Annotated in this window: 60 protein-coding genes and 1 pseudogene (1 of these 61 running past the window's edge); 30 read left to right on the top strand and 31 right to left on the bottom strand. The window is 63.3% G+C overall.

What is annotated here, in order from left to right:
* Positions 1–72: 72 nt before the first annotated feature.
* The gene (locus tag AC5ZG5_RS32995) at positions 73–570 is read right to left on the bottom strand and encodes a septal ring lytic transglycosylase RlpA family protein (protein ID WP_245475217.1); all 498 of its coding nucleotides are present in this window, start codon (positions 568–570) and stop codon (positions 73–75) included.
* A gap of 395 nt (positions 571–965) precedes the next feature.
* Positions 966–1,565: a L,D-transpeptidase gene (locus AC5ZG5_RS33000; RefSeq protein WP_207231196.1), complete on the bottom strand. Its 600-nt coding sequence runs from the start codon at positions 1,563–1,565 to the stop codon at positions 966–968.
* 260 nt (positions 1,566–1,825) lie between these two features.
* Between AC5ZG5_RS33000 and AC5ZG5_RS33005 the strand changes: the two genes are divergently transcribed.
* Both AC5ZG5_RS33005 and AC5ZG5_RS33010 read left to right on the top strand, forming a co-directional pair.
* Positions 1,826–2,176 carry a hypothetical protein gene (locus tag AC5ZG5_RS33005; protein ID WP_496165490.1) on the top strand — a complete coding sequence of 117 codons (351 nt, stop codon included), beginning with the start codon at positions 1,826–1,828 and terminating at the stop codon, positions 2,174–2,176.
* 197 nt (positions 2,177–2,373) lie between these two features.
* Entirely contained in the window at positions 2,374–3,324 is a 951-nt protein-coding gene (locus AC5ZG5_RS33010) for a hypothetical protein (protein WP_456645213.1), read from the top strand.
* A gap of 26 nt (positions 3,325–3,350) precedes the next feature.
* On the opposite strand, the gene AC5ZG5_RS33015 is transcribed toward AC5ZG5_RS33010, so the two are convergent.
* A complete protein-coding gene (locus tag AC5ZG5_RS33015; protein ID WP_028165839.1) occupies positions 3,351–3,536 on the bottom strand; it encodes a hypothetical protein in 186 nt (61 codons plus the stop codon).
* A gap of 190 nt (positions 3,537–3,726) precedes the next feature.
* On the opposite strand from AC5ZG5_RS33015, the gene AC5ZG5_RS33020 reads away from it, so the two are divergent.
* On the top strand, positions 3,727–3,981 hold the full coding sequence (locus AC5ZG5_RS33020) for a hypothetical protein (protein ID WP_456645214.1): 255 nt from the start codon (positions 3,727–3,729) through the stop codon (positions 3,979–3,981).
* Between the two features lie 20 nt (positions 3,982–4,001).
* Here AC5ZG5_RS33020 and AC5ZG5_RS33025 read toward each other — a convergent pair whose 3' ends face one another.
* Positions 4,002–4,592 (bottom strand): NADPH-dependent FMN reductase, encoded by a 591-nt coding sequence (locus AC5ZG5_RS33025; protein ID WP_456645215.1) that lies wholly within the window; start codon positions 4,590–4,592, stop codon positions 4,002–4,004.
* Between the two features lie 98 nt (positions 4,593–4,690).
* Here AC5ZG5_RS33025 and AC5ZG5_RS33030 point away from each other — a divergent pair, with 98 nt between their 5' ends.
* Positions 4,691–6,775: a methyl-accepting chemotaxis protein gene (locus AC5ZG5_RS33030; protein ID WP_456645216.1), complete on the top strand. Its 2,085-nt coding sequence runs from the start codon at positions 4,691–4,693 to the stop codon at positions 6,773–6,775.
* A gap of 119 nt (positions 6,776–6,894) precedes the next feature.
* Entirely contained in the window at positions 6,895–7,143 is a 249-nt protein-coding gene (locus AC5ZG5_RS33035) for a hypothetical protein (RefSeq protein WP_028165843.1), read from the top strand.
* An 80-nt stretch (positions 7,144–7,223) separates the two neighbouring features.
* Here AC5ZG5_RS33035 and AC5ZG5_RS33040 read toward each other — a convergent pair whose 3' ends face one another.
* Positions 7,224–8,168: an AraC family transcriptional regulator gene (locus tag AC5ZG5_RS33040; protein WP_456645217.1), complete on the bottom strand. Its 945-nt coding sequence runs from the start codon at positions 8,166–8,168 to the stop codon at positions 7,224–7,226.
* A 303-nt stretch (positions 8,169–8,471) separates the two neighbouring features.
* Here AC5ZG5_RS33040 and AC5ZG5_RS33045 point away from each other — a divergent pair, with 303 nt between their 5' ends.
* The 4 genes from AC5ZG5_RS33045 to AC5ZG5_RS33060 are packed head-to-tail and all read left to right on the top strand — an operon-like array spanning position 8,472 to position 11,212.
* Positions 8,472–9,605 carry a DUF2336 domain-containing protein gene (locus AC5ZG5_RS33045; protein ID WP_456645218.1) on the top strand — a complete coding sequence of 378 codons (1,134 nt, stop codon included), beginning with the start codon at positions 8,472–8,474 and terminating at the stop codon, positions 9,603–9,605.
* On the top strand, positions 9,605–9,907 hold the full coding sequence (locus AC5ZG5_RS33050; RefSeq protein ID WP_028165846.1) for a PilZ domain-containing protein: 303 nt from the start codon (positions 9,605–9,607) through the stop codon (positions 9,905–9,907). Before AC5ZG5_RS33045 ends, AC5ZG5_RS33050 begins: the two co-directional genes overlap by 1 nt.
* A gap of 39 nt (positions 9,908–9,946) precedes the next feature.
* Positions 9,947–10,138, top strand: coding sequence for a hypothetical protein (locus AC5ZG5_RS33055; RefSeq protein WP_456645219.1), 192 nt, complete (start codon positions 9,947–9,949; stop codon positions 10,136–10,138).
* Between the two features lie 24 nt (positions 10,139–10,162).
* A complete protein-coding gene (locus tag AC5ZG5_RS33060) occupies positions 10,163–11,212 on the top strand; it encodes an HD-GYP domain-containing protein (RefSeq protein ID WP_456645220.1) in 1,050 nt (349 codons plus the stop codon).
* Positions 11,213–11,243: 31 nt separating this feature from the next.
* On the opposite strand, the gene AC5ZG5_RS33065 is transcribed toward AC5ZG5_RS33060, so the two are convergent.
* The 7 genes and pseudogenes from AC5ZG5_RS33065 to AC5ZG5_RS33095 form a co-directional block, all read right to left on the bottom strand.
* Positions 11,244–12,866, bottom strand: a complete 1,623-nt coding sequence (locus AC5ZG5_RS33065) for an ABC-F family ATP-binding cassette domain-containing protein (RefSeq protein ID WP_456645221.1) — start codon at positions 12,864–12,866, stop codon at positions 11,244–11,246.
* 117 nt (positions 12,867–12,983) lie between these two features.
* Positions 12,984–13,133 (bottom strand): hypothetical protein, encoded by a 150-nt coding sequence (locus AC5ZG5_RS33070; RefSeq protein ID WP_016843021.1) that lies wholly within the window; start codon positions 13,131–13,133, stop codon positions 12,984–12,986.
* Positions 13,134–13,183: 50 nt separating this feature from the next.
* Positions 13,184–13,660, bottom strand: a complete 477-nt coding sequence (locus AC5ZG5_RS33075; RefSeq protein ID WP_456645222.1) for a hypothetical protein — start codon at positions 13,658–13,660, stop codon at positions 13,184–13,186.
* A gap of 233 nt (positions 13,661–13,893) precedes the next feature.
* Positions 13,894–14,718 carry a tetratricopeptide repeat protein gene (locus AC5ZG5_RS33080; RefSeq protein ID WP_456645223.1) on the bottom strand — a complete coding sequence of 275 codons (825 nt, stop codon included), beginning with the start codon at positions 14,716–14,718 and terminating at the stop codon, positions 13,894–13,896.
* Positions 14,719–14,750: 32 nt separating this feature from the next.
* Positions 14,751–15,360: pseudogene (locus AC5ZG5_RS33085) on the bottom strand (substrate-binding domain-containing protein).
* A 6-nt stretch (positions 15,361–15,366) separates the two neighbouring features.
* Complete coding sequence (locus AC5ZG5_RS33090; RefSeq protein ID WP_208827202.1) at positions 15,367–16,011, bottom strand: GrlR family regulatory protein; 645 nt, start codon at positions 16,009–16,011, stop codon at positions 15,367–15,369.
* A gap of 269 nt (positions 16,012–16,280) precedes the next feature.
* On the bottom strand, positions 16,281–17,315 hold the full coding sequence (locus AC5ZG5_RS33095) for a glutamine synthetase beta-grasp domain-containing protein (protein WP_028165854.1): 1,035 nt from the start codon (positions 17,313–17,315) through the stop codon (positions 16,281–16,283).
* A 558-nt stretch (positions 17,316–17,873) separates the two neighbouring features.
* On the opposite strand from AC5ZG5_RS33095, the gene AC5ZG5_RS33100 reads away from it, so the two are divergent.
* Positions 17,874–18,074: a DUF2735 domain-containing protein gene (locus AC5ZG5_RS33100; protein WP_028165855.1), complete on the top strand. Its 201-nt coding sequence runs from the start codon at positions 17,874–17,876 to the stop codon at positions 18,072–18,074.
* A gap of 90 nt (positions 18,075–18,164) precedes the next feature.
* On the opposite strand, the gene AC5ZG5_RS33105 is transcribed toward AC5ZG5_RS33100, so the two are convergent.
* Entirely contained in the window at positions 18,165–18,479 is a 315-nt protein-coding gene (locus AC5ZG5_RS33105) for an MliC family protein (protein WP_456645224.1), read from the bottom strand.
* A gap of 101 nt (positions 18,480–18,580) precedes the next feature.
* Here AC5ZG5_RS33105 and AC5ZG5_RS33110 point away from each other — a divergent pair, with 101 nt between their 5' ends.
* Positions 18,581–19,330: a tyrosine-protein phosphatase gene (locus AC5ZG5_RS33110; RefSeq protein ID WP_456645225.1), complete on the top strand. Its 750-nt coding sequence runs from the start codon at positions 18,581–18,583 to the stop codon at positions 19,328–19,330.
* Here AC5ZG5_RS33110 and AC5ZG5_RS33115 read toward each other — a convergent pair.
* Together AC5ZG5_RS33115 and AC5ZG5_RS33120 are read right to left on the bottom strand one after the other, a co-directional pair.
* Entirely contained in the window at positions 19,327–19,464 is a 138-nt protein-coding gene (locus AC5ZG5_RS33115) for a hypothetical protein (protein WP_456633370.1), read from the bottom strand. The two genes, AC5ZG5_RS33110 and AC5ZG5_RS33115, sit on opposite strands and share 4 nt — an antisense overlap.
* A 177-nt stretch (positions 19,465–19,641) precedes the next feature.
* The gene (locus tag AC5ZG5_RS33120; RefSeq protein ID WP_456645226.1) at positions 19,642–20,352 is read right to left on the bottom strand and encodes an SGNH/GDSL hydrolase family protein; all 711 of its coding nucleotides are present in this window, start codon (positions 20,350–20,352) and stop codon (positions 19,642–19,644) included.
* Positions 20,353–20,475: 123 nt separating this feature from the next.
* Here AC5ZG5_RS33120 and fabG point away from each other — a divergent pair, with 123 nt between their 5' ends.
* Positions 20,476–21,156: a 3-oxoacyl-ACP reductase FabG gene (gene fabG, locus AC5ZG5_RS33125; RefSeq protein WP_456645227.1), complete on the top strand. Its 681-nt coding sequence runs from the start codon at positions 20,476–20,478 to the stop codon at positions 21,154–21,156.
* Positions 21,157–21,165: 9 nt separating this feature from the next.
* On the opposite strand, the gene AC5ZG5_RS33130 is transcribed toward fabG, so the two are convergent.
* Complete coding sequence (locus AC5ZG5_RS33130; RefSeq protein WP_456645228.1) at positions 21,166–21,873, bottom strand: GrlR family regulatory protein; 708 nt, start codon at positions 21,871–21,873, stop codon at positions 21,166–21,168.
* A 192-nt stretch (positions 21,874–22,065) separates the two neighbouring features.
* On the opposite strand from AC5ZG5_RS33130, the gene AC5ZG5_RS33135 reads away from it, so the two are divergent.
* Positions 22,066–22,770 (top strand): DUF2161 domain-containing phosphodiesterase, encoded by a 705-nt coding sequence (locus AC5ZG5_RS33135; RefSeq protein ID WP_130227946.1) that lies wholly within the window; start codon positions 22,066–22,068, stop codon positions 22,768–22,770.
* Positions 22,771–23,144: 374 nt separating this feature from the next.
* Positions 23,145–23,447: a hypothetical protein gene (locus AC5ZG5_RS33140; RefSeq protein WP_028165863.1), complete on the top strand. Its 303-nt coding sequence runs from the start codon at positions 23,145–23,147 to the stop codon at positions 23,445–23,447.
* Positions 23,448–23,517: 70 nt separating this feature from the next.
* Here the strand turns inward: AC5ZG5_RS33140 and AC5ZG5_RS33145 are convergent, their stop codons facing one another.
* Both AC5ZG5_RS33145 and AC5ZG5_RS33150 read right to left on the bottom strand, forming a co-directional pair.
* Complete coding sequence (locus tag AC5ZG5_RS33145; RefSeq protein ID WP_456645229.1) at positions 23,518–24,135, bottom strand: GNAT family N-acetyltransferase; 618 nt, start codon at positions 24,133–24,135, stop codon at positions 23,518–23,520.
* Positions 24,136–24,300: 165 nt separating this feature from the next.
* Complete coding sequence (locus AC5ZG5_RS33150; protein WP_456645230.1) at positions 24,301–24,699, bottom strand: PaaI family thioesterase; 399 nt, start codon at positions 24,697–24,699, stop codon at positions 24,301–24,303.
* Positions 24,700–24,819: 120 nt separating this feature from the next.
* Between AC5ZG5_RS33150 and AC5ZG5_RS33155 the strand changes: the two genes are divergently transcribed.
* Positions 24,820–25,602 (top strand): cobalamin-binding protein, encoded by a 783-nt coding sequence (locus AC5ZG5_RS33155; RefSeq protein ID WP_456645231.1) that lies wholly within the window; start codon positions 24,820–24,822, stop codon positions 25,600–25,602.
* Positions 25,603–25,704: 102 nt separating this feature from the next.
* Here the strand turns inward: AC5ZG5_RS33155 and AC5ZG5_RS33160 are convergent, their stop codons facing one another.
* Together AC5ZG5_RS33160 and AC5ZG5_RS33165 are read right to left on the bottom strand one after the other, a co-directional pair.
* Entirely contained in the window at positions 25,705–26,982 is a 1,278-nt protein-coding gene (locus AC5ZG5_RS33160) for an ArgE/DapE family deacylase (RefSeq protein ID WP_456645232.1), read from the bottom strand.
* Positions 26,983–27,026: 44 nt separating this feature from the next.
* The gene (locus AC5ZG5_RS33165) at positions 27,027–27,749 is read right to left on the bottom strand and encodes a pyridoxamine 5'-phosphate oxidase family protein (protein WP_130227941.1); all 723 of its coding nucleotides are present in this window, start codon (positions 27,747–27,749) and stop codon (positions 27,027–27,029) included.
* A gap of 77 nt (positions 27,750–27,826) precedes the next feature.
* Here AC5ZG5_RS33165 and pdxR point away from each other — a divergent pair, with 77 nt between their 5' ends.
* Genes pdxR through AC5ZG5_RS33180 form a run of 3 tightly spaced genes read left to right on the top strand, consistent with a single transcriptional unit; the run spans position 27,827 to position 29,794 of the window.
* Positions 27,827–29,326, top strand: coding sequence for a MocR-like pyridoxine biosynthesis transcription factor PdxR (gene pdxR, locus AC5ZG5_RS33170; RefSeq protein WP_456645233.1), 1,500 nt, complete (start codon positions 27,827–27,829; stop codon positions 29,324–29,326).
* A gap of 55 nt (positions 29,327–29,381) precedes the next feature.
* Positions 29,382–29,534, top strand: a complete 153-nt coding sequence (locus AC5ZG5_RS33175) for a hypothetical protein (RefSeq protein WP_196237334.1) — start codon at positions 29,382–29,384, stop codon at positions 29,532–29,534.
* Positions 29,534–29,794 carry a DUF6719 family protein gene (locus tag AC5ZG5_RS33180; RefSeq protein WP_456645234.1) on the top strand — a complete coding sequence of 87 codons (261 nt, stop codon included), beginning with the start codon at positions 29,534–29,536 and terminating at the stop codon, positions 29,792–29,794. The genes AC5ZG5_RS33175 and AC5ZG5_RS33180 overlap by 1 nt, the downstream gene beginning before the upstream one ends.
* Before the next feature lie 136 nt (positions 29,795–29,930).
* Here the strand turns inward: AC5ZG5_RS33180 and AC5ZG5_RS33185 are convergent, their stop codons facing one another.
* The 4 genes from AC5ZG5_RS33185 to AC5ZG5_RS33200 form a co-directional block, all read right to left on the bottom strand.
* Positions 29,931–30,335 (bottom strand): hypothetical protein, encoded by a 405-nt coding sequence (locus AC5ZG5_RS33185; RefSeq protein WP_028165871.1) that lies wholly within the window; start codon positions 30,333–30,335, stop codon positions 29,931–29,933.
* Positions 30,336–30,433: 98 nt separating this feature from the next.
* Positions 30,434–30,595 (bottom strand): hypothetical protein, encoded by a 162-nt coding sequence (locus tag AC5ZG5_RS33190; protein WP_456645235.1) that lies wholly within the window; start codon positions 30,593–30,595, stop codon positions 30,434–30,436.
* A 428-nt stretch (positions 30,596–31,023) separates the two neighbouring features.
* A complete protein-coding gene (locus AC5ZG5_RS33195) occupies positions 31,024–31,209 on the bottom strand; it encodes a hypothetical protein (protein WP_456645236.1) in 186 nt (61 codons plus the stop codon).
* 193 nt (positions 31,210–31,402) lie between these two features.
* On the bottom strand, positions 31,403–31,951 hold the full coding sequence (locus AC5ZG5_RS33200; RefSeq protein WP_456645237.1) for a CreA family protein: 549 nt from the start codon (positions 31,949–31,951) through the stop codon (positions 31,403–31,405).
* A 240-nt stretch (positions 31,952–32,191) separates the two neighbouring features.
* On the opposite strand from AC5ZG5_RS33200, the gene AC5ZG5_RS33205 reads away from it, so the two are divergent.
* From AC5ZG5_RS33205 to AC5ZG5_RS33220, 4 genes are all read left to right on the top strand, one after another.
* The gene (locus AC5ZG5_RS33205) at positions 32,192–33,775 is read left to right on the top strand and encodes a L,D-transpeptidase (RefSeq protein WP_456645238.1); all 1,584 of its coding nucleotides are present in this window, start codon (positions 32,192–32,194) and stop codon (positions 33,773–33,775) included.
* 309 nt (positions 33,776–34,084) lie between these two features.
* On the top strand, positions 34,085–34,660 hold the full coding sequence (locus AC5ZG5_RS33210) for a glutathione peroxidase (protein WP_456645239.1): 576 nt from the start codon (positions 34,085–34,087) through the stop codon (positions 34,658–34,660).
* A 145-nt stretch (positions 34,661–34,805) separates the two neighbouring features.
* A complete protein-coding gene (locus tag AC5ZG5_RS33215) occupies positions 34,806–35,807 on the top strand; it encodes a polysaccharide deacetylase family protein (protein WP_456645240.1) in 1,002 nt (333 codons plus the stop codon).
* Positions 35,808–35,821: 14 nt separating this feature from the next.
* Positions 35,822–36,382, top strand: a complete 561-nt coding sequence (locus tag AC5ZG5_RS33220; protein WP_456645241.1) for a dihydrofolate reductase family protein — start codon at positions 35,822–35,824, stop codon at positions 36,380–36,382.
* Between the two features lie 113 nt (positions 36,383–36,495).
* On the opposite strand, the gene AC5ZG5_RS33225 is transcribed toward AC5ZG5_RS33220, so the two are convergent.
* Together AC5ZG5_RS33225 and AC5ZG5_RS33230 are read right to left on the bottom strand one after the other, a co-directional pair.
* On the bottom strand, positions 36,496–36,948 hold the full coding sequence (locus AC5ZG5_RS33225; protein WP_130228060.1) for a DoxX family protein: 453 nt from the start codon (positions 36,946–36,948) through the stop codon (positions 36,496–36,498).
* Between the two features lie 160 nt (positions 36,949–37,108).
* The gene (locus AC5ZG5_RS33230) at positions 37,109–39,418 is read right to left on the bottom strand and encodes an NADP-dependent malic enzyme (RefSeq protein WP_456645242.1); all 2,310 of its coding nucleotides are present in this window, start codon (positions 39,416–39,418) and stop codon (positions 37,109–37,111) included.
* 259 nt (positions 39,419–39,677) lie between these two features.
* Between AC5ZG5_RS33230 and AC5ZG5_RS33235 the strand changes: the two genes are divergently transcribed.
* Positions 39,678–41,654 (top strand): aq_1923 C-terminal domain, encoded by a 1,977-nt coding sequence (locus AC5ZG5_RS33235; protein ID WP_456645243.1) that lies wholly within the window; start codon positions 39,678–39,680, stop codon positions 41,652–41,654.
* A 3-nt stretch (positions 41,655–41,657) separates the two neighbouring features.
* Here the strand turns inward: AC5ZG5_RS33235 and aspS are convergent, their stop codons facing one another.
* Positions 41,658–43,430, bottom strand: coding sequence for an aspartate--tRNA ligase (gene aspS, locus AC5ZG5_RS33240; protein ID WP_456645244.1), 1,773 nt, complete (start codon positions 43,428–43,430; stop codon positions 41,658–41,660).
* A gap of 192 nt (positions 43,431–43,622) precedes the next feature.
* On the opposite strand from aspS, the gene AC5ZG5_RS33245 reads away from it, so the two are divergent.
* The 3 genes from AC5ZG5_RS33245 to AC5ZG5_RS33255 all read left to right on the top strand — a co-directional run bounded on the left by AC5ZG5_RS33245 (position 43,623) and on the right by AC5ZG5_RS33255 (position 46,026).
* Positions 43,623–45,101, top strand: coding sequence for a protein adenylyltransferase SelO (locus tag AC5ZG5_RS33245; protein WP_130228056.1), 1,479 nt, complete (start codon positions 43,623–43,625; stop codon positions 45,099–45,101).
* Positions 45,102–45,301: 200 nt separating this feature from the next.
* The gene (locus tag AC5ZG5_RS33250) at positions 45,302–45,505 is read left to right on the top strand and encodes a hypothetical protein (protein WP_051396938.1); all 204 of its coding nucleotides are present in this window, start codon (positions 45,302–45,304) and stop codon (positions 45,503–45,505) included.
* Between the two features lie 17 nt (positions 45,506–45,522).
* Positions 45,523–46,026: a NuoB/complex I 20 kDa subunit family protein gene (locus AC5ZG5_RS33255; RefSeq protein ID WP_080663859.1), complete on the top strand. Its 504-nt coding sequence runs from the start codon at positions 45,523–45,525 to the stop codon at positions 46,024–46,026.
* A 258-nt stretch (positions 46,027–46,284) separates the two neighbouring features.
* On the opposite strand, the gene AC5ZG5_RS33260 is transcribed toward AC5ZG5_RS33255, so the two are convergent.
* Both AC5ZG5_RS33260 and AC5ZG5_RS33265 read right to left on the bottom strand, forming a co-directional pair.
* On the bottom strand, positions 46,285–46,836 hold the full coding sequence (locus AC5ZG5_RS33260) for a hemerythrin domain-containing protein (protein ID WP_245474898.1): 552 nt from the start codon (positions 46,834–46,836) through the stop codon (positions 46,285–46,287).
* Between the two features lie 199 nt (positions 46,837–47,035).
* Positions 47,036–47,245, bottom strand: coding sequence for a hypothetical protein (locus AC5ZG5_RS33265; RefSeq protein ID WP_130228053.1), 210 nt, complete (start codon positions 47,243–47,245; stop codon positions 47,036–47,038).
* A 142-nt stretch (positions 47,246–47,387) separates the two neighbouring features.
* On the opposite strand from AC5ZG5_RS33265, the gene chrA reads away from it, so the two are divergent.
* The 3 genes from chrA to AC5ZG5_RS33280 all read left to right on the top strand — a co-directional run bounded on the left by chrA (position 47,388) and on the right by AC5ZG5_RS33280 (position 51,692).
* Complete coding sequence (gene chrA / locus AC5ZG5_RS33270) at positions 47,388–48,614, top strand: chromate efflux transporter (RefSeq protein ID WP_456645245.1); 1,227 nt, start codon at positions 47,388–47,390, stop codon at positions 48,612–48,614.
* Between the two features lie 733 nt (positions 48,615–49,347).
* A complete protein-coding gene (rnd, locus tag AC5ZG5_RS33275; RefSeq protein WP_130228051.1) occupies positions 49,348–50,502 on the top strand; it encodes a ribonuclease D in 1,155 nt (384 codons plus the stop codon).
* A gap of 125 nt (positions 50,503–50,627) precedes the next feature.
* Positions 50,628–51,692, top strand: coding sequence for a LysR family transcriptional regulator (locus AC5ZG5_RS33280; RefSeq protein WP_456645246.1), 1,065 nt, complete (start codon positions 50,628–50,630; stop codon positions 51,690–51,692).
* Here AC5ZG5_RS33280 and AC5ZG5_RS33285 read toward each other — a convergent pair.
* The gene (locus AC5ZG5_RS33285) at positions 51,682–52,863 is read right to left on the bottom strand and encodes an autotransporter outer membrane beta-barrel domain-containing protein (protein ID WP_456645247.1); all 1,182 of its coding nucleotides are present in this window, start codon (positions 52,861–52,863) and stop codon (positions 51,682–51,684) included. The genes AC5ZG5_RS33280 and AC5ZG5_RS33285 overlap by 11 nt on opposite strands.
* Before the next feature lie 372 nt (positions 52,864–53,235).
* On the opposite strand from AC5ZG5_RS33285, the gene AC5ZG5_RS33290 reads away from it, so the two are divergent.
* Positions 53,236–53,439: a cold-shock protein gene (locus tag AC5ZG5_RS33290; protein ID WP_028165888.1), complete on the top strand. Its 204-nt coding sequence runs from the start codon at positions 53,236–53,238 to the stop codon at positions 53,437–53,439.
* Positions 53,440–53,529: 90 nt separating this feature from the next.
* Here the strand turns inward: AC5ZG5_RS33290 and purN are convergent, their stop codons facing one another.
* On the bottom strand, positions 53,530–53,804 hold the end of the coding sequence (purN, locus tag AC5ZG5_RS33295; protein WP_028165889.1) for a phosphoribosylglycinamide formyltransferase. It continues 379 nt past the right edge of the window; the window shows 275 of its 654 coding nt (coding positions 380–654); its start codon lies off the right edge, out of view — the gene reads right to left on this strand; the stop codon is at positions 53,530–53,532.

Genomic DNA, 53,804 nt, shown 5'->3' on the forward strand with positions numbered 1-53,804 from the left:
CAAGGCTTCCTCCTAAAAGAAAGCCTTGAATCACGTTCCGTCTGATTTGAGAATCCCAAGAGTCCACACAGCCTAGTGGACCACATCAAGCTTGACGTTGGTGACGCCCTTGCCGACCATTCCGAGTTCTTGCGCGGCGGAATAGGAGACGTCGACGACTCGTCCCCGCACATAAGGTCCGCGGTCGTTGACCCGCACCGTCACCGAACGGCCGCTCTTCACGTCGGTGACGCGAAGCTTGGTGCCGAACGGCAAGGTCGGATGGGCTGCGGTCAATTCGTTCTTGTCGAACTTCTCTCCGCTCGCGGTCTGCGAGTCCTCACTGTAGAAGCTCGCGACACCCTGGGATGCGACCTTGACATCGCCACCCTTGCGCGACGCCAGCCGCGTGTGCTTGCGCATTGCCGCTACCCGCTTCTTCATCGCGACCGCCGCCGTGCGGGTGTACACGTATGATGCCTGCCTGCTCGCGCCGATCTCCGATCGTTGGCTGACGACGGTTGACTGCGCGCAGGCCGCCAATGAAGCGGCCCCGACGACCACCGCAATGAGCCGCGTGGCCCTCCACATAGAACCGGATGAGACCAAGTGCGCATCAACCTGCGCGCGCGCCCTGATGTCGACGTACGAATTTGCGGCAGCGTCGAAGCACATGTTGCATCCCCAACTCGCGCCCCTAGCCCAAGCCGAAATCCAACATGGTTAAGGGCGGCCTCCAATCGGGCGTAACCGGGGCAGGAAGCGTCAGGGCGCGCTTGTCGCTGCGCAATTCCTTCGATGTGTGGTGATTGCGCCACAGCCGGCGCTGTCATTCTGGCGGCCCCACACCTCTGTCATTCCGGGATGCGTGCGCGAGCACGCAGGCCCGGAATCCATCGGGCCGCAGACGTGGGGTGAAATGGATTCCGGGTTCGACGCTAACGCGTCGCCCCGGAATGACGAGTGGAGAGTTGGATTAGATCAAATCAGCCGCGGCGCGCGCTGAACGGCCCAACCGACGCCGTGCCGGCGGCAGGCGGCAGCACGACGACTGTGGCGCCCTGCTTCACCCGGCCAAACAGATCGATCACGTCGGAATTGGCCATGCGGATGCAGCCGGAGGAGATCGCCTGCCCGATGTATTCCGGCTGATTGGTGCCGTGGATGCGGTACAGCGTGTCCTTGTTGCCCTGGTAGAGATAGAGCGCACGCGCACCGAGCGGATTGGCCGGTCCACCGGCGACTCGCGACGGATAAGGTCCGAGCCGCTCCTGGATGTCTTTGGTCGGAACCCAGTCGGGCCACTCGGCCATGCGGCCAACGGTGGCGACCCCGGAGAACGCCATCGCCTCCTCGCCGACCGCCACACCGTAGCGGATCGCCTTGCCACCTGGCAGCACGTAATAGAGATAGCGCGCGTCGGTATCGACCAGGATCGAGCCCGGCTGTTCCTTGCGCGAATAGTCGACGATGTGGCGCTGGAACTGCTCCGGGATAGCCGCCTGCGCGTAAGGCGGATGGGCCAACAATTGCCGATCGCGCGGCGTCATGCTTGCATCTGTGGATGGCGACAGCGTCGTCTGCATGCAGCCGGCGAGCCCCACTGCCCCCGTCAGCAAAACTGCGAGCCCCAATCTCGACACCGCACGTCTCCCCTGCGTTAACCTATTACCCAGTTGCTGCCAGAATAATGCTGAAATCATGGCAACAGCCATTGGAACACGTCTGTTTGATTGAACCAGCATGTTCTGCCTTGCCTCGGTTGCACGGCGCGAGCGTCGACGCTAGCCTCCTCAAAAAACAGGAGGTTCCCAAGGATGCGCTCTCGTTTATTGATCGCGGGAAGTTGCTTGCTGCTCAGCCCGCGCAGGCCGATCCACGCTCGGCCTATGTCACGCTGGTGCTGCAGGCGTTTGCCGCCAAGGTCGAGTGTCCCAACACCGACCTCGTCTATCAGGACCTGGTGCAGAAGGCCCAGGAGATGCACCTGCCCGATGGCACCACGGAGAAAGTGCGCAAGGCGATCGCGTTCATGCACACCGGGGGCAAGATGGGCGAGCGGCAGGACGACGAGCTCATGGCCGAAGTCGCGGTCGCCACGCAGGCGACTGATCTCGACCAGCGGCGGCTGGGCATGACGACATGGTGCGAAACGCAGAAGACTCACCTTGCCGGCTTCATCCGTCCGAAGAACTAGCTGCGTGCCCATTGCGCGGCTGATTCCCGAGTTCCGGGGAAAACAGTCGCCGTGGGCGGCCCCAGACTCTCCCTCCTCTCGCCTTGCTTTGGTCACACCTGGCTGGAGTCGTGGGGCTGGGCAGAGGATGGTTGACGTAGTGTTAATCCGCCGGCCGCTTCCAGAGCGGGTGGCATTGGACTGAAGATGGAGCGCCAATGCTTTCCACGCTGAACACTAATCCTGCTAAAGAATCCGATCCGCACGATGTTTTCGTGATCGACCCCGAAGTCGTTCTCGCCGCGCGCGGAGATCGTGTACCGCCAACGCCGCCTGCCGAAGTGAACCAGACGCCGGCACCGCAGAGCTACGTGACAACCGGCGCCTCGGCGCCATCGCTCGATACTGCCTTTCGCGTGACGGCCAGCGATCACATCCAGCTCCCGAGCGAGCCTTCGCCGTTCGCCAAATGGGCCAAGCGCGCCGCGATGGCCTTCCTGTTCGCTCTGCTCAGCGCCTTCGCGGCGGCAGCCTGGAAGCATCATGGCGACACTGCCAAGCAGATGATTGCGGACTGGATACCGCAGGTCTCGCTGTTGTCGTCGTTGTCCTCGTCACCGTCGGGTAAGGCGACGGCGCCCGCCGAGCAACCGGCCCCGCCCGCCGATCAGGCCGCGACAGAGCAATCAGTCTCACCCGCCGTTCAAACCGCCTCGACCGATCAGGCGGTCGCTCAGCCGGACACCCCTGCTCAGGCACAGCCAGCGCAAGCCGCCGCGCCGACCACGGCCGCCGCCCCCTCTGCTGATTCCTCACAGTTGCTGCAGTCGATGGCGCACGATCTCGCGACGATGGGCCAACAGATCGAGCAACTCAAAGCCAGCATCGCGCAGCTCAAGGCTGGCCAGGATCAGATCGCCCGCGACATCGCCAGGAATTCTGAGGCCAGGGTGTCGGCACAAGCCGTGCAGCCGCGTGCCGCGCCGCCGCCGCGGCCGGTCGCGGCGCCCGTGCGCAGGCCGAAGCCGCCGACATATCCGCCCGCGCAAACCGCCGCTGCAGCTCCGCCCCTGCCGCCACCATCAGCGCCGGCGCCGTTGCAAACGGTGCCCGAGCCGCCGGCGCAGGATGGCGGACCGGTGGTGCGGCCGCCGATGCCGGTGCGATAGCTCTCGTCAGCGAGTGCGATAGCTCATCAGCTCTGGTGGGGGCCGCGCATGATCTTCATGGCGGCTTCGATGTGGCGCCATTCACGGGCCTCGTCGGCCTCGCCCTGGCTCTCGCAGGCTTGCGCCTTCTGCGCCGCCCGGGCGATCGCCTCAAAGCCGTGCTGCTCCAACATCTGCCGCGCGATCACGTGAATCTGCGTCTCTGGCATCATGTCGCTCTCCCGATGTTGCCTGCGCCGGTCGTCAGTTGGTTCTAAACCGGCGAACGACAACGACGTTCCCAGGACCTGGGCTCATCGGTCATTTTCCGATTGTTAAGCAAAGTCCGGCGCATGGGGCCGCTTGGCAAAAATTTTCCACAATTGCTTCTAGAAAAGTCTGCATCGAAAAGGAGAACCTCCGATGCGGATCGCAGCAGTGATCTTCGCAGGTTCGGTGGGCGCGCTCGCGCATTTTGCGACGCCGGTCCTCGCGAAGAACTCGGAAACCCAGCCCGACGCCCAGAAGGCCGACGAGAAGCAGGCTACATCGCCCTGCCGCGCCTATCAAAAGGCAGCCGACGGTTCATGGCAGGAGATGCCCTGCCAGGAGATGGGCGCGCCTGCCGAGACCAAGCGCAAATCGGCCACCGGAAATTCGGATCAGCGAACGCGCTAGTTAAGGGCCCTCCCCTCAACTCAGTAAGGCGGCTTCTTGCGCGCCCGCTGCTCGTTGGCGGCTTCGACCCACCACATGAGATCATCGGCAAAGCGCGGAAAGGCCCGCTCCAGCGCCTTGCCGCCCTCGCCGATCGGCTTTCCATCCGCCGACAGCGTCTGCCCGATCGGTCCGACGCCGATCGTGCTTGAAATCACCACCATGCCCATCTCGGAGAGCGTGCCATGCCAGGCGGTCGCGGCACGCGCGCCGGAGAGACGTCCGGCGGAATAGCTTGCGATCGCGGCAGGCCGCCAGAACCACTCCTCCAGGAAATGATCGGTGAGGTTCTTCAGCCCCGGCTGGATGCCCCAATTGTATTCGCCGGTGATGAACACGAAGCCGTCGGCCTCGCGGATTTGGCCCGCAAGCTTCTCCAGCGCAGCGGGCGCCGTGCCCTTCGGATACTCCTTGTACATGCGGTCGAGCATGGGCAATCCGACCCCCTTCGCGTCGATGAATTCGACGTCCTCGCCGCGGGCGCGCAGGCCCTCGACCACGAAGCTTGCAAGCCGAATGCCCATGCGGTCGGAGCGATAGGAGCCGTAGAAGACGAGGATACGATGGGCCATGCCGGTCACTCCGATTGGAAAGCGTAAACGCGGATTTAATCCGCGCTGGTTACCATGGAGCTGAACGCTCCTCTATCGTCCAGAATGGCACCAGTCACATGAAAATCGGAACCCTCTTGACCACCGCCATCGTCTCGCTCTCCGCCGTGGGCGGTGGACTGGCCCTCTACGTCGCGGTTTCGAAATACCAGACCATGGAGAACGTGTCGGCAGCGCAGGAGCGGCTCGCAATCGTTCGCGCGATCAGTGACATCCCGCGCTATCTCAATTCGGAGCGTGGCTTTGCCACCAACATCCTGTTTGGGCCACCGGTGGTCGATCCGAAGCAGCGGGCCGATCTGAACGAGAAGGTGCGCACGGTGACCGATCGCGCCCGCGACAAGATGATGGCGCTGCGTAAAGCGCTGCCCGGTTCGCTCGAGGACGGCGGAGCGATCGGCGCCGGCATCGATGGGGTGAACGCAAAATTCAACGCGTTGCGCGAGGCGATGGACAAGGCGATCGACGGCCCGGCGGAAGCGCGCAAGGACGCCGCCAAGAAGATCGTCGCCGACAATGCAGTGCTCAACAATGCCGCAGCCTCCCTGCTCGACGGCCAGGTGCGCAAGTTGGCCCTGATCGACGGCGACGCCTATCGGCAGTCGGTCTACGCGAATATCGCCTGGTCGCTGCGCGACGTCGGCGGCTTCAATGCAAGCCAGCACAAGAACCTTGTCGGCGCCAGGCGTGCGGCGACCGAGACCGAGAAGGTCGATCTCGCTCGCGCCCAGGGGCGCGCGGACCAGGTGCTGATGTCACTGCAGGAACTGCGTGGCAATCCCAACCTGCCCGCCAACGTCGCAGTCGCACTCGACCGCATGAACGAGGCCTATGTCGAGCGGTTCGGCAAGGAGCTCAAGCTCGTGAAGGAAGGTGCGGCCAGCGGCAAGTACGAGCACGATGTCGATGCCTTCTACGTGGAATCGCAGCACGGGCTCAATTCGATCATCGGGGTGCGCGACGCCTTCTACGACAATGCCGAGCAGGTGCTCTCTTCCGCCTACTCCTCTGCGCGTGTCAGCTTCCTGGTCGCGCTCGCCGGCCTGATCGCCGTGGTCGCGGCGAGCATTGCGCTGGTCATGATGGTGCGACGCCGGATCTGCAGGCCAATCGTGCAATTGACCGCCAGGATGTCGCGGCTTGCTGCGGGCGACGTTGCGGACGAGATCGCGGGCGCCGAGCGCAGCGATGAGATCGGCGCAATGGCGCAGGCCGTACGCGTCTTCAAGGACAACATGATCAAGGCCGATCGCCTCGCGGCCGAGAAGGAAGCCGAGAACCAGGTCAAGATGCGCCGCGCGCAAGTGCTCGACAACCTGACACACACGTTCGAGGCGAAGGTCAGCGAGCTCGTCGGCGGGCTCTCGGCCGCCTCTGCCACTATGGAGGAGACCGCACAGTCGATGTCCTCCACGGCGTCCGCCACCAACCGGCAGGCCGCTGTCGTAGCGACGGCCTCCGACCAAACCTCGACCAATGTGCAGACGGTTGCCAGCGCGACCGAAGAGCTGACGTCCTCGATCTCGGAAATCGGGCGCCAGGTCACGCAGTCGACCGAGATCGCGGCACGCGCCGTGGAGAACGCCCGCCGCACCGGCGACACCGCCCGCTCGCTTGCCGAGGGCGCGCAGAAGATCGGCGATGTCGTCACGCTGATCCAGAACATCGCGGCGCAGACCAACCTGCTGGCCCTGAACGCGACGATCGAGGCCGCGCGCGCCGGGGATGCCGGACGCGGCTTTGCCGTGGTCGCCTCGGAGGTGAAGTCGCTGGCCGGCCAGACTGCGAAGGCGACCACCGAAATTTCCGAGCAGATCGCCACCATTCAAGCCGCAAGCGATGAGACGGTGAAAGCGATCCAGAACGTCGTCGACGTCATCACCGAGATCGACCAGATCGGCACCGCGATCGCCGCCGCGATCGAGGAACAAGGCTCGGCCACCAAGGAGATCTCGCGCAGCGTGCAGGAAGCGGCGCGTGGCACGCAGGACGTCAATTCGAACATTTCCGGTGTCCAGCGCGCCGCCGACGACACCGGAGCCGCCGCCAGCCAGGTCCTTGGCGCCGCCGAACAGCTTTCCGCGCAGTCTCGCGACCTCGCGGGCCAGGTCAACCGCTTCCTCGCGGAAGTCCGGGCGGCGTAGTCGCGCGTATGGCTTGTCGATTTGGCGGAGGAATCCGTGCGCTATCAACTTGATTGGCGCAAGATTCCGATATCCAATCCGCTTGGCTATTTTGGCAAATCAAATAGGGAGAGAAGCCCATGCTCAAACGGATATTGTTGGTAGCGGTCGTCACCACCTTTGCGATCGGCTCGGCATTCGCGCAGGAGTCCTGCGAGACCAAGGCCGTCGGCAAGGACGGCAAACCGCTGTCGGGCGCGGCAAAGACCTCGTTCATGAAGAAATGCACCACCGAGTCCTGCGAGGCCAAAGCGGTCGGGTCCGATGGCAAGAAGCTCGCCGGCGCCGCCAAGACCAGCTTCATGAAGAAGTGCCAGAGCGGCGCATAACCGCGCAGTCTAGATTCTTGTTTTGACGCGTTTTCTTCACGCGAACCGGTGTCCACTTCGCTCGAAAACGCTCTAGCTATTCAGGATCGCCGCGACCTCGAAAGGGTCTCCGATGGCGATTCGCCGAAATGCGCCCGATATATCCTGGAGAAGTCGCTGAGGTGCCAAAAGCCACAGGCGAGAGCACAGGCCTTGACGCTATGGGTGCCGGCCAAGAGGTGTTGGCGAACGAGCCACAGCCGTCGCAGGCGGAGATATCGGTGCAGGCTCATCCCCCGATAGCGCTGCACCGCATCGTGCATGGTACGCACTGACACGCCGATCTCCCTGGCAAGATCGCTGCTGTAGATCGGCTGCGCGAGCTCGCTGGACAGGACCGCCTGCACATCCTTGAAAACCTTGAACTGCCGCGCAGCGTTCGCCCGCGCCGTCCACTTTGCCGGCACGACCTCCGCGAACGCATGATCGATCGCAGCCATCAGGGATTCGCGGATCGCGACCGCTACTCCGGGAACCTCAGGCGCCTCGGCCAAATGCGGCGCGATCGCCAGGATCTCCCGCACCAGCTGGCGCAGCCGCCGTTTCGCCGTCTCGCTGGTTTCATAGAGATTGAAGCTCAGTCCGGTCTTCGGCCACCCGCGATCCTCGACCTTGGGCTTGAAAACGATCGAGGCATACTGCCGGGGGGTTCTCTCAAGTGCGCTATAGGCGGCCCCGCCGCTGCCAATCACCAGCAACGACCGATCGTGCTCGATACCATTGAAGCGAATGGCGGTGCCCTCATCCATCGGGAACCCGACGGCGGTCGTGTTCGGCGCCAACTGCACGTCGATGACCCGCGGAAACGCCTTCGTGTAGTTCAGGTCGCAACCCGGCAAGTTCAGGATGGTTTGCTCGGCCGAAATATCCCGGGCGAGCGGAATGCACTCCACCTGCACGTTTCGAATAAAGCTCCGAAACGTGTCGATATCATCGAACCGAAATATCTTCGGCACCAGCGTCGGCGCCGGTGAATGATCGTTCATTTAAAATAGTTCTTGTAAGAGCAACACCAGTCGAGGGCACGGCAATCATGCCGCGCTGCAAAAAAGCGGCGATCTTCGCTCGACGACTCGTCTCGTACTCTTCTCCAATCTCCACCCAGTTGGAGCGCAGTGACTGCGAAAGACAACGTGGCAAAATACCATTGCCGAATTTCGATACTGTTTTCTGGTAGAATCTTAAAGGGGGCACAACCCTAAAAGACCAATTTACAGTGGTAATTAACAATCTAGGCGCGAAATCGGCTGAGGAACAGCGACGTCCTGCAGCGGATTATTGGTGCCGCCATGACTGCCATTGCCTCGACTGAGCTTATTGCAGAACTAGAAGATGTTGTCAGAGCCGGTTCGCCCGAACGCCGCATCCGGATATTGCGGCAGGTGGCGAGCCTGTTCCTCGCGGACGCCGACCGGCTCAGCGAGCACCAGATCGAAATATTCGACGACGTCCTGGTCCGTCTGATCGGGGCGGTCGAAGCACGCACGCTGACCAAACTCAGCGCCCCCCTTGCCGGTTTGAGGTCGGCCCCGAGGGAGGCGGTGCGCCGCCTCGCCCAGCACGAAGACGCGGCCGTCGCCGTCCCGATCCTTCGCAAGTGCGAATGCCTGTCTGAGGACGACCTCATCGAGGTCATCAGGACCCGCGGCGAAAGGCACCTCGGCGCCATCGCCGGACGCAGCGCGGTGAGCCGCAGGCTCACGGAGGCCCTGCTGATGCGCGGCGATGCCGCCATCTGCGGCATCCTCGCAAGGAATCCCGGTGCGCAGTTCTCTGTTGTGGGCTTTGCGACCCTGGTCGATATGGCGCTGCGCGACGATGATATCGCCGACGCGCTGGTGCAGCGGCCGGATCTGCCGCGCGATGTGCTTTGCGAGTTGGTGGCGAAGTGCAGCCCCTCCGCGCAGGCCCGCCTGCTCAAGACCGCGCCGCCCGAGCGACATGTCGCGATCAGAACGCTGATCGAAGAGACCACCGCGCGCGGGCGCGCCCGCAAGCCTGTTGCCGTGGACTATTCCGAGACAAAGGCGACGGTGCTCGCGCTCAACAATGCCGGCCAGTTGAACGATTCCATCGTCAACCGTTTTGCGATCCGGCGCGACCACCCCAGTGTCATCGCCGCGCTGTCGCTGCTGGCAACCGTTCCGATCGAAACCATCGAGCCGCTGCTGGAGACGGAGGATTGCTACGGCCTGGTCCTCGCATGCCGGGCGTCGCGGCTCGATTGGCAGACCGCGGTTGCCATCATCAGGAGCCGCAAGGGCGTGAAGCCGGTTTCGCCGCAACAACTCGAACAGGCCAAGGAGGCCTTTGACACGCTTTCGCTTTCCACCGCGCAGCGCGCCATCCGCTTCGGATCCGTAAGCGACATCGGCGCCAGGCCCTTGTCTGCCGATACAGCTTCAGTTGGGGGAGTGCATTGATGGCTTATGGAAACCGAAAAGCCGAGCGCGTTCATTTCGAGCACCGCTATCCGGTCAACCTGATGGGCGTTGACGGCACCTGGCAACGAAGCTGCGTTCTTCTCGACGTGTCGCAGACCGGCGCCAAGCTCGAGGTCGACGGCCCGCTCGACGTGCTGCGGGCGCAGGAATTCTTCCTGATCCTGTCATCGAGAGGACTTGCGTTCCGGCGCTGCGAACTGATCCGGGTCGACGGGATGCAGATCGGTGTGAAGTTTGTCGCCGAACGAAAGAAGAAAGGGCGCGCCATCATTCCAAAGTGAGCATGCCCGCCGCACAATTTTCCCAGGGAGGAACGACCGATGGCCGTCCACAAGATCGCAGCCTTCTCCGTCACCACGAATTGCGCGGAGCCGCTGCGCGGAATCGTCGAGATCGACATGGCCGGAAAGACGCTGCGATTCGAACTCAACGAGGATGTCGCGCACAGTCTCTGCAGCGACCTCGATCATTTTCTCACCCAGGCCGAGCAGCGCGCCTTCGACAACATCTGAAGCAATGCCGGCAATACCATCTCGATGTCTGTTTACGTTGTAGCCGATACGCAGGCCGGGCTTTCGTCCTTGTGCGCCATGCTGGAGCCGAAGCATCCCGTTACAGGGGATCTGCTTGGAGCCGCCAGCATTCGCGGCAATGACATCGCGGCCGTTGTCGTCAACGCCGACCTGCGTGTCGTCGATAACATCACGGCGCTCAAAGCCCTGTCAGGCACGTTCTCGCGAATCCCAAAGCGCATCTTCGTCGTCAACGAGCGGACCCGGCTGGCGGTGGTCCAGGCCTACGCGCTCGGCGCGACGCATGCGTTGCTCAGTCCGGTCAAGCCGGCCCAGTTGCTGGCAAAGCTCGCGCCGGGCGAGACCACATCGATCGTTCCGAGCGAACCCGCCTCGAGCGCGCGGGAGGCTGCATCGGTCGGAGCGGCCAGCTTCGCCTCGATGTTCTCGGCGGTCACCTGCGGCTGGGCCGTCAACGTCGCGGAGGCCAAGGACGCCGGCAACGTGATCGCAGAGACGATCGCCGAGCGTGGGCTGTCCGACTGGCTCGCGACAGTTCGCCGTCACCATGAGGGCACCTACCAGCACTGCTTATTGGTCACCGGCATCGCCGTCGATTTCGGCCTCAGCCTTGGCATGGCGAAGGCCGATATCGAGCGTCTTTATGCGGCGGCAATGTTTCACGACCTCGGCAAGGCAAGGATTCCGCTCGCCGTCCTGGACAAGCCCGGCAAGCTCGATGCCGAGGAACGTACGCTGATCGAAACCCATCCTGCCGCGGGCCATGCCGTGCTGAAGGGAACGCCCGGCATCTCGGCCGAAATCCTCGATGCCGTACGGCACCATCACGAGTTTCTTGATGGCAGCGGCTATCCGGACGGGCTTTGCGCCGAAAGCATCTCCGACATCGTGCGTATCCTGACCATCTCCGACATCTTCTCCGCATTGATCGAACAGCGGACCTACAAAAAGGCGATGTCGCGGGCGGCGGCATACGAAGTCCTGCAGGGCATGAAGGGCAAGCTCGAGCGGCCGCTGGTCGAGGCGTTCAGGGACGTCGCCCTGAACCGTTGATCCGCCTTGCTAGCTCACCGAGGGCCGAAAGCTAGCTCCGCAGCCCGGGTGCTTCCTGGCCGGTGCGAGCGACGTACTCCGTATAGCCGCCGCCAAATTGGTGGATACCGTCCGGCGTCAACTCCAGAACGCGGTTGGAGAGCGCGGCGAGAAAATGCCGGTCGTGCGAGACGAACAGCATCGTGCCTTCAAACTCCGACAGCGCGTTGATCAGCATCTCCTTGGTCGCGAGATCGAGATGGTTGGTCGGCTCGTCCAGCACCAGGAAGTTCGGGGGATCGTAGAGCATCTTCGCCATCACCAGCCGTGCCTTCTCGCCGCCCGACAGCACCCGGCACCTCTTCTCGACATCGTCGCCGGAAAATCCGAAGCAGCCGGCAAGCGCGCGGAGCGAGCCCTGCCCTGCCTGCGGGAACGCGTCTTCGAGTGATTGAAACACCGTGCGTTCGCCGTCGAGCAGATCCATCGCGTGCTGCGCGAAATAACCCATCTTGACGCTGCCGCCGAGCACGACCGTGCCGTTGTCCGGCTCGGTCGAGCCGGCCACCAGTTTCAACAACGTCGACTTCCCGGCGCCGTTGACTCCCATCACGCACCAGCGCTCGCGCCGGCGGATCATGAAGTCCAGTCCTTCATAGATTCGCTTGCTGCCGTAGCCCTTGTCGACGTTCTTCAGCGCGACCACGTCTTCGCCGGAGCGCGGCGCCGGCAGGAATTCGAACGCCACGGTCTGGCGGCGTCTCGGAGGCTCGACCCGCTCGATCTTGTCGAGCTTCTTGACGCGGCTTTGCACCTGGGCCGCATGGGAAGCGCGCGCCTTGAAGCGCTCGATGAACTTGATCTCCTTCGCCAGCATCGCCTGCTGACGCTCGAACTGAGCCTGCTGCTGCTTGTCGGCCATCGCGCGCTGCTGCTCATAGAACTCGTAGTCGCCGGAGTAAGTGGTGAGCGCGCCGCCGTCGATCTCGATCACCTTGCCGATCACGCGATTGATGAACGCGCGGTCGTGCGACGTCATCAACAGCGCGCCCTCGTAGCCCTTCAAGAATTGCTCGAGCCAGATCAGGCTTTCGAGATCGAGATGGTTGCTCGGCTCGTCCAGCAGCATGACATCCGGACGCATCAAGAGAATGCGCGCCAGCGCCACGCGCATCTTCCAGCCGCCCGAGAGCGAGCCGACGTCGCCATCCATCATCTCCTGGCTGAAGCCAAGGCCGGCCAGCGCCTCGCGCGCCCGCCCCTCGAGCGCGTAGCCGTCAAGCTCCTCGAACCGTCCCTGCACCTCGCCATAGCGCGCGATGATGTCGTCCATCTCATCGGCGCGTTCAGGATCGGCCATCGCAGCCTCGAGCTCCTTCAGCTCGGCCGCAACGATGCTGACGGGGCCTGCGCCGTCCATCACCTCGGCGACCGCGCTGCGGCCGGACATCTCGCCGACATCCTGGCTGAAATAGCCGATCGTGATGCCGCGATCGACCGCCACCTGCCCTTCGTCGGGCACATCCTGGCCTGCGATCATCCGGAACAGCGTCGACTTGCCGGCGCCGTTCGGCCCGACGAGGCCGATCTTTTCACCCCGGTTGAGCGCTGCGGAAGCTTCGATGAAGAGGATTTGGTGGCCGGCCTGCTTGCTGACGTTATCGAGACGGATCATTGCGCTATCTGGTGGGACATCTGTGCGGGGCGCTCTTAGTCGATTTCGCCCGCCAGCGCAAAGACGTTCCGCCACCCGCTCCGCTTCAGCGCGATTTTCCTTCCGAAACGAGCCCTCCTAGTGCCGCTTGAAATACTGCACGTCGCGCTCGTGCTTTTCGGCCGCGGCGCGAGACTTGAAGGTGCCGAGATTGCGACGTTTGCCGGTCTTCGGATTGACCTTCCGCGAATAGAGGCGGTATTCGCCGGATCGTAATTTGCGGATCATGGTCGGGTCTCCTTTTGCCCGATCAACCACGCCGCACCCTCTCGGTTCCATTACGGCTTGCGCTGCGGCGGAAAGAGCTGATTGCCAAATGGCTGCGGCCCGGTGGGAACACGGATGGCGATGAAGCTTCGGCCCATCGATGTGTGACAGGAATTGCAGCCTTCGGTCAGACTGGCATAAGCCTTCGCAAATTTGCGGCCATCCTTCGCCGCGATCGCGTCGGAAACCGACTGCAACGGATCCTTCAGCGTGGTGACATTGCTGACGGGGATGCCGGAATACATCATGGCCGCCTCCGCAAGACTGGACTCGAGCTGGCCCAGTTCGTACGTCGCAAGCTCCCAATTCTGGGCCGTGGCGGCCAACCACAATTTCTGGTGTTGCTGTTGCGCAGCGCTCATGATGTCGCCAAGCCGTGGGACATATCGGTCGCTCGAAGAAGGCTGCTTCAGATCCGACTGCGCGATCGCCAATGTTGTCGACGCCGCAGATAGAAGCAGAGCCATCACCAGAGCACGCCGTTTCATCGCAAACTCCATTTCTTCCCGCGGCAGCGACCGCAGAACATTGTTTTGCTTGCAGCCTAGCGAGGAGAGGCGTGGGAGTCTTGCGCTTGATCAAAGCCGCCTGCGGAATTCGACCAAGCAACACAACAGCCCTCATTGCGAGCGAAGCGAAGCAATCCATTGTCACCGCAAGTTTCGAGAGATGGATTGCTTCGCTTCGCTCGCAATGACGGCTGGGTTAACCATTGATCGCTCTAGAAGCAGAGATTCGTCACGACGTTGCCGCGCTTGTCCTTGATCGTCATCGGACATCGCGCCCGCTCCAGCGCCTTCTTGGCGTCCTCGTCGCCGAGCGCGGCGGCGCGCTCGTAATAGGTTTTCGCGGCATCCGAATCCTTCGGACCGCCGCGGCCGGATTGCGCGAAGGCGCCCATCCGCTCCAGCGCGGCGGGATGATTTTGCGCGGCCGCCTTCTCGAACAGCGCGCGTGCCGCGACATCGTCCTTCTCGCCGCCGGAGCCCTCGGAGAGCATCAGGCCGAGCTGATATTGCGCCTCGGGGTTGGTCTCGGCGGCCTTCGCGAGCAATTCGCGGGCGCGCGCCGGGTCGGCCGCCGAGGCTCCGCCGAGCGCGGCCAGATTGGTGACGCCGCGCGGATTGCCGGCCTGCGCCGCGCGCTCAAACAATTTGCGCGCCTGCGCCTCGTCCTTCGCGACGCCCGCGCCGGTCCCGTAGAGCACGCCGAGCTCGACCATCGCCGAGGTCGAGCCCTTGTCTGCCGCCTTCCGCCAGGCCGCGACCGCTTCCGCCGCTTGCCGATTGGCTGCATAGGCACGCCCGAGCTGATACATCGCCCGGCGCGAGGATTTGGCAGCAACTGCGCAGTATTTGATCGCGGTCGCAATGTCGGCCGAGGCGATCTCCGGCACGCCCTTGACGTCGGCGGGCTTGTCGGGATCGGAGGGATCGGCCGCGAGGCGGTCGCACAGCACGAGGTCGGCCGATTGCGCATGGGCATGGCCCGGCGCCGCGAGCACTGTGACGGCGAGAAGTGCGGCTGCATGAATTCGCTTGATCATGGCTGGCAAGTTGCGTCCAACGGCCGGCAAATTCAAGGCTCAAGCCCCGACTCGCGCAGCACCGGCGCGACCTCGTCGGAAGCGAGATAGCGCAGCAGCCGGTCGGCCTGCTCCGCCTTCCCCGGCAACCTGCTTCAATTCGCTGATCTGCTGCACGGCGACATCGGCCTCGTCAGTGACGAGCCGTTCCGCGGTGAAGCCCGACGGGATAATGGTCGCGCGCGCGTTGATCTCGGTCGCGATGCCCAGGCCCTCGATCAGTCGCGCGAAGAAAATCCCGCTGGCGCCGATCCGCGAATACGCCACCGAGCGCGCAGCCAGCAGCGTCGCGCGCAACCCCGCCTCGCTGGCGATGTCGGGATGCAAGGCTCCCTCCTTCACCGCGATGCCGACATAAGAGCGCGCGAGATCGACGCAGCTCGCCGCGGCGACGCTTCCTTCCCGCGCGAGCTCGGCGAGCCCCTCTTGCGTCAGGATGAGGATGTCGGCGCCCTCGCCGAGCCTGATCCGGTCGAGCAGCGCGAGCGTCGGCGCGAAATCGGCGTCGATCCGCACGCCGCCGGCGGCCGCATACTGTCCGGCAAGATCGGCAACTGCGCCTTTCAGCGCCAACGTGGAGAGCAGGCGAATGGTGTCGGGCATCGCGTCTTACAGTCGGCGCATCAGCTTCAGCACCGCCGTCAATCGCAGGCTGCGCTTGCCGGCGAGCGCGGTTGCTTCCAGCACCGCTCCCTCTTCATTACAGGTGCCGGAAAAGCCGATGCCGACTTCGTGGCCGCCGAAGATCGGATTCTCGCCCCTGGCCGGTGTGTGCTCCTGGTTGAGGATCTGGCCTTTCCAGCGGCCATTCTCCGAAACGTAAGTACCGAGATAATAGAAGAACGCGTCACCGCCGACGATGCGGCCATCCTTGAGCAGCATCACGCCAGTCAGGCCGCCTGAGACCCCATCGAGCAGGCGGAGATGAATGGAATAAAGGCCGTTGGCAATCCCGCCCTCGCCGACACTGCCGGCGATCGGGACCTCCTGCTCCTCGATCGGCGTCAACAATGCCTGAAACGGGACGCCCGGCACCTCCCGCAACCCTCCCTCGAAGCGATAGGTGTCGCCATTGGGGCGGCCCTGCGCCACCAGTGTCGCATCATCGGTGCCGGCCATTGCGGGATAGTTGGGATCCGGATTGTGGCGCACGGTCCTGACCACGACCGAGACATCGTCGCCGCTTTCCTCATAGGTGCCGATATGGGCGAAGGCCGAATTGCCGCCGAGCATCTTGCCGTCATGCGCGTGCATGACGCTGCGGCCGACCGCATCATTGAGCTGAAATCTGACCTTGTAGAAGCCTCCGAAACCCACTTCGGCCCCCGGCCCGCGCGCATCCAAGCCGAGTGTAGCGCGCTTTCGGCAAGGTCGATACCGGCTTTGCGCTAAACAAAGCGTGTCGACGGTCTGGAAGCGCAACCAGTCCAATGCCGTTTAAAATGCAAAAGTCCGCCAAAGCCGAACGGCATTGGCGGACTTGATTGCGGTCCCGGGCGCCCCCAGCCCGGGCCGGGAGCGTCTTAGGCCGCGGCCTTCTTGCCGGTCGGGACTTGAGAGACGGTCTTCAGGATCTGCGAAGCGATCTGGTAGGGGTCGCCTTGGGAGTTCGGACGGCGATCTTCCAGATAACCCTTGTAGCCGTTGTTGACGAAGGAGTGCGGAACGCGGATCGAAGCGCCGCGGTCGGCCACGCCGTAAGAGAAGGTATCGATCGAGGCCGTCTCGTGCTTGCCTGTCAGGCGCATATGGTTATCAGGGCCGTAGACCGCGATGTGGTCAGCGCGGTTGGCCTTGAAAGCTTCCATCAGCGCCTCGAAGTACTCCTTGCCGCCGACTTCGCGCATGTACTGGGTCGAGAAGTTGGCGTGCATGCCGGAACCGTTCCAGTCGGTGTCGCCGAGCGGCTTGCAGTGGAATTCGATGTCGATGCCATAGCTCTCGGTCAGGCGCAGCATCAGGTAGCGCGCCATCCACATCTGGTCAGCGGCGGTCTTGGAGCCCTTGCCGAAGATCTGGAATTCCCACTGACCCTTCGCCACTTCGGCGTTGATGCCTTCGTGGTTGATGCCGGCAGCAAGGCAGAGGTCGAGATGCTCTTCCACGATCTTGCGGGCAACATCGCCGACATTCTTGTAGCCGACGCCGGTGTAGTACGGGCCCTGCGGAGCGGGATAGCCGCTCGAGGGGAAGCCCAGCGGACGGCCGTCCTTGTAGAAGAAATATTCCTGCTCGAAGCCGAACCAGGCGCCGGCGTCATCGAGAATGGTGGCGCGCTTGTTGGACGGATGCGGGGTGACGCCATCGGGCATCATGACTTCGCACATCACGAGCGCGCCGTTGGTGCGCGCAGCGTCCGGATAGACGGCGACCGGCTTCAGCACGCAATCGGAGCTGTGGCCTTCAGCCTGCATGGTGGAGGAGCCATCGAAGCCCCAGAGCGGAAGCTGCTCGAGCGTCGGGAACGACGCGAATTCCTTGATCTGAGTCTTGCCGCGCAAGTTCGGTGTCGGCGTATACCCGTCGAGCCAAATATACTCGAGCTTGTACTTAGTCATTGAGCCTCTCTGTTGATGATGCAAAACGCGAGGGGCCGAAAAGCCACTCGGTTGCCCCGCGCGTACCCGGCCACCATCGGCCAAGAATGTACCAAGCAATTTGAATGCCAATCGCTGCAATGCGGGAGCGGGTCTCTGGGGAAAAGTCCAGACGGCGCTAGCTCTTTTTTACTGCGACATAGAAGCGCGGCTGGCATGCGTACCAAGCGGCCAATTGACGCTCCCAGGGTACCGCCAGCGCCCGATTCTCCGGCAATTTCCTCTAGGCGCCCACCGTCCGATTAAAGCCTTGGCAGGCTTTCGCGGCATTGCTCGGAGACGCCGCCGCCCGACCGCAACCCTCGGCCCGGCTCAAGCGTTGGTCACCTGCTTGTTGCCTCACGCGAAGCAAAACCAAAAATGCCTAGAGAATAATCATCGAGTGACATTTTTTGATCAACTTGCATCCGGGCGGGGCACGGCCGATATCGCAAGTCCAAGTAACTATCCAAGTAACCACACGAGAACGAGTCGGGCGCACCATGGAGGATCGCGGCTCCGATCAGAGGAGAGGATGACATGAATACGGGTCTGAATCAGGGATCTGCCAAGATCTACCAATTCCCGGTTGGCGGCCGGGCGTCCATCGCAGGACGCCGCTATGGTGAGACCAAGTCGGCGCTCGAGATTGCTGCTTCACAGGTGAACAAGGCCGATTGCAGCGGTAGCTGGTACCACCAAGCGGCGATCGAAGAATCCAAGCCAACGCGTGACCACTAATGCCGGGTCAATATCGGATAGCTTCCCGACGGGAATGTCGGGGATCGGTAGCGTCGAAAAGGGTCGGAACGAGCGCGTTTCGGCCCTTTTTCATGCCAGCTCGCAGGCCGTGGCCCGGCGCTTGGCGTGCTTGAGCGTGGCAAGGCCGGCTTTCGTGATCCTTAGCGTAACGCCACTGCCGGAGTAGCGCGCGCCTGATAGCGTCAGCCGCTTCAACAGCGTTACCGCCTTGCCGTCGAGCTGCAGATGGGCGCGGGAGTCGTATTGGAAAAATCCGACGATGAACTGCGTGCCGTCGGCGCAGCGATAGTTCTGGAACGAGCTTTGGGCCGAGGCTTGCGACCTGCCGGCGAGGGTTCCCGCCACCAAGACCACCGCGAGAATGGCCGCCTGCCGATGATTCATGCTTCGCCCCCCGGAGCTGCCTTGAGTATAGACGAGCGCGGGATGCGCACCATCTCCTATCCGGTCATCTGCTTGCCGTACAAGATTGCTCAAGTCACCCGATGCAAGACTCCCCTGCCCGACATTTCAATCTCGCCGGCGCGAGCAATTTCCGTGACCTCGGCGGCTACCTTACGCGCGACGGCCGCCGCGTCCGTTGGCGCCAGATCTTTCGCTCCAACCATCTCGGCCGCCTCACCGACGACGATGTCGCGGTGGTCCGCGGCCTCGGCGTCCGCAGCGCCTTCGATTTCCGTGGCCGCGAGGAGCGCGCCGAGGGGCTTTGCGGCGTGGCCGAGATCACCGTGCATTCCCTGCCGGTCGAACCGACGGTGATCGCCGCGCTGCGCGCCATCGCCGCCAGCGGCAATCCGCCGACCGAGAACGACGCCATCGAGGTGATGCGCGATTCCTACCGCAGCTATGTGCAGGAGAACACGCCGCGCTTCCGCGCGCTGTTTGCGCATCTGTTGGAGGACCGCGCGCCGCTCGTCATCCATTGCAGCGCCGGCAAGGACCGCACCGGCTTCGCCTGCGCGCTGATCCTGCATACGCTCGGCGTTCCCGACGAGGTGATCTCGGAAGATTATCTGCTGACCAACCGCTTCTATCGGCGCGATACTTCCGTGCCGAGCGATCTACCGGACACTGTCCTGCAGGTGATCGGCACGGTGCGGGCGGCGTTCCTGGCCACGTCGTTCGAGGCCATCAGCGCCGGCTATGGTGGCCTCGACAATTATATCCGCGACGGCCTTGGTGTCGGAGAGAGCGAGCGCAGGCAGCTTGCCGCGCTCTATCTCGAGAGAACTTAAGCAGCCGCTTCCAGCTCGGCGTCGAGGTCGGCAATGACTTCCTCGAAAGCCGAGATCGCCTGCTGCACGGCCGCGATCTGCATCAACTCCCAGCCGCTGACCGGACCGGTGCGATTCTGCAGCGCGACGACCAAGTCCCGCCGCTGCTCCTTAAGCTGAACGAGCGGTAAACCGTGATCGGGTAAGTTTCCCATGGTCTGATCCCCTGCCATGATGAGACCTCGCTTCTAGCGAACGGATTCTGCAATCGACTTACGGAAGTCCGGCAAATTTTACCAATCAAGGGCAAGGCCGTAGTCTTACGTGCATGGCTACGCTACGGCGGCAGCTTTCCGGATAGCATCGTTAAGGCCCCTAGACATCCGGAGCGTGCTGCCGTCGCTCTGATGCAATCGATCGGGATCGGTCGGGTCCACCATACGATCGAAACCGATATTGTTCTGCGCGTGCCAATGCTGCATCAGCGCCCAGCGGCGAAACACATTGACTCCTGCCCGCTCTGCCACTGCGGCGATCAGCGAGACCATGCGCTCGGAAAGCTCGGCCTTATCGTCGATCAGCATCGCCGGGACATGTTGCGGATCGATCAGTAGCACGTCCATCTGGCCTGCATGGGCACGAAGCCGGTCTACGCCGACGGCAATTTTCTCCGCGACGTCGTCGACGTTGTACTTCTCCTTGTGGAAGACGGCGTTGGTGCCGACCTGCCAGATCACCAGTGACAGTGCCGGCGCTTCGGCGAAAATGTCCGAATCGAAGCGATCCAGTTCTTCGATCGCCTCTTGACCGCCTACCCCCCTGTTGAGCACATCGATCCTTGGATTATCGCTGGCGCGCCTCAAATACATTTCCAGCCAGTATGGATAAGGCAAGACATCTTCCCGGCCAGCGGTCGACGATGATCCCATCGCCACGATCTTAAGCGGCCGGCCGTGCCGAAGCGCCTCGGCCAGGCGTGTCAGCGGATATTTGAAGGCGATCAACTGATCAGGCAATTCGGCATCTGCAAAATTGTCAATCATTTCGGGCCTCACAAATTAAATACTATTTAACGTTGAGGGCCTATTTCGCGACGATTTTGCCGGCATTGCAAATGAATTTCTGCTGAGTTTAGTCTGTCTGCCCGGGTAGTGCGGAGCTGTCTCATGAACGGAAAAGTTATCGTCATCACCGGCGCGTCCGGTGCGCTCGGCAAGGTGGTCGCTGAGGAAGCCCTGGCGCGTGGCGCACGCGTGTCCGGCATTGATCACGCGCCGTCATCGCTTTCGCCGACGTCGGATCGGATCGAGTTCGGCGGCGTTGATCTGACCGACGCAGCCCAGGCAAAAAAGGCGATCGACACGGCGGCGGCGCATTTCCGCCGGCTCGATGCACTCATCAACATCGCCGGCGGCTTTGCCTTCGAGACGGTCGCAGACGGCGATCCCGCAACCTGGCAGCGGATGTATGCGCTCAATGTCACGACCGCGCTCAACGCCTCGCGCGCGGCGATCCCGCATCTTCTTGCGTCCAGCGCCGCGCGTATCATCAATATCGGCGCGCTCGGTGCACTGCAGGCAGGCGCCGGCATGGGCGCCTATGCAGCTTCCAAATCCGGCGTGCACCGCCTGACCGAAGCGCTCGCCGCCGAGCACAAGGGCAAGATCACGGTCAACGCCGTGTTGCCTTCGATCATCGACACCGCAGCAAACCGCGCCAGCATGCCGAGGGCGGATTTCTCAAAATGGGTGGCGCCAAAGGAACTCGCCGACGTCATCCTGTTCCTCGCAAGCGACGCAGCGAGCGCAGTCACCGGCGCGCTGTTGCCGGTGAATGGCCGCGTTTGACTCTCTCGCTCACGCCTCCACCAGCTTCTTCAGCACCGCCTTGAAGCGGACGCTGCGCTTGCCAGCGAGCGCAGTGGCTTCAGCTTCGGCACCTTCGGAATCGTAGGTCCCGGAGAAGCCGATGCCGACTTCGTGGCGGCCGAACAGCGGTCGCTCTCCCAGGCTCGGCGTATGCTCGCGGTTGACGATCTCGCCCTTCCACCGGCCGTTCGCGGCGGTGTAGGCACCGATATAGTCGAAATAGGCGTCGCCGCCCCAGATGCGGCCGTCATGCAGCATCATCACGCCGGTATTGCCGCCGTCGAGCCCATCGAGCATGCGAATGTGGATGGAATAGAGCCCGTTGCCGATGCCGTCGGGTCCGACTTTGCCCGGCGCAGGCGCATCCTTGTCGTTGATCGGGGTCAGGATCGCCGTGAACACGACGCCGGGTAAGGCGGTGGTCCCGCCTTCAAAATGAACCTCGTCGCCCTTGTGCGTGCCCCTGAAGGTCATGACGATGTTGTCGACCGGGAACATCGGCACATAGCTCGGATCGTGGTTGTGGCGCGTCATCTTCACCTCGGATGAGATGATGCCGCCTTCCTCCGTGTAGCTGCCGATGAAGGACGAACCGGAATTGCCGCCATAGAACTTGCCGGAGGTGGTTGCGAACATCACGCCGCAGCCAGTGCCCCGCACTGTCCTGAACGAGAATTTGTATAGTCCCTGCAGCACCCTGGCGCCTGCTTCTCACGCGACAAATGCACCATACCCCGCGCGGACCGTTTGCTCGCGCAGGCTCACCGATTGCCATTTGGTCTAGTCGTCCCGCACGAAGACTAACCGTTTTGCCACCGTCCCGGCAAACGCTTTGCGGTAAACTTCTGCAACTGAGTCGCGGCATTTCGCGACTGGAGAGTTTTGCGCGTGGAAACCTCGCTCTATCTGCCCGTCAAACGATTTCTCGAAAAGCTCGGCTTCACGGTGAAGGGCGAGATCGGCGGCTGCGACCTCGTGGCGCTCAGCGGCGACGATCCGCCGGTCGTCGTGGTCGGTGAGCTGAAGCTCACCTTCAACCTGGAACTGATCCTGCAGGCGGTCGGTCGCGCCGGCGCCTGCGACGAGATCTGGATCGCCGCCAAATTGTCGTCGCGCGGCAAAGGCCGCGAGAGCGACGCGCGCTACCGCAATCTCTGCCGCCGCCTCGGCTTCGGCATGCTGGGAGTGACCAGCGCCGGCGAGGTCGAGGTGCTGGTGAAGCCGCCGACCACGGCGCCGCGCCGTGATCCGAAGAAGCGCTCGCGCCTGGTTGCCGAGCACAATCGCCGCAAGGGCGATCCCGTGATGGGCGGCAGCACGCGCTCGCCGATCATGACGGCCTACCGCCAGCAGGCGCTCGCCTGCGCGTCAGCGCTCGCCAATGGACCGCGGCGCGTGCGCGAGCTCCGGGTGGATATTCCGGATGCCGGCAAGATCCTGCTGCACAATGTCTACGGCTGGTTCGACCGCGCCGAGCGTGGAATCTATGTGCTGACCGAAGCGGGCCGCGCCGCGTTGAAACGTTGGCCACAGCCGCCGGTTGATGCTGCGGCCATCGAAACAGCGCCCTCGATCCGGATGACGACCGCGTAGCGACGCACGATTCCGGTGCATAACCGGTCACGATCGCGCGATGAGGCGGGGTAAACAGAGCATGATCCGGAAAAGCGGAAACCGGTTTTCCGAAAAGGTCATGCTCAAACAAAGAGATCAGATCATGATCCGATTCTGTCCAATCGGATCATGATCTGGAGAAGGTCTACCGTGCATGGCTGGATTGCCATGTCAGTTTCATATTGCAATGCAACAATATGCAGCCTAGGTATCCGCCCAAAGCATGATCCGGAAAATAGCTACCGGAATTTCCTCGCGACAGACGAAGCGTTTGCGCGGAGATCATGCTCAAAACGAAGCGGCGGGCGGATGACGACTGATGGAACCGTCATCCCGCTCCCAGTGAGGCCCCGATGAGCGAAGACTGGCAAACGAAATATGGTCCCCGACGCGTGAGGCGCGATCCGCCGACGCTGGAGGAAGCGATCTTCGCCGCCGTCGGCATCACCGACGACCTTGAGCAACAGGCCGAGATCGCGTCCGCCTTGATGGGCCTCCCTTACGAGGAGGTGCTGGCTGAGGTGAAGAAGACGGCGCGCACCACCGCGAGGTCGGCGACCCGCGTGATCACGGGCGAGCAAGGCGCGCAGCGCGCGGTCGTGGTCGAGCGGCGCGTGGTCCGGCGGTTCGGCAACGACAAGCGCACTGGCACCTGAACTGCGATTGGCGATTCGTTCACCTGAGCGAATTGCCCGCAGAATTGGGGCGCACGAGTGCGCGCGCCGATCAGGCGGCGCGGCCCCAGCCGTACATCTTGAACACCATCTGCCAATAGGCGCGGTTGAGATCGGCGATCGCGCGCGCGGCCTCCAGCGGCGCGACGGTCGTCGCGGGGACCAGTTCCGGCTGGCCATGCCGCGCAAGATCGATGCTGCCGGTGGATTCGCCGTGGCGGAAGGTCAGCTTCGCGCCAAACTTGCTGGCGAGCGCACGCATCGCCTGGTTCTGCGCGCCGGTGGTGATCCGGAGTGAACGATAGCCTTTGGCCCGCGCCTCCGCGATCACATTGCGGAACAGGATGCTGCCGACGCCCTTGCGGCGCGCCGAGCGCTCCACGCTGAAGGCGATCTCAGGCTCTCCGTCCGGCGATTGCTCCGGCGGATGCAATTCGGCCGCACCACGCACCACGCCGTCCTCGAAATAGGCGATGATGACAGTGCCGTCGTTGGCGCATTTCTCGGCGTAGCGCTTGATGAAGCCGTCATCCATGAAGCCATGGAAGCGATCATAGCGGCTGGTTCGGTCCAGCCTCAGCAGATGGTCCTGCAGAAGCGGTAATTCCGATTGGCTCAGCGTCCGAACAGTGCCCTTGGCCGGCGCCGAACGGGTAGAATCGTAGTTCATTCCATAACTCCTCGTGGTAGCCCTCGAGGAGGCGTCGAATCCCTAGATGCCCAATATTGTGCGTCGCAGCATGAAATTCAAGTACCTAGATTCACCAAATGTTGCATTTGGATTCACTTGATCTTTCATCCTGAATTTATTGATGAATTCAGGATGGCGCGCGTACTAAAGTACCATTTGAGTCTGGGTCACGACGGCGACCAGTCTGCCGTCCTCGGTTTCCAGCCGAGTTTGCCAGACCTGCGTGCGCCGGCCGCGATGCACAGGCGTGGCGATGGCGATCACCGTGCTCCCCTCCTTGACGCCGCCGATGAAGTTGGTCTTGCTCTCGATCGTGGTGGTTCCCTTGGCATCCTCGGGCAGATTGATCACGGTCGCAGCCGCCCCGACCGAGTCCGCAAGTGCCATCACCGCGCCGCCGTGAATGGTGTGATGCAGCGTGCAGAGGTCCGGTCGCACCAGCATCTTCGCCACCACGCGGTCCTTGTCGGCCTCTGTGAACGTGACGCCCTTCAGTTCCGCAAACGGCATTTTCATCGATTGGATCTTTTCCAGCGGCGTCATGCGTCCTCCCGTTTTGTTGTGCGCGCGGCAGCGGCGGAGAATGGACGGAGCCGGTAAATCAGGCAATGACGTCCGAGGTAATGGCCGATGTGACGATGCGCCAATGAGAGAGATTTTCCGATGCGCCACTTCCCTCCCCGCCGGATCGTCTGCCTCACCGAGGAGACCGTGGAGACGCTGTATCTGCTCGGCGAGCAGGACCGCATCGTCGGCGTCTCCGGCTATGCAGTGCGGCCGCCACAGGTCCGCCGCGAGAAGCCGCGCGTCGCGGCGTTCATCTCGGCGGACATCCCGAAAATCCTGGCGCTCGAGCCGGACCTCGTGCTCGCCTTCTCCGACATCCAGGCTGACATCGTCGCCGATCTCGTGCGCGCCGGCGTCGACGTCCACGTCTTCAACCAGCGCGACGTTGCCGGCATCATGGCGATGATCCGCACCCTCGGCGCCATGGTCGGCGCCGCCGAGCGCGGCGACCAGCTTGCGACGAGCTTTGAGCAGCGCCTCGCCGGCATCGCCGCGACGCCGCGTTCGCAGCCAAAGCCAAAAGTCTATTTCGAGGAATGGGACGATCCCCTGATCAGCGGCATCGGCTGGGTCTCAGAGTTGATCGAGATCGCCGGCGGCGAAGACGCACTGCCAGGCTTGCGGCTACAGAAGGCAGCGAAAGACCGCATCATTGCGGCCGAGATTGTGCGTGACGCCGCGCCCGATGTGATCCTCGCCTCCTGGTGCGGCAAGAAGGTCGTGCCCGATCGCATCCGCAACCGTCCCGGCTGGAGCGAGATTCCCGCCGTGCGTAACGACCGCATCGTCGAGATCAAGTCGACGATCATTTTGCAGCCCGGTCCAGCCGCGCTCACCGATGGATTGGATGCGATAGTAGCGGCGCTGTGGCCGTCGTGAGCCTCGCTCTCGCCTTCGTCATTGCGAGCAACGCGAAGCAATCCATTTCTCCACGCGCGGCGGCATGGATTGCTTCGCTGCGCTCGCAATGACGGAGGGAGCCTATACCTTCTCCACCCCGCACCATTCCGCGATGAACAGTGCGGTGGCCTTGGTGGATTTGCGCAGCGACTCCAGGTCGACATATTCGTTGAAGCCGTGCATCGCCGCGCCGCTGGCTCCGAAGCACAGGCTCGGGATGTTGTAGTTCAATCCATAGAAGCGGGTGTCAGTGAGCGCGGTGAAGGCGCGGTCTTCCACCGTGCCGCCATAGACGGCGCCGAACGCCTTCGCGAACGCCGCTTCCGGCTCGGCTGCATCAGTCAGCTCATAGCCCTCGGACAGGAAGCCCGACCACTGCACCTCAGGCGGATTGTTGGAGAGGAAGCGATGGCCGCGCGCGGCCGCCGCGACGCAAGCCAGGATCTCCTTCTGGCACTCCGCGATCGACCAGCCCGGCAGCACCGCGATGCGGCAGTCGACGTCGCACCAGGCCGGCACGCTGGACGCCCAGTCGCCGCCCTTGATGATGCCGGGATTGAAGTTGATGGGATGCGCGACGTCCTTGAAGTGCCGGTCGGCCTTGGCGCGCTCGTTCCATTCGGCTTCGAGCTTTTCCAGCGCATGGATCAAGTGATACGCCGCCATGATCGCGTTCGAGCCGGCGCCCGCCTCGAACACATGCACGGGGAAGCCGCGCACCTTCAGCCGAAACCAGATCACGCCGACCTGCGAGCGGATCATCTTGTTGTCAGTCGGCTCCGGGATGAAGCAGGCATCGGCGCGATAGCCGCGCTGCAGGGTCGAGAGCGCGCCGACGCCGGTGCTCTCCTCCTCGATCACGGACTGGAAGTGGATCCGCCCCGTTGGGCGCAAGCGTGCCGCCTTGATCGCATCCAGCGCATAGAGGGCGCCGATCGTGCCCGACTTCATGTCGCAGGCGCCGCGGCCATACATGCGCCCATCCTTGATGGTGGGCGAGAATGGCGGCGTCTCCCACATGTCGAGCGGGCCGGTCGGCACCACGTCGCAGTGCCCCTGCAGGATCAGCGATTTGCCGCCATTGCTGGGCGGCCGATAGGTGCCGACCACCGTACGGGCCCTGGAGAAATCATGCTCGATCGGGCCGAAGCCGCGCAGCTTCTTCAGATCGTCAACATTGATATGCCAGTCGTCGACCTCGTAGCCGCGTGCGCGCAGGAGATCGCCGATCATGTCCTGGCACGGACCTTCCGCGCCACGCGTCGATGGGATCGCGACGAACTCCTTCGTGGTCGCGAGCTGCGCATCGAATCCGGCATCAACGGCGTCCAGGATCCTTTGTTGCGTATCGGCACTCATGCGGCGGCTCCAACTCCAGGTTCGATCAACGCTATAGCGTGATCTCAGCCACCGGGGTACTGCGCAAAATAGGCATCTCGCAATGCTTCTTCGAGCAGCCTGCCTTCCGAATAGCCGTCGAGCGACGCCGGCCGCGTCACCCCGTCGAGCAGCCGCGAGCACGGCTCCGGCGCGCCAAGCACGGTGCGCACCGGAATGCGCTCGGCATAGATCGGGAGCTCGTAATCCTCATCATCGTCGGCGACGCCTTTGGCGCGGATCTTGGCGGAGGCCTCCTCGATCTCCATCGCGATGAAGGAGGTCGCCTTGATCTCCTGCGTATTGCTCGGCCGCAGGCTCGCGGTGCGATCGGGAAAGAAGCGGTCGACCATCGCCACCAGCGCGCGCTGCTTCTCATCCGGATCGGTGACGATATAGGCCGTCCCGAACGCCATCACCGCGCGGTAGTCCGCCGAATGATTGAAGCCGCAGCGCGCCAGCACCAGGCTGTCGAGATGCGCAACCGTGAGACAGACCCTCTGGCCCGCGGACTGGTTCCTCAGCATGCGGCTCGCGCTGCTGCCGTGCCAGTAAAGCTTGGTCCCCTCGCGCCAGAAGAAGGTCGGCGTGCAATAGGGCTGGCCGTCGATCGCATAGGAAACGTGGCACAGCATCGAGGAATCGAGGATGCGGTGCACGGTTTCATGATCATAGAAGCCGCGATCATGGCGGCGCTTCACCTGGTTTCGTGGTGACAGCGGATAAGAGGCGGCAGCACCTTCGCTCACGGCAGCTCCTGTTTCTGGATTTTGAACGTTTCGAAGCAGTTGTAGCGCCGGATTTGGTCTGCGATAGTGCCAATTCCATGCGAAAAATTTCGACCAATTCTGCGTCGCCGCGCAAGGCCGAGCTGCCGCTCGACCTTTCCGGACCGCATGTCACACCAGGCGCTTCCGCCCAGCAGCGCCTCTACCAGGCGCTTTGCCACGCCATCCTCGGCGGCATCGTCAAACCCGGCGAGCCGCTACCGCCCTCCCGCACTCTCGCAAAGCAGACCGGCTTTCGCCGCAACGCGATCGTCACCGCGTATGAGCGTTTGATCGCGGACGGGTTCGCAGTGGCGACCACGGGCTCGGGGACGTTCGTCGCGGCGCGCATCCCTGCGCGAGCCCGCGAGGCACCGAAGCCGAAGATCACCATCGATGCGCCCCAGCAAGGCGCGCTGGCGCTTGGCTGCACGCATATCGATAGCCGCGCCCTGCAGCGCTTCCGCGCCTTCGTCGGCCGAAGGATGCGCGCCTTCAGCGCCGAGCATTTCCACTACGGCGATCCCAGGGGCAGCCGCGAGCTCCGCGCCGCAATCGCCGACCATTTGTTGTCGGCGCGCGGCCTGCGCTGCGATCCCGAGCAGATCATGCTGACGTCCGGCACGCTGCACGGCCTGCGGATCGTGCTCAGCGCGATCCTTAGGCCGCGCGACCAGATCTGGTGCGAGGATCCAGGCTATCCGATCGCGCGCCGAACCATCGAGCATTGCGGCTATCGCGCGGTTTCCGTTCCGGTCGACGCATCGGGCATGGTGGTTGCGAACGGCCGGGCCCGCGCGCCGGCGGCCCGTGCGGCCTATGTGACGCCGTCGCATCAGTTTCCGCTCGGCGTGCAGATGTCGATGCCGCGCCGGCTGGAACTGCTGGACTGGGCCAAGGCCGCCGATGCCTTCGTGTTCGAGGACGATTACGACAGCGAATTCCGGTATGACGGCGCTCCCCTGCTGTCGCTCGCCGGCATCGACCATCTGCGGCGCGTCATCTACATGGGCACATTTGCCAAGACACTGTTTCCGGGATTGCGCGTCGGCTATTGCGCGCTGCCTGAAAAATTGATCGGCTCGGTGACGGCGGCCCGCGCCGCGCTCGATCGCTTTCCCGGCACGCTGATGGAAGGCGCCGTCGCTGACATGCTCAACTCCGGGGCCTTCGCCGCCAACCTGAAGAAGGTGCGCAGGCTCTACCGCGAGGCCCGCGACGTGCTGGCCTCGACGCTGTCGGCGGCTTCCGAAGGCGAGCTGTCGGTGCCGGTGCCCTCGCAGGGTCTGCATCTGGTGGCACGGTTCGATCCATCGACCGAACCGCTCGTCGCGTCAGAGGCCAGGAGCGCGGCCGAGGTCGACGGCTGGCTGCTCGCGGAGACCTATCATCGTGCGCGTCCCCTGCCCGGCTTCGTGCTGGGGTTTGCCGGCCACGACCTTCCGCAACTGAAAGCATCGGCCGAACGACTGGCGAAGGCCTCGCTCACCGCGCTGCGCGAGAGCCGTAAGCCGAGAGCCCGCGTCGCCAAAACGTCAACGTCGCGCGCGGCTCTATGAGAATCGCCGGCGCCTCATTAAGCTGAAAATGAAAGCTGTACGGCGGAGATACCGGATGCCCGGCAATCGCAACGTCCTGTATCTGATCATCGGTGTGCTGCTCGCCGTCATCGGCGTGCTCAGCTACCAGCTCTACCAGGCCAAGAAGCAGCCCGAAGGTTTCCAGATCAACGTCGGCCCCGACGGGTTGAAGATCCAAGGCAAGTGATGCTGATGATTTCGGAAAGAGTTCTGCGCGTCGGTTGCATCGTGCTGCTTGGCTGGCTTGCATCACCGCTGTCAGCGTCGGCCCAGGTGCTGGGACGCGAGCAGGACATCATCGATTTGCGGCTGGGCCAGCGCGTGATGGTCGACGATGGATCATGCCCTGCGGGCCAGATCAAGGAAGTCTCGGGCTCGCAGATGACGAGCCAGGGCGTGACGCGCGTGCGCAAATGCATCCCGCGCCTCGGCACCAAGAAGCGCTGAGGTGTCCGTCATGCCCCGCGCAGGCGGGGGATCCAGTAACCAACATTGCCAGTTGTGCGCGCAAGAAGCGCCGCGGAATACTGGATCGCCGGTCAAGGCCGGGCGATGACCTCGTGGGATGATCGAGAAACGCCGCTCACTCCGTCGCCGGATCGAACATGCACTGCAGCGTCGGCTTCGCGATCTTGGTGAAGGTCGGGCCGATCTCGGACTGCTTTGACGGCGGCACCCAGTCGGTCTCGATCGTCGGCACGCCGGTCTCGCTGATCCCGCGCAGCAAGGCTTCGCGCAGATCGGGATCCTCGACGGTGGCGGCAGCATAATCATGCAGACAGCCGCATACAGCTTCCGGATGCGCCCAGCGGCCAAGCATGTGGGGGGCGCACTGGCGCACGAATTCACCGCGCGGGTCGGGCAGCACCTTGAACAGGGTGCGGAATTGCACCGGCTGGGTCTGATGCGCTGTCGGCGCCTGCGCTTGCGCCGAACTGGCAGAAATGATCGATGCCGCGATGACGGCGAGACAGGTGCGCAAGAGCATGCAGTTCATTTACCGTCGGCTTTCCTGCAGACTTCTCACAGCATGATCCGGAAAAGTGGAAACCGGTTTTCCGAAAAGATTATGCTCAAACAAGGAGCTCAGTTGGCGGCAACGACGATAGCCTGAGTCGTGGCGCCTGCAATCGGCGAACCCATATAAGAGAAGCTGCCGATCCCCGGAAGGTCGCTGTTGGAGGACCCGGCCATTGAGGGTCCAGCCAGGACGAAGGCGAAGGCAAGGATGAAGCTGATCGTCCGCATTTGGCTGTCTCCGGTCTTCCAACGTTCCCGCCGTCGTACGGCGGTTTGATAACCACGCCCTGTTTCCGGACATCTGCGCGAAAACCTCAAAATGGTTTCATTCCACTGCCGAATTGTTTCGTGGGCTCGGCGCGACGAAACATTGGGGCAGAAAACGCAATGATTTCAGCACCCGCATTTCTGGTACACCAGCACCCTCGTGCCGTGCCTCGCCACCAGCGAAGAAATGATCACCGCGCGAATGACATAGATCAACGCCGGCAACCGCGGTTTGGCGCTAGATTATCAGGGTGCCGATCAACAACGTCGCGAGTTCTTAATCTTTGGCCGCTAGGAGCACTGCAGCGAACTGAACCCAACAGCTTGCTCCACCGACTCAGTCGCACAACTCGCAACCTTTGTTGATGGTCGCGCGTTAGCTACTTCTCTCAATCCAACGAAGGATCGCAGTCGTGGGCAATGGCAACATCGATGTTGGCAAGGAAACCGCGACCCGCAAACCCGGCCAGCAGCAGATGGCGGGTGCGATGTCGCAGCAGGACATCCACGTCATGGGTGACAATGAATGCGCGCAGCAGAAGCTTGTGCGCCTCGTGGGCTGCCGCGATCCCCAAGCCCGCCTCCAGGCCAGCATGCGAGGGTCCGACTGGAAGAAACGGCAGTTCTAGAACGTTTTCGAGCGAAGCATGCCCTCGGACTTGATCCGAGGGTGGACAGCGGTTCGCGTGAAGAAAACGCGTCAAAACAAGAATCTAGAGCTTCGGTTCTGATTCAATCAGAACCGAAAATGCTCTAGCCCTTCTTCCACTACTGGATGAAGTCGCCGCACTTCTGCACGACAGCGTCGGCCGCGCCCCACGGCATGATCGGCACGGAAGAGGTCGAGTTCTTCGGCGAGCCTTCGATCAGCTTGTCCGAATAGACCATGTAGACAAGCACGTTGCGCTTGGCATCGCACCCGCGGACGATCTGCATCTTCTTGAAGAACAGGGACCGGCGCTGGCGGAACATGTCGTCGCCCTGGCTCGTCTTGTCCTTGAAGCGGATCGGGCCGATCTGCCGGCAAGCCAGTGAAATGTCGGAGACTTCCTCCGCTACTCCCAGCCAGCCCTTGAAGCCGCCCTTCTCCGGCACCGTGAAATGACAGGCCACACCCTCGACCTCGGGATCGTCGACACCATAGGTCGCGAGCTTGTCGTTGGGCGAAATCCACTTGAACACGGTGGAGCGACGGAAGATCAGGTCAGGCTCGTCGGCAGCGACTGCCGCCTGCACCAGTCCCAGCGCCAGGACGACTGTGGCCAAAGCCAGCCTCTTCCAAGGCAGTTGCGGAGAAGTGATGGCTTTGGCGTGCATGATGGCTCCGCTACGTTGTTGGCGCGGCCTATGTATGGCGAAAAGGCTGCAAGAAAAGGCTGAAAGGAAAGGCTGCGCGCATTGAGAGGCGCGTTGGCCGGTTTAACCTAATGTGAGGCTTTTTTGCTACGCTTTCTACGAAAAGCGCTACGATCACAGAAGGGTTAAAGTGCCTGCGCTGGTGAACGTATTTCGCCTCTGCGACAACCAACCAATAGCGGACTGGGAATCTTAAGGACTATGCGCGTGAGCGGACGTCGGGTTTCAACATTGCATACTGCAAGTGAACGGGCTTGGAAGATCGCGCTTCTGGCGACGGTAGGCACGCTCGGCGCCGCCTCGCAGGCGGATGCCGCGCTCTACTACTACCGTGACTATGATCCCACCTACTATCAGCCCGAGCCGCAGATTCAGCCGCGGCGGCAGAAGCCGCGCAAGCCCGCTGCAAAAGCTGCAGCCCCGCAGAAAGAAACCGGTATCAAGCCTCAGACTCCGCTGATCATCACGGTCTCGATCCATGACCAGAAGATGCGGGTCTTTGACGCCAACGGTCTGTTTGCCGAGAGCCCGGTCTCGACCGGCATGAAGGGCCACTCCACCCCGATGGGTATCTTCAGCGTCATCCAGAAACACAAATTCCATCACTCCAACATCTATAGCAACGCGCCGATGCCCTACATGCAGCGGATCACCTGGTCGGGTGTCGCGATGCATGCCGGCGTGCTGCCCGGCTATCCGGCTTCGCACGGCTGCATCCGGATGCCGATGTCATTCGCGATCAAGATGTGGAATTGGACCAAGATGGGCGCCCGCGTCATCGTCACGCCCGGCGAAATCACGCCCGCTGCTTTCTCGCATCCGCTGCTCGCCACGCAAAAGGTGGCGCCGCAACCCGTTGCCGAAGAACCGAAGGTGGATGCTCCGCTTGGCGTCAAGGGCGACAAGGGCGCGGAGCTCAAGCCTGCCAACGAACCCGGTATCGAGCTGCGCGCCACCGTGGGTCATGCCGAGTTGCAAACATCGCTACGCGAGCAGACCCATACTGCGGACGCTAGCGGTGCGATGCCGGCCACCCGGCTGGACAACAGCGCGGTCGGCGAAGCGAACTCAGCCGGCGAGCAGAATCCGATCGACATCACTGCCAGCACGGAAGCTTCGAAATCCGAAATCCTTGCCGGTGAACGTGTGAAAGCCGCGAGAACGGCCGAAGCGGTCAAGCAGGATGCACCGAAAGTCGACGCCGCCAAATCGACCGAGCCCAAGGAGTCCGAGCAAGCGGCCGAGCCCGCCAAGCCGGGCGACGCGCCCGCTGCCGACGTCAAGAAGGATGGTTCACGTTTGCCGGCCGCCGCAAAGCTCGATCAGCCGAAGCGGACCGGCCAGATCGCCGTCCTGATCAGCCGCAAGGATTCCAAGCTTTACGTTCGGCAGAATTTTGCGCCGCTGTTCGAGGTGCCCGTGGTGATCGCGCCTGGCGACCGGCCGCTGGGCACGCATGTGTTCACCGCCCGGGTCGACAAGAGCGATCCCAACCTCCTGCGCTGGTCGGTCGTCTCGTTGCCGACTGCACGCACAGCGGCGCGGCTCGAGGAAGATGCCTATCCGGGACGGCGCCGCCGCGGCGCGACGGCCTCCGCCGAGGTCAAGCCGCAGCCGCTCGCGAGCAGCCCGGCAGAAGCGCTCGACCGCATCACCATCCCGCAGGACGCGATGGCGCGCGTCAACGAGGCGCTGACCACGGGCGGCTCGATCATCGTTTCCGACCAGGGCATCAACCAGGGCGAGACCGGCGAAGGCACGGACTTCATCATCCCGCTGCGCTGAACGTCTTGGCTGGGAGCGCAGACCAGCTCCGGCCTTCTCCAGCACAATAAATTGAGGCTCTCTCCTCCGTCATTCCGGGATGCGCCGAAGGCGCAGACCCGGAATCCATCGGGCCACAACACGTGCGGATGAATGGATTCTCTGATGTGCAATTGCACATCATAGCTCGCGCTTCGCGCGCCCCGGAATGACACGCAAATCGACGCCGCAAGCACGGCTTCGCCTCTCCGCCGTAACGTCTTGTTGAAAGCCCCGCTCCACCCGGCCGGGTTATTGTTCACCGAATCTTCACGCTGAAGGGGAATGGCCATGATCAGCCGCAGGATTTTTGTCGCGGGTGCGGTGGCGGTATTGGCCGGACCTTTGTACTCCCGGAGCTTGCGAGCGGAGCCGGCGATGAGCCGGGTCACCGCTTATGCCTTCTCGTTTCCGGCGCTGGAGGGCGGTGACATCCGGCTTGCCGAGCATGCTGGCCGTCCGCTCCTGATCGTCAACACCGCCTCGCTCTGTGGCTTCACCCCGCAATATGCGGGGCTGCAGGCGCTGTGGACGGAGTTCCGCGACCGTGGCCTGATCATCATCGGCGTCCCCTCCAACGATTTCGGGAGCCAGGAGCCCGGCGGCGCCACCGAAATCGCCGAGACCGCGCATCACCAATATGGCGTCACCTTCCCAATGGCGGCCAAGGCCGTCGTGAAAGGCCCCAATGCGCATCCCTTCTACAGATGGGCTGCCGAGGCGCGTCCGAAGGATGTCCCGCGCTGGAACTTTCACAAATATCTGATCGGCCGCGACGGCTACATCGCCGACGTCTTCCCTGAACAGGTTGCGCCGGAGGACACGAGGGTCAAGACCACCATCGCCCGGGCGCTGGCGGCGGCCTGATCCCCTGCAATTTACCTGTGCAGGAAGTCGGCCTCCGTTGCATTGGCGGGGTGTGACCATCTAGGCTACTATTAGTTGGGGTGGGCGGCAGTTCGAGCGGGCTTTGGATACCTCCACCCGCACGATAGCTCTAGGGAACACAGCCATGCGCATTGCGGCAGGTCTGATTTTGGCGGGCGCAGTTTCGCTGCTCTCGTCCACCGCGGTTTGGTCGCAGACTCCCCCAACGGTCAAAGGTGCTCCCGTCGCCAAAGGCGCGAACGCCGCTCCGGCGCCCGCGCAGCCGGCGGCCACTCCGCAGGCAGCGCCTGCGCCGGTTCCTGCGGCCGCCCCCGCACAGCCACCGCAGCCAGCACGCGCCGCTTGCAACAATCCGAACGCGCTCGGCGTCGGCCGCACGGTCGAGATCGACACGACAGGCGGACCCGGCTTCGGCTTCGAGCATTTCAAGCAGCTCGACTTCCTGCGCGACCACGAGGTGGTCCTCACCTTCGACGACGGCCCGTGGCCGAACAACACGCCCGCCGTGCTGAAGGCGCTGGCGGACGAATGCACCACCGGCATCTTCTTCCCGATCGGCAAGCACGCGACCTACCATCCCGAGATCCTCAAGCAGGTTTACAACGCCGGCCACACCGTCGGCGCGCACACCTGGTCGCATGCCAACCTGAACAACAAGAAGCTGACTGAAGACCAGCGCAAGGACGAGATCGAGAAGGGCTTCGCCGCGGTCAAATGGGCGCTCGGCGTCTCGCCTTCACCATTCTTCCGCTTCCCGGCGCTGCAGCATCCGCCCGAAATGGTGACCTATCTCGGCACCCGCAACGTCGCCATCTTCTCCTGCGACCTCGACTCGTTCGACTTCAAGGCGAGCAAGCCGCAGACGGTGATCGACACCGTGATGAAGAAGGTCGACAAGCTCGGCAAGGGCATCATCCTGATGCACGACTTCCAGAAGCACACCGCCGAAGCCCTGCCCGAATTGTTGAGCCGGCTGAAGGCCGGCGGCTACAAGGTCGTCGCAATGCGCGCCAAATCCCCGGTGCAGGTGCTGCCGAAATATGAGGAAGAGCTGGCCAAGGACGCCAAGCTGCCGACGGTGAGCGCACGGCCGGTCAACAGCGTCGTGACGACGGTCAACGAATAGCCTCCCGAGTCGTCGTGCCGGCGTTGCGTTTCGAAGGCTATGTGATTGTCTCCGCCGATGGCCGGCTGGCGAACGCAAATAATGTGATGCCGAACGAATTGAAATTCGAGGGCGACAAGAGATTCTTCTCCGCCGCCCTCGACCGTGCCGACTTGATCGTGCATGGCCGCAATTCCTACGAAGACCAGCCGAACTCGCCACAGCGAAAACGCATCATCGTGACGCGCAAGGTCCCCGCCATCGCGGCCGATCCCGCGAATCCGAAAGCTACGCTCTGGAATCCCGCCGGCGCCTCGTTCGAGACGGCGAGCGCGCAAGCGGGTGTCACCTCCGGCACTGTCGCGATCATCGGCGGTCCTTCAGTGTTCGATATGTTCATGGACCGCTACGACACGTTCTGGCTGTCGCAGGCGCCGGGGGTGAACCTGCCGGACGGAGAACCCTGTTTTCCCGGCGTCCCTGCCCGCTCGCCGCAGCAGATCCTTGCATCCCACGGATTGAAGCCGGGCGAGCCGCAAATCCTCGATGCGAACCAAGGCGTCACCGTCACGCCGTGGCGGCGCGACACAGCGTGAGGCTGCCGTAGCCCGGGTGGAAGCGCCAGCGCCAGCATAACCCGGCGCCGCTCGCAAATACGGATACCGCCATCCCGGGTTACGCGTTCCGCTCCACCCGGGCTACAAGTCTCTCACGCATCACCGTAAGCTGCCTCAGTGCTCCGCGGCGTGCGGCCGTAGCCGGCGAGGATGAACAGCGCGCCGATGATCGACAGGTTCTTCAGCGCCTCCATCAGCGTGTGGGCGTTGTCAGGCGCCGGCTGATTCCAGAAATCGTGGAAGTAGAAGGTCGCGCCGACCACCAGGATGATGAGCAGGATCGAGAAGAATCGCACCAGCCAGTTCAATGCGATCATCAGGCCGGCGATGACTTCGAACACGCCGACCGAAATCGCGATCAACTGCATGATCGGCATTGCCGCCAAGGTTTCAAGCTGGTGCGCATAGGGCGCTGCAATCTCGGGAATGGTGATCTTGGCTGCGAAGGAATCCGCGGTCGCCTGGATCGCCAACAGCTTGGTTGCTCCCGAATAGATGAACAGGACGGCGAACAAAACTCGTCCGAAAGCAATGAACCCCGGCATAGTCGTCCCCATTGATCGCAGTCGTGAACCGAGCCCGGAACGATTATGGTCGTTCCGCCTGCCGCGAGCAATTCGAATTCGTCTCCGCCAAGATCATGATCCGATGAATCGGATCATGATCTCATCTTCTTGTTTGAGCAGGAGCTTTTCGGATCATGCTCTAGCCGAACAAGGTCGGCTGCGCGCGGCCCGCACGCTCCTGCGCCTCGACCGCGGCGACCGCCGTCATGTTGAGGACACCGCGCGCCGTCACCGACGGCGTGAGGATATGCGCCGGCCGCGCCGGGCCTATCAGGATCGGGCCGACGGGAAGCGCGTCTCCGAGCGACTTGATCATCTGGTAGGCGATGTTGGCCGCATCGAGATTCGGCATGATCAGGATGTTGGCCTCGCCTTCCAGCTTCGATGCCGGCAGCACCAGGTCGCGCACGGCCTTGGACAGCGCGGTGTCGCCCTGCATCTCGCCGTCGGCCTCGATCTCCGGATGCTTTTCTTTAAGGAGCTGCGTGGCGCGCCGCATCTTGCGCGAGGATTCAGTGTCGTAGCTGCCGAAATCCGAATGCGACACGAACGCGACCCTGGGCTTGAAGTTGAAGCGCTGGACGTGGATCGCCGCGAGCGAGGCCATCTCCGACAGCTCTTCCGGGCTGGGATTCGGCCGTACCTGCGTATCGGCGATGAAATAGGCGCCCTTGGTCGAGATCATCAGCGCCAGCGCCGCGTAGTCGCTGACCCCAGGCAGGAAGCCGATGATCTCGCGCACGTGGCGCAGATGGCTCATGTAGCGGCCCTCGACGCCGCACAGCATGGCATCCGCCTCGCCGCGCACCACCGCGAGTGCCGCGATGACAGTGTTGTTTGTGCGCACCACCGTGCGTGCCGCATCCGGCGTCACGCCGCGCCGGCCGGCGACCTCGATATAGGACTGCACATAGGAGCGATAGCGCGGATCGTCCTCGGGGTTGACGAGGTCGAAATCCTTGCCGGCCTGGATCGCAAGGCCGAACCGCTTGATGCGGGCTTCCACCACCGAGGGCCGCCCGACCAGGATCGGCCGCGCCAGCTTCTCTTCCAGCACCACTTGCGTGGCGCGCAGCACGCGCTCGTCCTCGCCTTCGGCGTAGATCACGCGCACCGGCTGCGTCTTGGCCTTGGCGAACATCGGCTTCATGACGAGGCCGGAGCGGAAGGCGAAGCGCTCGAGCAGCGCGGTGTATTCGTCGAAATTCTTGATCGGCCGTGTCGCTACGCCCGATTCCATCGCCGCCCTTGCCACCGCCGGCGCAATGCGCAGGATCAGGCGCGGGTCGAACGGGCTTGGGATCAGCGAGCCGGGCCCGAAACCCTGCGTCTCACCGGTGTCGTAGCGCGACGCGACCGCATCCGAGGGCGGATCGCGCGCGAGCTGCGCGATCGCGTCGACCGCCGCATGCTTCATCGCCTCGTTGATCGCGGTCGCACCGACGTCGAGCGCGCCGCGGAAGATGAAGGGAAAGCACAGGACGTTGTTGACCTGGTTCGGGAAGTCCGAACGTCCCGTGCAGATCATGGCGTCGGGGCGCGCTTTCCGCGCCTCGTCCGGCATGATCTCCGGCACCGGGTTGGCGAGCGCCATGATCAGCGGATTCTCCGCCATCTGCTTTGCCATTTCCGGCTTCAGCACATTCGGCGCCGAGAGGCCGAGGAAGATGTCGGCGCCGCCGATCACGTCGGCCAGCACCCGCGCATCCGTGTTCTGCGCATAGAGCGCCTTCCAGCGGTCCATCGAGGTGTTGCGGCCCTCATGGACGACGCCGTCAATGTCGCAGACCCAGATGTTCTTGCGCTGCGCCCCCATCGACACCAGCAGATTGAGGCAAGCGATCGCAGCCGCGCCCGCGCCGGAGCAGACGATCTTCACCTCGGACAGCTTCTTGCCGTTCAGCAGCAGCGCGTTGACGATCGCAGCCCCGACAATGATCGCGGTGCCGTGCTGGTCGTCATGGAAGACCGGGATCTTCATCCGCTCCTTGAGCTGCGCCTCGATCTCGAAACACTCCGGCCCGCGAATGTCCTCCAGATTGATGCCGCCGAAGGTCGGCTCCAGCGCCGCCACCGTCTCGACCACGCGCTCGATCGTGTCGGCCTTGATCTCGATGTCGAACACGTCGATGCCGGCGAATTTCTTGAACAGCACCGCCTTGCCTTCCATCACCGGCTTCGAGGCCAGCGGGCCGATATTGCCGAGCCCAAGCACCGCGGTGCCGTTGCTGACCACCGCGACCAGGTTCGCGCGCGCCGTCAGCGAGGCCGCCTCGGCGGGGTTGTTTGCGATCTCGGTGCAGGCGGCGGCGACGCCGGGCGAATAGGCGAGCGCCAGGTCGCGCTGGTTGGCGAGCGGCTTGATCGCCTGTATTTCGAGTTTGCCCGGTCGCGGCAGCCGGTGATAGGCCAGCGCCGCCGAATGGAGATCTTCAGAAGAGGATGACATCGTACTCTCGCGTTTCCGGCCTCAAGCTCTTATTCTATGCAAGTCTTGTTCTATGCAGTCTAACAAGGCCAGTTGTCCGGCAGATGGAGCCGGATGTGAAGCACGCCGGGCCCCCTCGATGCAACATCGGATCGCACTCCCGTCAACAGCCGCCCGGTTGCGCAATATTTGAAGCCATACCGCCCTTTCCTTCTCCGGTCATCCCCTTGAGAACATGGCAATTTGTCCCCGGGATGATCGGTAATTCGGAGCTGACCGGATGATACGGATTTTGATCGGCCTGATCGCCGCGGTCGTGGTCGCCGCCGCCGGCCTGCTCGGCTTCAATCTCTACGTGCAGCATCGCATGACCAGCGGCATCGAGGCCGCCTTCGCGCAGGTGCGCGCCGCCGGCGGCAAGGCCAGCCATGGCAAGGTGACGGTGGATATGCTGGCGCGCACCGTCACGGTCGTGGACATCGTGGGCGAATCGGCGGCGCAGCCACCGGCGCGCTTAAGGATCGCGAGCCTGACCGCCACCGGTGTCCGCCAGCCCGACCGGACCCGCGTCTCCGCGGAGAGCATCGAGCTGGCTGATATCGAGCTGGCAACCGAGGTGACCGACAAGGTCCCCGCCAGGGTGACCTACAAGGTGCCGCGCTTCACGGTGAAGGATTATTCCGGCCCCTCCACCCCGGCGCAACTGCCGGCCTCCGAATCCCTGCTCGACATCTATCGCTTTGCGCTCCAGCAGTTCACTGCGGTTGCGGCCTCATCGGTCATAATCCCGTCGGTGACCGGCACGATCAATGGTGGCGCGGCGACGCCTGATGGTGGCGAGTTCGCCTATTCGGGCGTTGCGCTACAAGACATCAGGGATGGCAAGGTCGCCAGCACCGAGGCGGACAGCTTCGCCTTCACGGTGAACACGCCGCAGGCGGGCAAGCGCGCGAAACTGACCGGCACTCTCTCCAATCTCGTCGCCCATGATTTCGACGCCGCTGCGGCCGGCACCGTGCTCGATCCCGGGAGGTCGAACGACGACAGCTATCACCGCATCTACCGGCAAGTCTCGGCCGGCCCCTATGTGCTGGCCACCGACCAGGGCATGCGGGCGCAGATCGACAGCATCACGGTCGACGATATCGCCGTGCGGCCGTCAAAGCTGCAACTGGCGGCGATCCTCGCGCTGATGCCGCAGCCCGGAGCCGGCCCTCCGACCCAGGCTCAGGCGCGCCAGATCATGGCGAAGATGGCTGACGTCTATGAGGGCATCCGCATCGGCAATGCGGAATTGCGCGGACACACGATGCTGACGCCGCAGGGGCCTTTCAAGCTGGCGGCGATCCGCGCCAATCTGGAAAACGGCCGCGGCCAATTGGCGCTTGAGGGCCTGGACGTCGAGACGCCAAAGGGGCCGTTCAGGTTCGACCGTCTTGCGCTGAATTCCTTCGACATCCCGCAATTGATGCGCTTCGCGGCGCGCGCCAACGCCGAGCCAAGGACCACGCCGGATGAAATTTTCGGTCTGTTCAGGGTGCTCGAAGGCATCGAGGTCAAGGGCGCGGCCACGCCCTTCCGCGACACCGACAAGCTCGTCAATATCGACACCATCAGCCTGGGCTGGGGCCAGTTCGTCGGCCCCGTCCCAAGCAAGGCGCATCTGGTGGCGAAGCTGAACGTGCCCGTAGACGGGACCGATCCGGCGATGCAGCCGCTTGTGGCGGCCGGCATCGACCGGGCGGCCATCGCCCTGGATCTCGGCGCGGGCTGGACCGAACAGTCCGGCGCCTTCGTGCTCGCGCCCGCAAGCCTCGAAATCGGCAACCTGCTGAAGGCGTCCGCCCGCGTTGCGCTCGCCAATGTGCCGCGAGCCGTGTTCTCCACCGATCCGATGCAAGCGGCGAGCCTCGCCGGCCAGATTGAGGCCGGAGCCATCGAGCTCAGCTTGCGCGACGGTGGCTGCGTCGATCTGATCGTCGCGCAATATGCCCGAGCTCAGAATGTCAGTCGCGAGGCGGCGAGAGACGCCATCATCGACCAGATCAAGGCGTTTGGCCAAGCCGTCGCCGCCAATCCCGATGCCGCCGCCGCGGTGGACGCCGTGGTCCGCTTTGTCGACAGTCCCGGACAAACGCTGATCATCAAACTGACGCCCCGCGGCAAGGTGTTGGGGCTTCAGCTCGTTCAGCTCCTCAAGACCGAGCCGCTGATCGCGCTCGCGCAATTCCAGGTCGAGGCCTCGACGGGACTCTGAGCATCACTTATTGGGCAAATTCACCCTGATATGAAGTTCGCGGAGCTGCTTCGTCGTGGCTTCCGACGGCGCCCCCATCAGGAGATCGACCGCCTGCTGGTTCATCGGGAACAGCGAGATCTCGCGCAAATTCGTGGTGCCGCAGAGCAGCATCACGATGCGATCGAGCCCCGCCGCCATGCCGCCATGCGGCGGCGCGCCGTACTGGAACGCGCGGTACATGCCGCCGAAGCGCTCGACCACATCCTCTTCGCCATAGCCCGCAATCTGGAACGCCTTCACCATCGCTTCCGGCTTGTGGTTGCGGATGCCGCCGGAGGCGATCTCATAGCCGTTGCAGGCGATGTCGTACTGGAAGGCCTTGATGGTCAGCGGATCCTGCGTCTGCAGCGCTTCCAATCCGCCCTGCGGCATCGAGAACGGGTTGTGCGAGAAGTCGACCTTCTTGTCTTCCTCGTTGTACTCATACATCGGGAAGTCGACGATCCAGGCGAGCTCGAACCGGTCCTTGTCGATCAGGTTCAATTCCTCGCCGAGCTTGGTGCGCGCAAGGCCGGCGAACTTCCAGAACTTGTCGGGCTCCCCGGCGACGAAGAATGCCGCGTCGCCTTCCTGCAGGCCGAGCTGTTCACGGACCGCAGCGGTCCGTTCGGGACCGATGTTGTTCGCAAGCGGGCCCGCGCCCTCGCCGCCTTCGCGCCAGAAGATGTAGCCGAGGCCCGGCTGGCCCTCGCCCTGCGCCCAGGAGTTCATGCGGTCGGCGAACGCGCGGCTGCCGCCGCCCTTGGCCGGAATCGCCCACACCTGGTTCTTCGGGTCTTCCAGCATCCGCGCGAACACCTTGAAGCCGGAGCCGCGGAAGTGCTCGGAGACTTCCTGCATCACGATCGGGTTGCGCAAATCGGGCTTGTCGGTGCCGTATTTGCGGATCGCCTCAGCAAATGGAATCCGCGGCCAGTTCTTGGTGACCGGCTTGCCCTTGGCGAAGTCCTCGAACACGCCGGTGATGACCGGCTCCATCGCCGCAAATACGTCGTCCTGAGTCACAAAACTCATTTCGACGTCGAGCTGGTAGAACTCGCCCGGCAGGCGGTCGGCGCGCGGATCCTCGTCGCGGAAGCAGGGCGCGATCTGGAAGTAGCGATCGAAGCCCGACATCATGATCAATTGCTTGTACTGCTGCGGTGCCTGCGGCAGCGCGTAGAACTTGCCGGGATGGATGCGCGAGGGCACCAGGAAGTCGCGCGCGCCCTCCGGCGAGGATGCGGTGAGGATCGGCGTCTGGAATTCGAAGAACCCCTGCTCCTTCATCCGCTTGCGCATGGAATCGACGATCGCGCCGCGGGTCATGATGTTCTGGTGCAGCTTCTCGCGACGCAGATCGAGGAAACGGTACTTAAGCCTTATGTCTTCAGGATATTCCTGTTCGCCGAACACCGGCAGCGGCAGCTCGGCGGCGGGGCCGAGCACCTCGATCTCGCTGACATAGATCTCGACCTGCCCGGTCGGAAGTTCCGGGTTGTCGGTGCCTTCGGGGCGGCGGCGGACCTTGCCGTCCATCCGCACCACCCATTCCGAGCGCAGCTTTTCGGCATCGTGGAACGCCGCCGAATCCGGGTCCGCCACGCATTGCGTGATGCCGTAATGATCGCGCAGGTCGATGAACAGCACGCCGCCATGGTCGCGAACGCGATGGACCCAACCGGAAAGGCGGACCGTCTCGCCGATGTGGCTCTCGCGGAGCGCGCCGCATGTATGTGACCGGTAGCGATGCATGGACTTCCCAAACAGATGTCGGAGGGTTCGAATCGGGCGGCCAGCGGCCTGCCCGAATTTGGGGGTCGGTTTACCCGAGGCCGCGAGGTGCGGCAACCAAGGGAACGCCCTGATTTGCGCCCGAACCGGACATTTTCGGCCCCGATGGCGCGAAGTGTTTGCCTAATCGGGGCCCGAGCCTATCTTTACACTATGACGGTGCATTTCCCCTTCCAGAACTCCTATGCGGCACTGCCGGCGAACTTTTTCGCCCGTGTCGCGCCGACCCCGGTTGCCGCCCCGCGCCTGATCAAGCTCAACCGGCCGCTCGCGGTTCAACTCGGGCTCGATCCGGACCTTCTGGACACCCCGGAAGGGGCGGAAATCCTCGCCGGCAAGCGCCTGCCCGAGGGCGCCGACCCCATCGCGATGGCCTATGCCGGCCACCAGTTCGGCCAGTTCGTTCCGCAACTTGGCGACGGCCGTGCCATCCTGCTCGGCGAGGTCATTGACCGGGACGGCGTCCGCCGCGACATCCAGCTCAAGGGTTCCGGCCCGACCCCGTTCTCACGCCGCGGCGATGGCCGCGCCGCGCTCGGCCCGGTCCTGCGCGAATACATCGTCAGCGAAGCGATGTTCGCATTGGGCATTCCCACGACGCGTTCGCTCGCGGCCGTCATCACCGGCGAGCATGTGATCCGCGAGACCGCGCTTCCCGGCGCGGTGCTGACACGTGTGGCGGCGAGCCATGTGCGCGTCGGCACCTTCCAGTTCTTCGCCGCCCGCGGCGACACCGATGGCGTGCGTGCCCTCGCCGATCACGTGATCAACAGGCATTATCCTGAAGTGGCAAAGTCGGATCGTCCGTATCACGCTTTGCTCGAAGGCGTCGTCGCCCGCCAGGCCGAGCTCGTCGCGCGCTGGCTCCTGGTCGGCTTCATCCACGGCGTGATGAACACCGACAACACCTCGATCTCGGGCGAGACCATCGACTACGGCCCCTGCGCCTTCATGGACGACTACAACCCAGCGCAAGTCTACTCTTCAATCGACGAGATGGGCCGGTACGCCTATGGCAACCAGCCGCGGATCGCGCTGTGGAATCTGACGCGATTGGCTGAATGCCTGCTGCCGCTGTTCTCCGACGACCAGGAGAAGGCGATCGAACAGGCGCAATTCATCCTCGGCGATTTCTCCGAGAAGTTCAGCGCCGCCTATGCAGCGGGTCTGCGTCGGAAGATCGGCCTGTTTAGCGAACGCGACGGCGATGAGGCGCTGATCGAGGGTCTCCTGGATGCCATGGCGAAAAACCAGGCCGACTTCACCCTCACCTTCCGCCGCCTCGGCGATGCAGCCCTGGATGCATCGGCCGACGAGAACGTCCGCGCCCAGTTCATGGATCCGCAGGCCTTCGACGAATGGGCCACGCGCTGGCGGGAACGCCTTGCCCTCGAGCCACAAACGCCGTCCGAGCGCCACTCGGCCATGTGCGTCGTCAACCCCGCCTTCATCCCGCGCAACCACCGCGTCGAAGCAGTGATTGCGGCGGCGACGAACGATGACAACTACGCGCCGTTCGAGGAACTGTTGACGGTGCTGTCAAAACCCTACGACGACCAGCCGCAATACGCAGCTTACGCCGAGCCGCCGCTGCCGGATCAGCGCGTGCTGCAGACATTTTGCGGGACGTGAGCCGACTCCCCGTCATTCCGGGGCGATGCGCAAGCATCGAGCCCGGAATCCATTTCGCCGCCAGCGCAGGCGGTCCAATGGATTCCGGGCCTGCGCCTTACGGCGCATCCCGGAATGACGCGCTGAGCTTGCCTGCCTTCCTTAGCAACAATTCGCCGCTCCCGTCGTTGGCCCGACACCCATCAGCGATGGAGCATGGCATGAACGAGCGCAATCGCGATCCGGGAACTCCGATAAAGCGCGTCGAGCCGAACGGCGTCGAGCCTGAGTTCTCCGAGGATGATCTTCAACGACAGCAATTCGGTCCGCGCGGAGTGCCCGGGCAACCGGACCCGGCAAGGATGACGCCGCAACGGGCCAAGAAGACACCAAAGAATGCCGATCCGGGCGGACATACCGCCTGAGTGTTGGGAGACCGCGTATGTTGGACACCCTGTCACTGGCAGAAAATGTAGAGCATAACCTCGGCGATCGCGGCTACTTCGTCGCGCCGCTCGATGACCTCGTGACATGGGCGCGATCGGGTTCGCTGATGTGGATGACCTTCGGCCTTGCCTGCTGTGCCATCGAACAGATGCAGGTCTCTATGCCGCGCTATGACATTGAGCGTTTCGGCGCCGCGCCACGCGCCTCACCGCGACAGTCCGATGTGATGATCGTCTCGGGAACCCTCTGCAACAAGATGGCTCCCGCCTTGCGCAAGGTCTACGACCAGATGCCGGAGCCGCGCTATGTGATCTCGATGGGCTCCTGCGCCAATGGCGGTGGCTACTATCACTATTCCTATTCAGTCGTGCGCGGCTGCGACCGCATCGTCCCGGTAGACATCTACGTCCCCGGTTGTCCGCCAACCGCAGAGGCCCTGCTCTACGGCATCATGCTGTTGCAGAAGAAAATCCGTCGCACCGGCACCATCGAACGATGATAATCGCGGTAGGATCGGTAGAGCGAAAGCGAAACCCATCGCGATGAGCAAGCCGCGAATGATGGGTTTCGCTTCGCTCTACCCATCCTACGGATTTCGCTCCACTCAATCTTACGAAGATTTAAGGTGGGGCCCGGTGTGCCTAGGAGGCCGAGCCCCATAACCTCAACAACCTGGCCGTCAAGCTGTTCGGCTACATTGATATCCTAGTGCCGCTGGCCCACTTCGTATTGATCTGCCGCAACTGCGGCGCGCGTTTCATCGCGGGGTGAATTGGGAGAGATCGTCGATCCCGGTTTGTCGTTCCAGATCAGCCACCCGCTTTGTCATCATCTCGAACCCGTCGTCGCCAAAGAGCTGATGTTCCTTTCGCTCGAAATCCTCGGCCATTGCATCGAACCCATGCGCGGAAACCAGGCTCCTCAGCATCGGGAACAGCTCGGTGTCTTCGCGCGCTGCGTGGGGACGATACATCGCGATGAAGGCGCGAACCGAGTCGGTAAGCTGTCGCCGGTCCTCGCCATCCTGCCGACTGCCCGGTGCCGTTCGGAGGATCGTCTCGGTCACACCCCGCCCGGCCTTGTGCTGGATCAGCAGCGTGTCGACGAGATCGACCATCTTTCCGGCTTTCTTGAAGCGTGGAAAGACCGCGTGCTCCTCCGACTCCTCGTGATAGTTGTGGATGAAGTCGCGCACGATCTCGGCAGCGCGCGTCATGACCGAGGGGTCGAAATCCTCCTTAGCGGCAAACTTGCGGAGCCCCGCTTCGTAGACCAGAAGCACCCGATCGAGCACGCCGTGCTCGCGCATCAAATCTTCCGGCGGCGTGACCTCTGTCTTCTCCTTTTCCTCCTTGGACCGCGCTACAGCGAGTGACGGCGGGATCAGTCCCGCGGTCGCGATGATTCCCGTCACGGCAGTCCCCGTGATCAGAGCGCGTTTCCTGATATCGACATCCCGGTTCATCTCACAGGCTCCTCGCAGGGATGATGCCCGCCGTCATCCTGCTCTAGCGCCAAGCCGCTTCGTTCTTCTGCTCGTAATCCGTGAACGCTTTCTCCAGCCCGCCGATCACCTCGGCTGAGGTCTCGAACATGGCCTTGAGCTGTGGTTCATCGACCTTCGCGATGTCCTCGCGAAGGTGGGTTTTTATGTCGTGTAACGCCTTTCGCATTTTCTGCGTATGATGGCGGGGATCCCGTTCGGCGGCACTTGCCATGACCAGTCTCCTGCGTGCTGAGTTGTGATAGCCCGACGCACTCGATGGACGGGCGTCACGGTTGGCGCGCTAACAGTTCAAGAGAACTGCGGTTCCTGCATCGATCCCGGCGCGGGAACTTGTCTGATGGGAATTCTGGACGATGAACATTGAGCGGACTTCAGACAGCGAGGCCAAACCTCCGCGCGCGGGCTCGCCGCTCGAAGTGCTTCTGGTCTTCCTCAAGCTCGGGCTGACGTCGTTCGGCGGCCCGATCGCCCATATCGGCTATTTCCGTAGCGAATTCGTCGAGCGCCGCAAATGGCTCGACGAACAATCCTATGCGGACCTCGTGGCGCTCTGCCAATTCCTGCCCGGTCCGGCGAGCAGCCAGGTCGGATTTTCGCTCGGATTGATGCGCGCAGGTTATCGCGGCGCGCTGGCGGCATGGACGGGTTTCACGCTGCCATCGGCCATCGCGCTCCTGCTGTTTGCCTATGGCGCCAGCGCATTGAGCGGACCGGTCGGAACAGGGCTGGTGCACGGCCTCAAACTCGTGGCGGTCGCGATCGTAGCTCAAGCCGTATGGGGCATGGCGCGGACGCTGTGCCCCGACCGCGAGCGCGCCTCGATCGCGACGGTCGCCGCACTCATCATCCTGTTCAGCACATCATCGGTAGCGCAGATCGGCGCGATTCTGCTCGGCGGCATGGCCGGACTATGGCTCTGCCGCGCCGCGCAGCCGAGCGGAGAAAGCCATTTCGCCGTGCCGGTGTCGCGCGCCGCCGCCCTCGTCGCACTGGCGGCGTTCCTGATCCTGCTCGTCGGCCTGCCGGTCCTGGCACGGCTGTGGCCGTACGCGGGCATTGCCTTGTTCGACGCCTTCTATCGCTCCGGCGCGCTCGTGTTTGGCGGCGGCCATGTCGTGCTGCCGCTGCTGCGCGAGGCCGTGGTGACGCCGGGCTGGGTCGGCGACGACGTATTCCTCACCGGCTATGGCGCCGCCCAGGCCGTCCCCGGACCGCTCTTCACCTTCGCCGCCTATCTCGGCGCCGTCGTCAAAACGTCGCCGCACGGCATCGCCGGAGCCCTCATCGGCTTGTTCGGCATATTCCTTCCGGGCGTCCTGATCCTGCTGGCAGCGCTGCCGTACTGGGACAGCTTTCGCAAACGTGCGGGCGCCCAGGCGATGATGCGCGGCGTGAACGCAGCGGTCGTCGGCATCCTGGGCGCGGCGCTCTACAATCCGGTCTGGACCAGCACGGTGCAGACGCCCACGGACTTTGCGATTGCCCTCGTCGGATTCGTGCTGCTCATCGCCTGGCGCGCACCGCCGCTCGTGGTCGTCGCCTTCAGCGCCATCGCGGGAATTGGCGCGGCGATCCTGTGACGCTTGACCGGTGTTTTCCCGGATAGGATTTCGGTCGCCTTCGTGTTCTAGGGTGAGGCATTCATGTAGGCATATTTACGTGCGCCTGGCAGCCAACGCTGTCGGACTATTCGTTAGCCGCAGGATGGGTACTCGAGCCATTCCCTCACCCCTGAGGAGGTTGCGAAGCGATCGTCTCGAAGGCGAGGCCACCGGCGGGGCCTCATGGTTCTCAAGGCGATGCGAAGCAGCGTCCGGAGATGCGCGGAGCCTGCCATCGGGCCGCGCTTTGCGCGGACCCGGTGCGCTCCTCACCATGAGGGGTGACATCAGTGCCCGCCTCCCAGCGACCGTCACGCGGCCCCGCCATTAACCCGGCATCCACCATCGCGGCGGCGGACGGCCGGTAACCAAATCCCTTAACAGACCGTCAACCCGATCCCGACAAGTCTTACGACTTTGTTAGGGAGATTGCCGATGGAAGCCTTTGCTCTTGAATTCGTGGGAATGGCGATGGTGGCTCTCTGCCTGGTCGTGCTCGCAATGCCCGCCGCTCGTCGGCCCTCCAGGCACGGTCGTCACGAGTAAGGCGGCGGCCCAACCACCGTTTTCGCGCCCTGCGACGCCCACGCGGCGTCCGCCGCCTGTTCCGCGCGGCCTGACCTGAGCCTATGCAGGGCCAGAATTGCAGCCAAGCCCCTTGACATACCTGCGCTTTCGGCAGAACGCGTGTCGGAAGCGTCATGGACTGTTCATGGATCTGATTAACACCACCTGGGAACTGCAGGCGGCCTGCGACCGCTTGGCCGCCCACCCCGTTATCACCGTCGACACCGAGTTCCTGCGGGAAACGACCTACTACCCCCTGCTCTGCGTGCTGCAAATGGCGAGCCCGGACGAGGCCGTCGTGATCGACGCGCTCGCTCCCGACATCGACCTCACACCGTTCTTCAAGTTGATGGCCAACGAGCAGGTGCTGAAGGTATTCCACGCCGCCCGGCAGGACATCGAGATCGTCTGGCACCGCGCCAACACCATCCCGCACCCGATCTTCGACACGCAGGTTGCGGCCATGGTGCTCGGCTATGGTGACAGCATCGCCTATGACCAGCTCGTCGAGCGCATCACCGGCCATCGGCCGGACAAGACCCACCGCTTCACCGACTGGTCGCGCCGCCCGCTCAGCGCCGAGCAGACCCAATACGCGGTCTCCGACGTCACGCATTTGCGCGACGTCTTCAGCGCGCTCGATGCCGACCTGAAGAAGCGCGGCCGCAACGACTGGGTCAGCGAGGAGATGGAGATCCTGACCTCGCCCCGCACCTACGACTTCCATCCAGAGCGCGCCTGGGAGCGGCTGAAAACCAGGGTGCGGAAGCCGCGCGAGCTCGCGGTGCTGATCGAGGTCGCCGCATGGCGCGAGCAGGAGGCGCAGAGTCGCGACGTGCCGCGTTCGCGCGTGCTGAAGGACGAGGCGGTGGGCGATATCGCAACGCATGCGCCGACGTCGCTGGAGAAGCTTGCCAACCTACGCTCGCTGCCGAAAGGATTTGAGCGCTCGAAATGGGGCACGGACATCATTGCCGCCGTGCAGCGCGGGCTCGCCCGGGATTTCGCCAAGCTGCCGAAGATCGAGAAGCCGCGCAACAATTCCAACGGTGCAGCGATCGTCGAACTGTTGAAGGTGCTGCTCAGGATGACGTCCGAGCGGCACGCAGTCGCAAGCAAGGTGATCGCGACCGTCGACGATCTCGAGCAGATCGCCGCCGACGATCATGCCGACGTCGCCGCCCTGCACGGCTGGCGCCGCGAATTATTCGGCGAAGCGGCACTCAAGCTCAAGCACGGCCGGCTGGCGCTTGCGATCGACAAGGGACGCGTGGTCAAGGTGGAACGCGCCAAGGAGTAGCCGGGCAGTTATCGCCGTGCGCAAACCCAGCGGACTTGTGTTGAAATTCCAGGTCGCAAGCAACACTTTGTGCACTTTCATCCCATAGGTTGCGGCATCATCCCTTTACACGGGACAAGAAACGTATGCCGTATGATCTGGTCGGCAGCGCTGCGCCCATGCAGCGCAAGAAACTTGAAGACGCGCTTCGCCCTGAGTGGGGAGATTTGCGGGTGTTCCTGCTCTGCGCACGGAGCCGCAGCTTCAGCCGCGCCGCCGACGTCCTCGGCGTGCCGGCAACCGCAATGATGCGCAAGATCGACAAGCTCGAGGACGATCTCGGCTGCCAACTGTTTTCGCGCGACGAGGCACAACTGGCGCTGACCGGCGAAGGACGGGCGCTGCTGTTCGATGTGGAACAGATGGAGCGTCTCAGCCTCAACATCGTCAGGCGCGCGCGGGCGCCGGCGGAGGTGAGCGGCACCGTGCGGATCGCGGTGACCGAGGCACCCGGGAACTTCTGGGTGCTGCCGCGCCTGATCACGTTCGAGCGGACCTATCGCAACATCATCGTCGAGCTGCGTTGCGTATCTGACTGCGCTGAAGTTCCGCGGCAGGAGGCGGACATCTCGCTGCAGGTCGAGCGCCCCAGCGATCCCGAACTGATCGCGACGAAGATCGGCCGGTTGCACATCCACGCTTTCGCCTCGAAAGCCTACTGCGATGCCTACGGCCTGCCGACGTCGCTCGACGAGCTAAGGCACCATCGCATCGTCAAGCAGGATGGCGTGCCGCATGGCGACGGCACCTACAAGCGGATCCTCGGCGTGGACTCGCTCGAGGGCATCGTCGGCATCTCCACCAATTCCAGCGTGGCCGCGCTCTACGCCGTCGAACAGGGCGCGGGAATCGGCTTCCTGCCGAGCTCGGTAATTGCGCTCGGCGCGCCGCTGGTCGCGGTCGACCTCGGCGTCAACCACCAACTGGATCTATGGCTCTGCTATCATCGCCAGTTCCGCCACTCGGACCGTCACACGCTGATGATCGAATGGCTGAAGAGCATCTTCGATCCCAAGGTCTATGCCTGCTTCCGCGACGAATTCATCCATCCCGACGAATTGACGCCGCTGATGGTGGGATCGCGCGAACATTTCGGATTGCAGAACTACGTGGCGCCCAAGCCTTTCCCGACCGAGGCGACTACCACTTGAACTCGACGCCGACAGTGCCCTGGTGCGACTGCATCGCGGCGCGGAATTTGCCGTCGTAGTTGAGATAGAGCCGCGCGGTATTGGTCAGGCTGAGCGACGCCGCCGCGCCGGCATCTGCGCCATATTGGCTTTCGGCAATGCCCTGCAGCGTGATGCTCTGGCTGCCGAGGCTGACGGTGACATCGCCAAAGTTCTGCGCGACATTGTCGACGAACTTGCCATAGGCCGAGAGGTCGAACACCTTCTGGTCGAAGATCCAGTAGTGTCCGACTTCCGCCCCGATCATCACCCGCATCCGCTCCACGGTGGCGGCGCTGGCAAAAACGGGATCGAGGCCGCCGAATTCCTGGAACGATCCGGTCCTGGCGCGGACATATTCGAGGCTCGCCTTCGGCACGATTCGGCTCTGGTCCTTGTCCGAGTAATAGCTGAGCTCGCTCAGCGCGCCATCGAGCTTGGCGTTGTAACCCGTCGTGGCAAAACCAAGACCGGTATCGCGACTGGAGCGGATGTTGCCGAAGCCGTGCACCACGGCGATCGCCCAGGTCCACGGCCCCTTGTCGACGGTGGCGTGGGCACCGAGTTGGCTCAGATCGATGGCCGCCGATTGCAGCGCGAGCGGCACATCGATGTCGGTGCGGCTCTGGTCGACGGAGAAACCGAGATTGATGCCTGGGGCGATCCGCGCACCGATGCCGGCCACCCCGCCCCAGGTCTTGCGGCGGTCGCCGACGAAATCCCCGACGGCGTCGTTGCGCGCGGAGATGCCGTAGCCCTCGAACCAGGTGCGAAAGCGCGGCGCCTCGACGCTCTCGGAGGCACCTCCTCCACCGGGGTTGGTCCGCCATAAGCGGTTGAAGCCACTGGTCGCCTGGTTGCCGATCCGCTCCAGGAAGTTGCTGCCAAGATTGGCTATCGCCGGGCCCGCCGCGAGATCGGCGTTAACGATGCTGGCTGTCGGCGACGGGATCGGCGCCGGACTTACGCTCGGCGTCGGGCTCGGCGCTGGGGGTGGAGTCGGGGTTAGTGTGGGCATCGTCGGCGGCCGCGATTGCGCCTGCGCCGAACCGATCGTGCCGATGGCCAGGCAAAGCGCGGCCGCAAACGCCCATGCAAGGCCGCGGCCCCCTCCGGCGGAGCTTGCTCGCGACGGACGCCACGAGCAGCGCATGTATTTAATTCCCAAACGACGCGAGCCTGAAAAATGCGAAAAAAGCGATCGATATCGGCCGATTTGCCCTTAACTCGCCGGGACCGTCAATCGCGCGGCCCGGCACACTTCGCCCGAAGCCGCAACGTTGTTGTCGATCGGCCACAGGCGTTGCCGCGGAGCACCGATTTTCCGTGGCACACCAAAGGCTTGCTAACCCGCAATTTTCGTGTTGCAATCGCCGGTACAATCGGATTGGGCCGTTCGACTGTGCGTTTCGTGACCTTGAAGTCTAAGAATCGGAATTTGATCAGACTGCCGGAAGCCGGTTTGTGGCGTGGCACGCGCGAAGCGTGGCCGCGTCTTTTTTACGTCTAGACGAGGAGACAGGCGATGCCGAAGGGTACCGTCAAGTGGTTCAACCCGACCAAGGGTTATGGGTTCATCAAGCCGGCCGTCGGCGACAAGGACGTCTTCGTCCATATCTCGGCGGTTGAGCGTGCGGGACTCTCTACGCTCAACGAAAACCAAACGATCGAGTACGACCTGGTGGAGAACCGCGGCAAGGCATCCGCGGAAAACCTCAAGGTCTCCTAGACTCCATCACGATCCACTCAGGCAATCATGATTGCTACCCCCGGCATCACCCCGGGGGGATTTCTTTATGGCGTCAGATGTAGCGTTGCACTATTTCGCCGCGGGCGAAATCAGCGTGCCGGATAGCTTTGCGCTCTCCGCGGTCTTGCAGACATCGCCCTCCAGCCTGAGCCGGCCTGCCGCAAGCAGCCGCAGCGCTTCCGGATAGATCTGGTGCTCGATCTGGATGACGCGGGCCGCCAGCGTCTCCGGCGTATCGTCATCGGCGACCGCCACCGCGCCCTGCACCACGATCGGCCCGGCATCGGTCTCCGGGATCACGAAATGCACGGTTGCGCCCGAGATCTTCACGCCGGCCTTGAGCG

This window comes from Bradyrhizobium sp. Ses1, assembly GCF_059512365.1.

Coding starts and splice junctions, on each gene's coding strand:
- AC5ZG5_RS33160 (WP_456645232.1), bottom strand. CDS start 26,982: ATGAGTGCCGATACGCAACAAAGGATCCTGGACGCCGTTGATGCCGGA.
- AC5ZG5_RS32995 (WP_245475217.1), bottom strand. CDS start 570: ATGTGGAGGGCCACGCGGCTCATTGCGGTGGTCGTCGGGGCCGCTTCA.
- pdxR (WP_456645233.1), top strand. CDS start 27,827: ATGCGAAAAATTTCGACCAATTCTGCGTCGCCGCGCAAGGCCGAGCTG.
- AC5ZG5_RS33000 (WP_207231196.1), bottom strand. CDS start 1,565: ATGCAGACGACGCTGTCGCCATCCACAGATGCAAGCATGACGCCGCGC.
- fabG (WP_456645227.1), top strand. CDS start 20,476: ATGAACGGAAAAGTTATCGTCATCACCGGCGCGTCCGGTGCGCTCGGC.
- AC5ZG5_RS33060 (WP_456645220.1), top strand. CDS start 10,163: ATGTCTGTTTACGTTGTAGCCGATACGCAGGCCGGGCTTTCGTCCTTG.
- AC5ZG5_RS33290 (WP_028165888.1), top strand. CDS start 53,236: ATGCCGAAGGGTACCGTCAAGTGGTTCAACCCGACCAAGGGTTATGGG.
- AC5ZG5_RS33210 (WP_456645239.1), top strand. CDS start 34,085: ATGATCAGCCGCAGGATTTTTGTCGCGGGTGCGGTGGCGGTATTGGCC.
- AC5ZG5_RS33150 (WP_456645230.1), bottom strand. CDS start 24,699: ATGACGCCGCTGGAAAAGATCCAATCGATGAAAATGCCGTTTGCGGAA.
- AC5ZG5_RS33235 (WP_456645243.1), top strand. CDS start 39,678: ATGATACGGATTTTGATCGGCCTGATCGCCGCGGTCGTGGTCGCCGCC.
- AC5ZG5_RS33155 (WP_456645231.1), top strand. CDS start 24,820: ATGCGCCACTTCCCTCCCCGCCGGATCGTCTGCCTCACCGAGGAGACC.
- AC5ZG5_RS33180 (WP_456645234.1), top strand. CDS start 29,534: ATGCTGATGATTTCGGAAAGAGTTCTGCGCGTCGGTTGCATCGTGCTG.
- AC5ZG5_RS33215 (WP_456645240.1), top strand. CDS start 34,806: ATGCGCATTGCGGCAGGTCTGATTTTGGCGGGCGCAGTTTCGCTGCTC.
- AC5ZG5_RS33265 (WP_130228053.1), bottom strand. CDS start 47,245: ATGGCAAGTGCCGCCGAACGGGATCCCCGCCATCATACGCAGAAAATG.
- AC5ZG5_RS33045 (WP_456645218.1), top strand. CDS start 8,472: ATGACTGCCATTGCCTCGACTGAGCTTATTGCAGAACTAGAAGATGTT.
- AC5ZG5_RS33120 (WP_456645226.1), bottom strand. CDS start 20,352: ATGATTGACAATTTTGCAGATGCCGAATTGCCTGATCAGTTGATCGCC.
- AC5ZG5_RS33225 (WP_130228060.1), bottom strand. CDS start 36,948: ATGCCGGGGTTCATTGCTTTCGGACGAGTTTTGTTCGCCGTCCTGTTC.
- AC5ZG5_RS33140 (WP_028165863.1), top strand. CDS start 23,145: ATGAGCGAAGACTGGCAAACGAAATATGGTCCCCGACGCGTGAGGCGC.
- AC5ZG5_RS33245 (WP_130228056.1), top strand. CDS start 43,623: ATGACGGTGCATTTCCCCTTCCAGAACTCCTATGCGGCACTGCCGGCG.
- AC5ZG5_RS33205 (WP_456645238.1), top strand. CDS start 32,192: ATGCGCGTGAGCGGACGTCGGGTTTCAACATTGCATACTGCAAGTGAA.
- AC5ZG5_RS33070 (WP_016843021.1), bottom strand. CDS start 13,133: ATGATCCGCAAATTACGATCCGGCGAATACCGCCTCTATTCGCGGAAG.
- AC5ZG5_RS33080 (WP_456645223.1), bottom strand. CDS start 14,718: ATGATCAAGCGAATTCATGCAGCCGCACTTCTCGCCGTCACAGTGCTC.
- AC5ZG5_RS33145 (WP_456645229.1), bottom strand. CDS start 24,135: ATGAACTACGATTCTACCCGTTCGGCGCCGGCCAAGGGCACTGTTCGG.
- AC5ZG5_RS33095 (WP_028165854.1), bottom strand. CDS start 17,315: ATGACTAAGTACAAGCTCGAGTATATTTGGCTCGACGGGTATACGCCG.
- AC5ZG5_RS33230 (WP_456645242.1), bottom strand. CDS start 39,418: ATGTCATCCTCTTCTGAAGATCTCCATTCGGCGGCGCTGGCCTATCAC.
- aspS (WP_456645244.1), bottom strand. CDS start 43,430: ATGCATCGCTACCGGTCACATACATGCGGCGCGCTCCGCGAGAGCCAC.
- AC5ZG5_RS33110 (WP_456645225.1), top strand. CDS start 18,581: ATGCAAGACTCCCCTGCCCGACATTTCAATCTCGCCGGCGCGAGCAAT.
- chrA (WP_456645245.1), top strand. CDS start 47,388: ATGAACATTGAGCGGACTTCAGACAGCGAGGCCAAACCTCCGCGCGCG.
- AC5ZG5_RS33260 (WP_245474898.1), bottom strand. CDS start 46,836: ATGCGCGAGCACGGCGTGCTCGATCGGGTGCTTCTGGTCTACGAAGCG.
- AC5ZG5_RS33020 (WP_456645214.1), top strand. CDS start 3,727: ATGCGGATCGCAGCAGTGATCTTCGCAGGTTCGGTGGGCGCGCTCGCG.
- AC5ZG5_RS33100 (WP_028165855.1), top strand. CDS start 17,874: ATGAATACGGGTCTGAATCAGGGATCTGCCAAGATCTACCAATTCCCG.
- AC5ZG5_RS33050 (WP_028165846.1), top strand. CDS start 9,605: ATGGCTTATGGAAACCGAAAAGCCGAGCGCGTTCATTTCGAGCACCGC.
- rnd (WP_130228051.1), top strand. CDS start 49,348: ATGGATCTGATTAACACCACCTGGGAACTGCAGGCGGCCTGCGACCGC.
- AC5ZG5_RS33185 (WP_028165871.1), bottom strand. CDS start 30,335: ATGCTCTTGCGCACCTGTCTCGCCGTCATCGCGGCATCGATCATTTCT.
- AC5ZG5_RS33035 (WP_028165843.1), top strand. CDS start 6,895: ATGCTCAAACGGATATTGTTGGTAGCGGTCGTCACCACCTTTGCGATC.
- AC5ZG5_RS33250 (WP_051396938.1), top strand. CDS start 45,302: ATGAACGAGCGCAATCGCGATCCGGGAACTCCGATAAAGCGCGTCGAG.
- AC5ZG5_RS33065 (WP_456645221.1), bottom strand. CDS start 12,866: ATGATCCGTCTCGATAACGTCAGCAAGCAGGCCGGCCACCAAATCCTC.
- AC5ZG5_RS33285 (WP_456645247.1), bottom strand. CDS start 52,863: ATGCGCTGCTCGTGGCGTCCGTCGCGAGCAAGCTCCGCCGGAGGGGGC.
- AC5ZG5_RS33280 (WP_456645246.1), top strand. CDS start 50,628: ATGCCGTATGATCTGGTCGGCAGCGCTGCGCCCATGCAGCGCAAGAAA.
- AC5ZG5_RS33015 (WP_028165839.1), bottom strand. CDS start 3,536: ATGATGCCAGAGACGCAGATTCACGTGATCGCGCGGCAGATGTTGGAG.
- AC5ZG5_RS33030 (WP_456645216.1), top strand. CDS start 4,691: ATGAAAATCGGAACCCTCTTGACCACCGCCATCGTCTCGCTCTCCGCC.
- AC5ZG5_RS33090 (WP_208827202.1), bottom strand. CDS start 16,011: ATGCACGCGCATGACGGCAAGATGCTCGGCGGCAATTCGGCCTTCGCC.
- AC5ZG5_RS33040 (WP_456645217.1), bottom strand. CDS start 8,168: ATGAACGATCATTCACCGGCGCCGACGCTGGTGCCGAAGATATTTCGG.
- AC5ZG5_RS33055 (WP_456645219.1), top strand. CDS start 9,947: ATGGCCGTCCACAAGATCGCAGCCTTCTCCGTCACCACGAATTGCGCG.
- AC5ZG5_RS33075 (WP_456645222.1), bottom strand. CDS start 13,660: ATGAAACGGCGTGCTCTGGTGATGGCTCTGCTTCTATCTGCGGCGTCG.
- AC5ZG5_RS33105 (WP_456645224.1), bottom strand. CDS start 18,479: ATGAATCATCGGCAGGCGGCCATTCTCGCGGTGGTCTTGGTGGCGGGA.
- AC5ZG5_RS33010 (WP_456645213.1), top strand. CDS start 2,374: ATGCTTTCCACGCTGAACACTAATCCTGCTAAAGAATCCGATCCGCAC.
- AC5ZG5_RS33025 (WP_456645215.1), bottom strand. CDS start 4,592: ATGGCCCATCGTATCCTCGTCTTCTACGGCTCCTATCGCTCCGACCGC.
- AC5ZG5_RS33200 (WP_456645237.1), bottom strand. CDS start 31,951: ATGCACGCCAAAGCCATCACTTCTCCGCAACTGCCTTGGAAGAGGCTG.
- AC5ZG5_RS33190 (WP_456645235.1), bottom strand. CDS start 30,595: ATGCGGACGATCAGCTTCATCCTTGCCTTCGCCTTCGTCCTGGCTGGA.
- AC5ZG5_RS33255 (WP_080663859.1), top strand. CDS start 45,523: ATGTTGGACACCCTGTCACTGGCAGAAAATGTAGAGCATAACCTCGGC.
- AC5ZG5_RS33175 (WP_196237334.1), top strand. CDS start 29,382: ATGCCCGGCAATCGCAACGTCCTGTATCTGATCATCGGTGTGCTGCTC.